Source organism: Kitasatospora cinereorecta (assembly GCF_024172095.1).
Lineage (GTDB): Bacteria > Actinomycetota > Actinomycetes > Streptomycetales > Streptomycetaceae > Kitasatospora > Kitasatospora cinereorecta.
The window spans coordinates 288,040-345,710 of record NZ_JAMZDX010000008.1; the positions used below are offsets into that span (position 1 = coordinate 288,040).

The window sequence follows — 57,671 nt, forward strand, 5'->3', positions numbered from 1 at the left end:
GACCTGCCGGGCTTCCGGGCCGGTCATGCGGTCGACGCGTATGAGGCGGGCGTCGGTGTCGTCCAGGGTGCTGGGGCGGCGGGTGGTGACCAGCCGCACGCAGTTCGGCGCGCCGTGCAGGAAGGGCCGCAGCTGCTCGCTCTCCCACACGTCGTCGATCATCAGCAGCACCTGCGGGAGCTGCTCCAGAATGCGGCCGAGGTGGGTGCCCGCTGCCTCCGGGGTGTGGAAGGAGAGCCCCCGCTCGCCGAGTTCCTCGATCACCTTGATCACCTTCCCGGTGATCTGCTCGGGGGTGCGGGTGTCACGGCCGACGGTGACGGTGTAGACCCGGCGGTGGAAGTGCTCGCGCACGCGCGGGTCGGCGCACACCTGGCGGGCCAGGCGCGTCTTGCCGAAGCCGCCCGCGCCGTGCAGGGACGTGGTCAGGGCGACCGCGGAACCGGCAGCGGCCAGGACCGCGGCGACGGCCTCGCCGAGCTCGGTGCGCTCCACCAGCCATGGCTCCACCACCGGTGCGGGCGGCGGCGGCACATCGCCCGGCGCGGGCACCGGCGCCCCCCGATGGACGACGGTGGTGTTGTAGTTCACTGTGTCGATCCGGAGCGCGGCAAACGCACCGGCACCGGAGGCGGTGACAGAGGCGTCCCGGCCGATCACGACACCCGGGTCGGCCGTGGGACCGGCGGGGTACGCGGTCCGCTCCGCGGGCGTGCGCTCCTCGCCGGAGCCGACCCGATGCACCGCCTGTCCCGGAACGGGTCCGGCCTTGCGCCCCGCCCATTCGCCCACGCGACCTCCTCGAAAGTACCGCACGACGCTGCCGACAGTACCGACAACCAGGCCCGCCAGCACAGTAGTTGAGGCATCGTCAAGACATCCGTCCGGCGGTCGTGCCCCATGAAGTGGTGTAGTGGTCGTGCGCCAACAGTCATGAAGTGAGCGGGAGTTCGTCGCGGCCGGGGTTGGCGGGGTAGATCTTCTCCATGCTGGCCTCGGGCAGGTAGCGGCGAGGGAACGCGATCCATTCGTCGTGCATCTCGAACAGCACGGCGGTGACCAGCCGCAGGAGCGCGTCGTCGTTCGGGAAGACCTGGACGACGTCGGTGCGACGCTTGATCTCGCGGTTGATCCGCTCCAGCGGATTGGTGGACTGGATCTTCTTCCAATGTCGCTCGGGGAAGGCCGCGAAGGCGGTCAGGTCGTCCTTGGCCTCCAGCAGCATCTGGCTGACCTTGGGGAACTGCTTGCCGAGCATCTCGGCGACGGTGTCCAGCTGGGCCCGGACCGCGGCTTCGGCGGGTTGGGCGAAGATCGTCCGGATGGTCGCGGCGACCATCTCGCCGGCCTCCTTCGGGATCACCGTGAAGACGTTCCGCAGGAAGTGGACGCGACAGCGCTGGTAGGCCGCGCCGAGCATGACCTTGCGGATCGCCTTGACCAGACCGCTGTGGTGGTCGCCGATGACCAGGCGGACCCCGGTCAGGCCACGCTCGCGCAGGGAGCGCAGGAACTCGGCCCAGAACACCTCGGTCTCGCTGTCGCCGACCATCAGCCCGAGCACCTCGCGGCCGCCGTCCTCGGTGATCCCGGTCGCGACGACCACGGCCCGGGAGACGATCTGGTGGTTCACCCGCGCCTTGCAGTAGGTCGCGTCGAGGTAGACGTAAGGGAAGCGGGTGTGGCCCAGCGGCCGGTCGCGGAAGGCGGTGAGCTGTTCGTCCAGGTCCGCGCAGATCCGGGAGACCTCACTCTTGGAGATCCCGGTGTCCGCGCCCAGGGCCTTGACAAGGTCGTCGACCGAGCGGGTCGACACGCCCAGGACGTAGGCCTCCATGATGACCGCGTAGAGGGCCTGGTCGATCCGGCGTCGGCGCTCGAGCAGACTGGGGAAGAAGCTGCCGGTGCGGACCTTGGGGATGGCCAGCTCCAGGTCGCCGGCCTGCGTGGTCAGGGTCTTGTCGCGGTGGCCGTTGCGCCACGTGGTGCGGGCCTCGGTGTGCTCGCCGGGTTCAGCGCCGATCCGGGCGGTCGCCTCGGCCTCGATCAGTTCCTGAAGCATCCGCTGGGCGACAGCCCTGATCAACTCGATTCCATCCGCCGTACGCAGTGACTCCATGAGGCGGAGTAGGTCAGACTGGGACAAGGCCATCGCGCACCTCTCACTCAACGAGCCTTCCTACTCGGAGAGTTGCGCGATGGCTCCTTCATGACCAGGGGTTACACCAAGATCCCTGCTACACCACTCGGCGGGACGCCATCCGTCCGGCTCCGGATCCTGCCGGTCGGACGTCCTGCCGTGACAGCCCCTCCACCGGCCGCTTCTCCCCCGGCCACGGGGGCCGGGCCGGTGGAGTCCCCGCACGGCGTGCACCGGCGCCGCCGAGGGGCTCGCGGACGACCGGCCCGGCTGCGATTCCGTGCACGGTCACGATGTGCTGAGCGCGGATGCGGTCGACGCGCTCCACGACAAGGCCACCCGCCGGGTGCCCGGCGCCGGGTGGAAGATCATTCACGGAATCGCGGCCAGACCCAAATTCAAAGAGCCCTATCAACATCAGGAACCCGGTTGCCCCAGCGCACTCCGCGGCCAGGATAGGTGCGCGAGGGGCCGCAGTCCCACCAGAGGCGCCACGAGTGCCGGTCCGTCAGTGGGGCGGGGCCACGGGTTGTCATACCCCACCGGACCGGGCCTCTCGGGGCGAAGGATCTCTCGGGCACAGCGCCGCAGTCCCGTCTCGCCGGATCGGCCGGCGGCGGCCATCCAGGGCAGGGCTTCCACGGCACGCCGACAGCTGCGGCAACTCGGTGCGGGCGGCTACAGGGTTGCCGCCCGCGGTCGTGCTCGCCTCCCGGACCGACAGGCTGTGGCGGCGGCGGGCCGGCCCGCCGCATGACCACTCGGTAGGCGGATTGACACGCTCCGCAACTTTCTTCTCGTCGCGGCTAAACGAAACCCGCCCCGACCCGGAAGGCTGTCACTTGAAGTCACAGCCCCCACACGGAACGACAGCGCCAAGTACGAGAGGCCCCGCAGTGAGCACCTTCATCCGCCCAGTCCGCCCAAGCCGCCAACAGCCCGCGCCGATGGCCGGCCAGGACTGGGTTCGGCCCGCCGCCGACCACCCCGGCTCTGCCGAGCGCCACCGCGCCGCATCCGACCCGGCGGCCACCGCGTGAACCACGACGGCCGCGACGGCGACCAGGAACCCGGCGACCACCAGCCGCTGGTGTCCATAGCGTTCGACGCCTTCTTCGAGCAGTACCACCAGCGCTACCTCGACTACGCCCGCGCGCAGCTCACCCTCAGCGAGCCGGAGCAGATCCAGGATCTGGTCGAGGACGTCTTCGCCGACCTCGGCGCCAAATGGGACCAGGTCCTCACCCGCTCCCACCCCGTCGGCTACGCCTGGGGACTGCTGCGCTTCATGGTGGAGACCGAGCGCCGCCAGCGCGGCGAAGTTCTCATGCTGATCGAGAAGACGCTCTTCATGAACGCCGCCAACCGCGCCACCCGCCCCGTCTTCGAAGCTCTGGAAGACGGCCTCGGGATCTACCACGCCATCAGCCGCCTGCCCGAGCGCCAGTACGACGCGCTGCTGTTCACCCGCTTCCTGGAGTACAGCACCGCCGACACCGCAGCCGTGATGGGCATCAACCCGGGCACCGTCCGCGTGCTCGTCCACCAGGCCCACAGCAAGCTCCGCAAGCTCACGCTGCTCGCCGTCTCCGAATCCGACGAGGAGTAGAACCGGTGCACACCGAACTCGACCACCTGGCCTACGCCGCCGCCCCCTACGCCCACTTCACCGGCTACGACCCGCAGGCCGGCCGCCGCCGCATCGCCGCGAAGATCGCCGCCCTCAAGCAGCAGCAGGCCGCCCCCCGACGGGACGACCCCCGCCCGGCCCGCCCCGAGTCCGACGGCCGGGCCCTCACCTTCCAGCAACACGCCGAGCGTGACCTGCGCACCCTCGCCACCTGCATCATCAACGACGACGACGCCCCCGACCACCTCCACGGACTGATCGTCACCTCCCGCGACATCGAGCCCAAGGGCGGCCTCGTCTTCGCCGCCCTCCTCTACCTCAGCGGACACCCCCGCCACGCCCAGTTCTGGTTCCAGTTCGCCGCCGGCTCCGGCGAGAGCAACGCCGCCTACGCCCTCTTCCTCCACCATGCCGCCCTCGGCGAACTGCGCGACGCGGAGCACTGGTACCACGAGACCGCCCAGCTCATGGATGAGGCGGACCCCTCCCTCCCCGCCATGCCACCCCCGCCCAGCATCCCGCGGCTCGACCTCTACCTCTTCAACATCCCCTGGCACAGCCAGCACCTGCCCGACGACACCACCGACCTCGCCCGGCCCGACCCCAAGCTGCGCAGCACGGTGGACGACCTCGACACCGTGCGCGAGGACGACCGCTTCGGCGTCTTCGTCCTGCCCACCGAGACCATCGCCGAGCAGCTGCACGACCTCGTCTGCCAGTAGCACCACGCCAACCACCAGGAGACCCGCCGTGTCGCCCGTCCTGCACAACGCCGCACTCATCACCGCCGCCAGCACCGCCTGGTACACCCTGGCAATCACCATCGCCGCCGTCACCGCGGTCGCCGCCCGCACCGCCGACCGCCGCCGGGACGCCCGAGAGGTCCTCAAGGTCCTCGTCCGACGCAACGCCCGGTAGGCTTCGGCCTCGCCGAACCGCAACAGGCCAGGACCTTGAGGGCCGCGGTCCGGGACGGCGGCGCCGCCCGGCCGCACCCTGCAACGGAGGAGGCCGACACCCCAGGGCGGGGTGCCGGCCTTCCAGTGCCTTCTCAGGGCCCGGCAGCGTACCGCCGGAAACGGCACCACTGGCGCCCAGCATCGCCGCACCAGGACCTCCAGCAAGTTGAACCGACCGTCCGGGCTTCGGCCGCGCCGGGACGGCGCGGCCGGCGAGCTGTCCCAGCGCCGCTGGACGGCGTTCAAGTTCAGGACCCGGCTGCACCGCGCCGGAGGGTGAAGCCGGCCGGGCTGCGCATGCTGAGCCGGTGGGGGACCGTTCGCGGGCTGCCGCCCGTTCCGGTAGTCCGAGATGTCCGTGGCGGCTGCGATGATGCGCGGCACGGTCCGACCGTCGGTGCCGTGCGAGGGAACGGACGGAGTTCCGGTGCAGCTGAAGAGTGGGCAGACCTATGACGGTGCACTGCGGTTCGTCGAGGAGCTGATGGCGCAGGGCCTGAACGATCTGCAGACCGCCATGCCGCACATCCCTGGAGGCGTGTCGATCCCCGGGAGCCTGAGGTCGAGTTCCCAGCGGGCAGAGCTCACCGCAGCCGTACGCCGGTACGACGACTGGACGGGGAAGGCGGGGCGCGCGATCCGGGCGGTCTTCGCGGACCCATCGATCGTGGCCAGACTCCGAGGCGAGCGGTACCAGGCCATCCTGGTCACCGGTCCTGACGAGGTACGGCTGCCGATCCTGCTCAACACGGAGCTGGCCGAACTCCGGGACTACTTCACGGAGGTCGCCAACGAGGTGCGGCTGGTGAAGGACCGTCACAAGGGGCACCAGGGACGCACACTCGTGCTGGACACCAACGACCTGCTCCACTACCAGCGCTTCGACAAGATCCCGTGGCAGCGGCAGTACGGCGCAGGCACCGCGGTCGTCATCCCCCACGTTGTCGTCGACGAGATCGACACCAAGGCCTTCACCGAGTCGGAGAAGGTCCGCCGACGCGCCCGCGGGGTGTTCAAGCTGCTGGAGGACGTGCTGACCGCTGTCGACGCCGACGGCTGGACCACCCTGCCGGACGGCACCGCACTGCGGATTCTCGCCGATGAGCCCGGGCACCGCAGGCTGCCGAACAACGACGACGAGCTGGTCTCCCGGGCCGCCGCCCTGCAGCAGGCGATCGCGCCGCATGAAGTCCTCGTCGTGACCCGGGACAACGGTGTACGGACACGGGCGCTCTCCTGGCGGCTCGCGGCCCGCAAGCTCGACGACAAGTACCTGATCCCCGCGGACCAGCTCGCCGCAGCCGACCTGGCGAGGGACCTGGAGACCATCACCGTCGAGGTCCAAGAGGACCTCGTGCCGAGCCAGGCGGACGCCCCGAACTGAGCAACGGCCCCGACGGCCCGAACCGGACGCCGGAGCCGCTGCCCTTCCCGGCGCGGGGCGCCGCCCGGCGGTGGCTGGCCCGGATCGACCCGCTGCCCGGCGAGTCGATCCGACTGTTCGCATTCCCACCGCAGTTGCTCACCGTGATCGATAGGGTGCGGAGCATGATGATCCTGACGGACGGCGGGCAGGACGCCACGACCGCGAGCCTCCGCTTCTGGCGCGACAACCGCCACCACTTCGGAACCTTCATCGAGGCACGGGCCTACCTCTCCGAGGACGACGTCATCGTGGACGGCCGCCGCTTCGCCAACACCGGCAGCGGGCCCCAGCACGCCTGGCCGCAGTCCCCGAAGCTGGTCCTGATCGACGACGCGGGCAACGAACTGTGGCTGACCGCCTGCTGCGCCGGCTACGGCGGCGGCGGCCCGGGCGGGACGGCAGAGATCCTCACCGAGGAAGGCTTCGGCACCGAGGAGAGCATCGCCCGGCTGGTCACCGACCACCTGGTCCTCGTCCTCCGCAAAGACCACGACGAGCCGGTGGAAGCCGTCCCGTCCGCCGTGCGCGGCACCGACCGCGACCGCCGCAACCTCGACCGCTGGCTGACCCGGCTGTGGCACGAACCGCGGATCCACACCGACAAGGCGCTGCGCACCGCGAGCCGCTGGCTGCGCAGGAGCGACCCGCTCGACGGCTCGCCCCGCGGCGTCCACGGCGCCGCGGACGCCGCCTGACCGGGGCCGCGCACCAGCACACATCCGTCTCCGAACACGTGGGAGTAGCTGAATGGCCGTCCGCACCACCTACCTCAGCAAGACGGAAGTCCAGGACCTGCTCGGTGTGAGCTCGTTCGGGATGTGGCGGCTGCCCCGGCAGCACGAGAACTTCCCCGCCCCCGTCGAGAACGACAACTACCGCGATCCGCTCGTCCCGGACCCCGGCCCGCGATGGGACGGCACCCGGTTGTACACCTGGGCCGCCGCCACCTCGGAATTCCAGCACCGCGGCGCCCTCCTGAACCGGCCACTGCCCGGCCAGCGCCGGCCCGGCCAGTACCTCGGCTACCGCGACACCAAATACGGACCCGCCACCGACTGGCACACCACCATCGGCACCATCCGCGTGCTCCACACCACCCGCAGCAAGGCTGCCTCAGCGATGGCCATCGACCTCGCGGCCGACCGCAACCGAGAGATCGCCACCGTCTGCGCCCTGTACGGCGATATCGGCCACACCGGGCCCGCCCTGGTCGCCGCCGACACCGCCCATCCGCGCATCGAGTACGAGGCTCAGTGGGGCCGCGTCGCAGACCTTGCCGGACAGTCCCTGCCCTGGTGGCCCCGCCTGCTGTGCCGCCCCGACGTCATCCGCCAGTGGGCGCCCGGTTCCCCCGCCGTGGTTGCGGCCGTACCGGTCGATGACCGGGAGCAGACCCTGCGCCGCGCAGCCGAGAACCCGGTCTTCGCTCGGGCGGCCCGCAGCGCGCTGACCGCGATGGCCGATGCGATCCGCAACCAGCGCATCGACGGCATCAGGTCGGAAATCCGGATCTACACCAGCCACAGCGATCGCCTGCAGACCAACCTGGTCGTCGCGGCACGGCCCGACGACACGGCCCACCCCATCGCTGTCGAAGAGGACGAGGAAGTCCTCCGGCGGGGCTGGCGGCAGATCGTGACCAGCACCCAGCCGGACGCGGTCGCGGCCGCCGACATCGCCCTGGGCTACCAGCCGGAACTGCTCCCGTACGGACACTTCACCGAGGTCCCGGCGAAGCCCGGCACCGTCGCCGACCGGTGGGCCCGCAGGCTCACCATCTGCGACCCGACCGCCGGCCACGCAACCCTCGCCGAAGGCAAGGAGGTGGACGACTTCTTCATCGACCCCCTCACCGACATGCCCGTCGTCCGCACCAAGCCCGACGACGGCAAGAGCGCCACCTGGCTCTTCTACGCCCCGCTCTCCCTGCCCGCAGGCCGAGGCGAACTGGCCTCCGTCACCCTGCACGACACCCTCTGGATCACCACCACGGACGGACAGACCCACCCAGCCCCGTGCACCACCAGCGATCACCTCTGGTGGGGCGACGGCTGGGGAGACCGCCCCACCGAAGCCGCACACGTCATCAACCAACTCCTCGACAACCCCACCACCCCCATCAGCCTCGACGACCACGGGAGCAAAGCCCCCGCAGGCCTCACCGCCCTGCTCAACGAAGACCACAAACAGGGCACCGAACTCAACCGCGCCAAGCTGCTCCACGCGCGGATGACCCCGCCCAAGTCGGCGAACTGACACCACCGACGCTGCGGGCCGGGGACCCCGACTGCAGTCCCGGGCCCGCAGCCGTCAGGCACAGCACGTGCCGGGCGTGCAGCCGGCGGTGCCCGAACGCGCGGCACCGGGACGGTGCGATCCGCTTCAGAAGCCGGGGTACTGGGGACCGCCGGGGGCGATGAACCGGGCGCCGAGGTTGTCGTTCGGGTTGAGGTAGACCAGCGCGGTGAACCACGGCGCGGCCGCCTTCGGGTCGCGGCGGCGCAGCAGGTCGGCGTAGCAGTAGAGGATGCGGTGGGCGGGGCGGTTGTCGAGCTCGCCGTAGAGCAGGACGTCGCGGAACGGCCAGGGCAGGGACTGCTGGAGGACGCACACTCCGGCGCGGGCCCACTCCGGCGCGGGCCCACTCCAGCGCGAGGTCCAGGTCGCCGGGCAGGTCGCCCTGGTCGTCGTCCTCGTCGTCGAGGCCGTCCTCGTCGCCCTGGTGGAGGCCGGCGACCTCGTAGGCGATGGTGGTGTAGGCGTCCAGGTCTCTCGGGTGCAGCCGGCGGTCGCCGATCGTCACCGCGGTCTTCTCGTACGCCGTGTCGTACGCGGCGCTGCTCTCCTCGTCCGGTGTCCAGACCCGTTCCATCCACCAGGACTGGCGCACCGGCAGCTTGGCGATCCGCTTCTCCAGCTTCGACAGCTTGTCGCCGGCCTCGCGGTGCTCGGCGTAGAAGTCGGCCGAGTCGAACTCGTTGTACTCCGGGTCCTGGATCCAGGCCAGCAGCGGCCGGTCAAGCGCCGTCAGTGCCTCGGTGGCCAGGCCGGCCGGGACCAGCCACGGCAGCGTGCCCTCGAGGGCGTCGTTCACGGTCTTGTCGTCCAGGCCCACGGTCTCGTCCATGCCGCGAGTCTTCAGCACGGTGCCGCACCGTGTGCTTGAAGCCGCGGAATCCACCCTGGCGAGACACACGGCGCGGTAGACAGCCGGAAGGCCGCCACCCGCAGGTGACGGCCTCCCAGTGCTTTCTCAGAGCCCCGGCAGCCTACCGCCGGCCCGAGCTATCAGCCGGCCGAGATGGCCTGCTCTACGCCCACTCCACACAGACCTTGCTCGTCCGCCGGGGCCGGCGACGCTGCCCGCCCCGTCCAGTGTTGGGTTCGGGTCGTTGTAGCGGCTGCCCGCGAAGCGGGCGAGCCCGTCTCGCAGGTCGCAGGCATGGACCGCGGCGGGGTCCTTCATGGAGGGGCCGTAGATCCGCCACCAGCCGTCCCCGGCTTCCGTAGCGCGATGCTTCTTGAGCCACTGCCGCGAGGGCTCATGGCCGTCCAGGAACCGCACGCGCAACTCGGTCTCCGGCTCGACCTCCTTCAGGCGGCCGCGCTCATCACGGACCAGTGCACCCTTCTTCGTTCGCTCGGCGCCGCCCACGACCTCGATCATGGAGATGGATGCCCAGCGAATCGTGTAGGAAGTCGGTCTCCGCAGCTTCCATCGCTGTCGTTGAACCGTGAGTCCGTCCGCATCGACGGTGACCACGTCAGGCCCGGGAGGGCGGAGCGAGAACGAATAGATGCCCATGCCCACGCTGATGGCGCCAAAGAAGAGGAGCATCGCCACCCCTCCGGGGCTTACGGAGGCGGGGTCCTTGAACGCGAAAATCACCCCCGCCACAGGAATCACGGCAGCCAGGGCAGCCTGCACAGCGGCCCCCGGCCATGACCCATCCCGCTCCATCTCCATCTCACCCCGGCTTTTGGACAGGACGAACTCGGCGCCGGGACGGGCAGGACCGAGGCCTGCCGCGGCTGACGCTGCCCCCGAGGGGCTCGCGACGGCACCGTGTTCGGCATCAGCCGGCGGTGCGGGATGCTGCGCCGCGGGGCGGTTCTCGCCACCGGCGTCGATCACGGTGCGGGGGTGCACTTCCGCAGACCCGTTCCCGGTGGTCTTCGCTTCGCCGACAACAAGGGTGCGCAGGGCATTGGTGCGTTGCCGGATCGCTTCTCTGGCACCGGTGACGCCCATCCAGGCGCCCGGGCCGAGTGCGTCGCCGAGCTCGGCCTCGCACAGGGCTCGCACCTGATCGGGTGTCGGACGCTGCTGCGGGTCCTTGGCGAGGCAGCCGGCGATCAGGCGGTGCAGCGGCGGTGCGAGGTGGGTGAGGTCGGGGCGGTCGGCGACGATGCGGTGGGCGACGGCCCACTCGTTGTCGGCGGCGAACGCCTCGCGGCCGGTGGCCAGGAAGTGGAGGGTCGAGCCCAGGGCGAACATGTCGGACGGCGGCCCGACCGGGCGGCCCAGGGCCTGTTCGGGCGACATGTACAGCGGGGTGCCGATCCGGGTGGAGCTGCTGCGGTAGGTGACGGACTGGGTGAGGGATTTGACGATGCCGAAGTCGATGACCTTCGGTCCGCTCTCGTCCAGCATGATGTTGCCGGGCTTGAGGTCCCGGTGCACCACGTCCGCCGCGTGGATGTCGGCCAGGGCCTGGGCGATACCCCAGGCCAGCAGCATCACCTCACCGGCCGGCAGCGGCCCACCCGCGGTGACGAGGTCCCGCAAGGAGGGGCCGGCAACGTAGCTGGCGGCCAGCCACGGCCGCTCGCCCTGCGGGTCGGCGTCCAGCAGCGGCGCCAAGTGCGCGCCCCGCACCTTCTGCGCCGCTGCCACTTCCCGGGCGAACCGGCGGCCGAACTCCGCGTCGCCGGCGAACTCTCCGCGGATCACCTTCACCGCCGCCAGCTGCCCGCCCGGGGAGAACGCGAGGAACACCTGCCCCATCCCGCCCTCACCCAGCCGCGCCACCAACCGGAAGTCCCCAAGACTCCCCGGATCTCCCTCCCGCAGCACCGGAAACCCGAACACAACACTCGACATGCGCCCCTCCTTCCCCCCAACTGCCCGACCGCGCAGACCGCAGACGACCCCTCCGCCACCTCCGCGCGACCACCCACCACCGACGCCGAAGCCACCGCCACGGCCCCAAACCGGCCCGTGCGGCTCCATCTGTGGACGATCGGTCGTCATGCCGATGCCCAGAGGGCTCCGATGCTCGCATGCGCCCTCCCCGGCAACAAGGTCAGGATGCCGGTCATGCATGACCGGTCACCGAGTCCGGGGCGACGGCCTTCCACGCTCTCCACGCAACGTATCGCCGGGCATGGACACCAACCAGCGACGGATCCGTGGCCACGCCCACTTCACGCCGTGCTCGGCGAGCTGCGCGAGCTGACCTGGTGGAGCTTCGCCCGCCTCGCCTTGGCGTCATGAAGGCGCCGAGGGGCACCTGGTGTACGACGACCTGGTCCTCGCCGCCGGGACCCGCCTCCACGGTCTCCGACGGCTCACGGTGCGGCCGGGGCACCCGGACGTTTCCCTCCCGCTCCCCGAACCGGGCGAGCGCGGCCAGGCCCCGGGCGGACCGGTCGGTGCGGGCGGCTTCGCCTCGGTTCGAACAGAGCAAGCGTCGCGGCCGTGGCCGCCGGTGGAGCGGCCGGTCGCTCATTCCATCGGGCTGTCGGTCGCCGGGGTGTCGCTTCTGGTCCGGGTTGTGCGCTGGGGTGCCCCGGGTTTCTGAATCAGTCCGCCGCCAGCGTGACTTGCGTCACGCTAGTGACGTTCAGTGCTCGATCGGATCGCCTGAGTCATGATCCTGGAGTGCCTGATGAGCTGCCGGAATCCTCTCCGCGCCATCCGGGGCCGGTTGCGGTGAGTGACGGGCGGGCACCAGTTGGTGAGAATTGGTCGAGCTGGCGTGCGTGAACGGAGGGCGTCGGTTGGTTAGCTGATCCCAGGTCAGAGACGACTGCGGCCAAGGGAAACCTCACCGCAGGTGAAGAAGAGAGGTCATCGGGATGCACATCCCCGCCATCCGTACGGTCATGCGCCGCAGAACGCGACAGGCTGCCGCCGGCGGCGCGCGCACCGTTCCCCGGTGCCGCCCTGGCCTCCCGCCCCAGGAGGCGTGACGTGAACGACGACCACTCGACGTTCGCCGCCGGGCCGGACCCGGCCCCGGACCCGGAGACCGGAGGGTCCGGCGCCGCCGTGGAACTCCCCGTGGATCTCCCCCTCGACTACGAGGCCTACGCCCTCGGCCACCGCAAGGCGTTCCTGGTCTTCGCCGAGGAGATGCTCGGCGACAAGACCGCCGCCGAGCGCATCGTGCACGAGGTGATGGTCCGCATAGCCATCGACTGTGGCGCATCCTGCGCCAGGCGAACGTCGAGGACAGCACCTGGAACATGCTCTCCACCGCGGTCGTCAGCGAGGCCAACCGCAGCCGGCGCGACGCCCAGCTCGCCGCCCGGCTCGACCGCGCCAAGACCCTGCTCGCCGACCTGCGCGAGAGCCTGAACGCCCCCGACGCCGACGACACCGAATACGGCCTCTACCAGGCCCTGCGCCAGCTCTCCGACCGGCAGTTCGACGTCGTCATCCTCAAGTCCCAGGGCCGATCGACCCTCTTCACCGCGTGGGTGCTCAGCACCCACCCCAGCACCGTCGACCGCAACTACAACCGAGCCCTGGCCCGCCTGGAGGAGATCCTGCGCCCTCGGCGCGTCCTTCACACCGCCCCGACCCGCCGCAGAGGAGGCCGCTGGTGACCTACGACCACGCCCACGACCCACGGGCCGTCGACGCCCGCCCCGATCTCGTCCACCGCACCCGCGCCGTCGAATCGCTCCTCGGACGCCCGCCCGGCACCCGGCCCCGCACCCGCCAGGACCTCGCCCACGCCGTGGACGCCTTCCTCGCCGAGGCCGAGCGGACCGAACACACCCCGGACGGCCAGAGCCCCGGCGGCGACGACTTCCCGGACGCGCTGCGCCGGATCGCCGCGGACGTTGCCCGTCACCGCGCCAGTACCTACACCCCGCCGCCCTGGTGGAGCTCCTACCGGCGCGCCAGCGTGGCCCTGGACCGCCTCGCCCGCACTGCGCTCGGACACCGCAAGGCGTTCGAGCTCCTCAGCCGCTTCGGTGAACTGCGGGGCCCGGGCGAAGGGCATCTCGAGGTGTGGGAGATCGACGAGGAGATCGAAGGCGCCCGCGTCTTCGGATGCCTTCTGTATGTGGCAGGCCACCCGGCCAGTGCCGCGTTCTGGTGGAGGATCGCGGCCATGGCCGGCGACCCGATCTCCGCCCGCGCCCTCTACCTGCAGCACCTCCAGCGCGGCGAGATGCGCGAGGCCAAGTGGTGGTTCCACGAGGCCTACGGCACCAGCACAGGCGACCCGGCCGCGGTGCCGCCGAGCCTCCCCGAGATGCCCGACTACTTCAAGGCCCTGCCCACGGTCGCCGAACAGCCCACCCCGGCCCAGCCCGACCCCCAGCCGGCCGACGGCCTCGGCGCCGAGCTCGACCGCCTGGTCGTCCACACCGACCCCGGCGACGCCGGATTCATCGACGGCATCGCCACCCGCCCCGACCCCCAGACGGCCAACCGCCTCGAAGAACTGGTCGGCCACCGCTGAGCACCCCTACGCCCGGCCGGCCCAGGTCGGCCGGGCCCCGCCCCGCCCCCCATCCGAAGGAGACCGCGGTGCAACTCCCGCATGCCCTCGCCCATGGCGCTCTCGCCCTCGGGACCCTCGGCGCCGGCTACACCCTCACCATCGCCGCCGTTGCCCTCACCGCCATCGCCGCCCGCACCCCCGAACGCCGCCGCGATGCCCGTCACGTCCGGGCCGTCCTCCTGCCCCGGCGCCGCCGCTGACCTGCCGCCGCACAACGCCCGACAGCCTGATGATCGACTGGGCGCTGGGCACCCATGGCCTGCAGATGCAGCTGGAGGTCGGCGTTCCGCCATCGTGGCACTGTTGGCCACCCCTGAGGCCGTCCGGCCGACTATCCCCCGGTTCCGCGGGTCATTGGGCCTTGCCTGCCGGTCATGTGCGACCGGTTGTCCTGGATTCACGCCGTCAGTGGGGCCGCCGGACGCCGTTGCAGACAGCCGCTCATAGATGACCGGTGCGCTGACCTGTTCGGTCGGGCTCCGGCAACGCCACGATCAGTGCCGTCAAGCCGGCGACTGCAGCGCAGGCGATGACCTGTCCTCAGGAAGCACATGCGCCACCACAGGAAGTGATCATGAATAGGACCTTGAAGGCCGCGAAACTCCTCGCCGCGCCGACTGTTGCCCTGGCCTTCTTAGCGTCGGTCCTCGGCGCCACTCCGGCCAGCGCCGCGACGGCCGACGCCTATACCTTCACCAGCCCGTACGGCACCCTCAACGCGACGGGCGACTGGGACGGAAACCAGATCTCCGTCACCCCCGACGGCACCAACTACCAGAACTTCCGCCTCATCAGGCTGGGAGCCCCCGGCACGTTCAACATCGCCAGCACCTCCTCCGGGAAGTGCATCTACGCCTCACAGCCCGCGATACAGCAGTCCTGCGGCAAGAGCGGCGAGGAGTGGCACTTCCGCCCCGTTGACGGCAAGCCCAATACCTTCGGGATCGTCCGCCGCGACGACAGCAGCGGCACCGAGTACTGCATGGACAACCGGGGCGGCCTCCACCTGTGGGGCATCCTCGCCCAGCCCAACACCTGCAACGGCAGCACGAGCCAGATGTGGACGGTCCCCGCGTCGAAGGCGGCCGAGGCCAAGAGCCTCGCGCTGGACTACTACACCGACCTCTGCTCCAAGAAGACCTCCACCTGCTCGTGGACTGAGAAGTCCGAGGGGCAGCCCGAGGCTCTGCCCCGCCAGCCCGCATCGTCGGTCTGGTACAACGACACCGCCGACAAGGTGACGCAGGTCTTCACCACCATCTACCACTCCGGCTGGTCCCAGTCGTTCAGTGCGGGCCTGTCGACCTCGGTCGGCGTGTCCGCCCCGATCCAGGCCATGGTCTCCACCCAGCTCCAGGCGACCACCACCTACGAGTCCGACCAGTCGACCATCAACGGCATCGCCGTGACCGTCCCCGCCAAGAACTACGGATGGGTCGACTTCGCGGCCGTCGGCAAGAAGGTCACCGGCACGTGGACCTTCGACACCGACAACCAGCCGTGGACGACCGACGCGACTGTGACCGTCCCCGTCATCAATTCTTCGGCCGGCTCCACGATGTACATCGCCCACACCAGCCCGAACCAGCCCGGCGTGACTCCCCCGGCGGACACCGGCAGCACCGGGGGCACGAGCGGCAGCGCCCCCACCGCCCTTGCCACCACCGTCACCAAGACCCTCGATCTGCCGGCCGGAATCCATCTCGCGGCGTACGGGTCCGGGGTGAAGTTCACCGACGACCAGGGACACGCCCTGGCCACCGTGATGGCGGGCGAGGTGAAGGACAAGGACGGCAGGTCCCACGACGTCCGTGTATCGGTCAGCGGCAACACGGTGACGCAGACGATTGCGGACGCTCCGGGAGCGACGATCGAGGGCACGATGACACCACCGGTCAGCTCTCTTGCCGACGAGGCGACCTCCCCCGCCCCGGCCTCGACGATGGCGCTGTTCAAGGCCAACGACGACAAGCTGAACGACTGGACCCGCTGCATGCGGAAGAACATGATCACAGGAATGCTCGGCGGTCTCATCGGCGGACCCGAGGGCGCGATGCCGGGCATGCTCGTCGGCACGGTCGGCGGTTTCATGGACTGCGGTATGAAGCCGAAGTCCTGAGTCCTGTCCCGCAGCTGACCCCGGTATCGGGCCATGACCAGGTCAGCCGGCTTTCACCCGTCTGGTCACGCGTTCTGGAGGAGGCCGTGGCCGAGGTCGAGGTCCCGAAGGTGGGCTGGCAGCAGCAGTGGCTGCGCAGGGAAGAGGGGCGGCCGGCCGTACACACTGGCCGCCCCCGACCTGCGGCCCCGCACATGCCGAAGGCCGTCACCCCCGCGCGCCGGGGTTGGCGGCCTTCGTGCTGCTCAGAAGCCGGGGTGCTGGGGGCCGTCGGGGGCGATGAACCGGGCGCCCAGGTTGTCGTTCGGGTTGAGGTAGACCAGCGCGGTGAACCAGGCCGCGGCCGCCTTCGGGTCGCGGCGGCGCAGCAGGTCGGCGTAGCAGTAGAGGATGCGGTGGGCGGGCCGGTTGTCCAACTCGCCGTAGAGCAGGACGTCGCGGAACGGCCAGGGCAGGGACTGCTGGAGCACGCACACCCCGGCGCGGGCCCACTCCAGCCGAGGTCCAGGTCGCCGGGCACCTCGTTGTCCTGGCCCTCGTCGTCGAGGCCGTCCTCGTTGTCCTCCTGGTGGAGGCCGGCGACCTCGTAGGCGATGGTGGTGTAGGCGTCCAGATCCCTGGGGTGCAGCCGGCGGCCGTCGATCGTCACCGCGGCCTTCTCGTACGCCGCGTCGTACGCCTCGCTGCTCTCCTCGTCCGGTGTCCAGACCCGTTCCATCCGCCAGGACTGGCGCACCGGCAGCTTGGCGATCCGCTTCTCCAGCTTCGACAGCTTGTCGCCGGCCTCGCGGTGCTCGGCGTAGAAGTCGGCCGAGTCGAACTCGTTGTACTCCGGGTCCTGGATCCAGGCCAGCAGCGGCCGGTCAAGCGCCGCCAGCGCCTCGGCGCCCAGGCCGGCCGGGACCAGCCACGGCAGCGTGCCCTCGAGGGCGTCCTTCACGGCCTTGTCGTCCAGGCCCACGGTCTCGTCCATACCGCGAGTCCCCACGCCAACGCCCCACGGCGTCCCCGAAGCCGCAGAATCCACCCCACCGAGGCAGACAGCGCGGTAGACAGCCGGAAGGCCGCCACCCGCAGGTGACGGCCTTCCAGTGCTTTCTCAGGGCCCCGGCAGCCTACCGCCGGGCCCGAGCTATCAGCCGGCGGAGATGGCCTGCTCTACGCCCACTCCACACAGGCCTGGCTCCTTCGCCGGGGCTGGCGAGACAACCGTCAACGGCCGCCCGTCAGCGAACGCTCCACGGCTCTGGGACCCCCACCCGCACATCCAGGTCCCACAGGACACACTCCTCGCCGGGCCGGGCCACGTAGGACCATGCCACCCTGGTCCGCCGCAGTTGCTCGCCCATCGTGCCAGCACGCGCGGCGGCGCCCGGGAGCGCGGCGCCCTCCGGATGGTGGTGCAGGAAACGGCCGTAGCCCGCCTGGCAGAAGGCCGCGTAGCGCGCCGTGCAGAGGATCAGCCCGTGCCACGCCTCGTCAACGGCGAACGACGGCATGCCGATGATCTGGTCGTCGAGCAGCGCCGCCCCGCAGCAGCGCAGCCATTGACGCAGACCGGTCTCGACCAGTTCCCGTGGCTCGAAGGGACAGGTCCTATAGACGGCGCGCGGCAGTTCGAGCGCTTCGACGGCCGACTGCACCCGCGCGATCCGTCGGGCGAAACGTCGGGCGTTCACGCTACTCCTCCCTCGTCTCCGGTTCCGGTGCAACCGGCTGGCCGCACCTCTGCGGGACCGTCAGCCGCCGCCCCCGCAGCCACCGCCGCAACCGCCACCGCCGCCACCGCCGCCACTGCAGCCCCCACCACCCCCATCGTCTCCGCCCCCGCCGCCTCGGTAATTCGACTTGCGGCTCGCGTCATCGTCGCCGAACCAGCCGACGATCTTCACGATCACCCAGATGATCCCGCCCCAGACGACGAGGTCCATGAAACCCATCAGACGACCCCCTTCGGATATCAACTGCGGAACCACTCCGTGGCGCCCACGGACGGCTCCGGGCGGAGGTGTTCCAAACGCGCCAGCATCGATTCACCGGCTCGGCATACCCGCCCCAAACCGGCTCGTACGGCTCCATCTGTGGACGACCGGCCGTCATGCCGATGCCCAGACGGCTCCGATGCTCGCATCCGCCCTCCCCGGCAACAAGGTCAGGATGCCGGTCATACATGACCGGTCACCCAGTTCGGGGCGACGGCCTTCCGTGCTCTTCAGGCAACGCATCGCTGAGCACGGACACCAACCAGCGACGGGACAGCCGCTACGCCCACTCCACGCCTTGCTCGGCGAGCTGCGCGAGCTGGCCCGGGGTGAGCTTCGCCCGCCTCGCCTTGGCGTTGTTCATGAAGGCGCCGAGCGCCACCTGGTGCACGACGACCTGGTCCTCGCCGCCGGGGCCGGCCTCCACGGTCGCCAACGGCTCACGGTGCGGCCGGGGCACCCGGACGTGCCCCTCCCGCTCGGCGAACTGGGCGAGGGCGGCCAGGCCCGGGGCGAACCGGTCGGTGCGGGAGACCTTCGGCTTCGCCTCGGCCGCGGCCTTGGCGGCCACCAGCTCCGGGTCCTCGTCGATGCCGATCGCGGTCAGCAGGTCCCGCTGGTCCTCCTCCAGGCCCGGCCGGCCGGCCCGCTGGGCCTGGACCCACCGGCCGAGCTGCTCGCCCTCGTAGACGGTGTCGAGCGGCAGCGCGGTCCAGTCGACCATGCCGTCGGACTCGAGCCACCACAGCCGGGTGGCCGCGTAGGCGCGTTGCCAGGTGATCGGCCAGGTGGGGCACTACCAGGGGTCGATATCCGCCGACCGCCGCTTCCTACCCCTCCAGCGACCCGGCAGTGATCGGGAGAGTGGACGAGCACCCCCAGTGCGGTGAGGGACTCGGTGTTGCCGAGGAGGTTCGTGACGTGGTCCAGGCTGGGCGCCCGATCCTCCACGCCCAGAGTCCTGGCCATCGGAGAGGCATACGCCCGGCCCGCCCACCGTAGGAAGGGCGCCAAACCGCGACGAACTGCTACAAGCAGTTGAGCGACAAGCTCAAGGAGCCCGTAGCATCGACATCAGGGTGGCGGCCCGTCCCGCGCCGGGATCGCCGGCCGGCCGGACCGGCTCGGCACCGCTTTGCAGGAGGCTGACTCCCGTGACGAACGTCCCCGCGCACGGCCTCGCCGGATGGGACCGGGATTTCCCGTTCGTGGGCCGGCAGCGTGAGTTCGACCTGCTGCTGGCCGCGGTCCGGCATCCTCCGGCGGTCGTGCTGGTCGAGGGCGAGGCCGGGATCGGCAAGTCGCGGCTGGTGCACGAGGCGACGCTGGTGCTGGCGGAGCAGGGCGGTCGGGTCGTCACGGGCTCGTGCCAGCCGCTGCGCGAGCCCTTCCCGTACGGCCCGGTCGTGGACGCGCTGCGCAAGGCGGGCGACTGGCTGCCCGCAGTCGGCCTCCCGCCGACGGCCGGCGCGCTCGCCCCGCTCCTGCCCGACCTGGCCGACCGCCTGCCCCCGGCCCCCGCCCGCGTGGAGGACCCGCACGCCGGGCGCCACCGGCTGGTGCAGGCCGTCCGGTCGTTCCTCGCCGCGCTCGGTCCGGCCGTCCTGGTCGTGGAGGACCTGCACTGGGTCGACGAGGCCACCCGCGACCTGCTGCTCCTGCTGGCCCGCGACCTGCCCGAGCGGCTCTCCCTCGTCCTCACCTACCGGGCCGAGGACCTGCCGTCCGGGACCCCGGTGCTGGGCGCCACCTACCGCCACCCGCCGGGGGTCAACGGGACCACCATCCGCCTCGGTGCCCTCAACGTGGAAGACATCCACGAACTGGCCACCGCCACTCTCGGCCACCACGCCACCCGGGAGCTTGGCCAGGTTCTCCACCAGCGCAGCGAGGGGCTTCCGCTGGTGGTGGAGGAGGACCTGCTCACCCTGCGGGAGCAGGTCCGGCAGTGGGACTACGACGAGGCCGTGCAGCGGCTGCACCGCTCGGGCGCACCGCAGGGCCTGCGCGAGGCCGTCACCGAGCGGCTGGCCGGGCTGTCGCCGGCCGCGGCGGCGGTCGTGGACGCGGCCGCAGTGCTCGCCGTCCCGGCCGACGAGCCGCTGCTCGCACAGGTCACCGGGCTCGAGCCGGACCAGGCCGCCGACGGGATCACCGAGGCGGTGGCGGCCTCGATCCTGCGCGAGACGGACGCCGGCCAGTACGCCTTTCGGCACGTGCTGGCCCAGCAGGCCGCCTACCAGCACGTCCCCGGGCCGCGACGCCAGCGGCTCCACCAGCGCGCGATCGAGGAGCTCGAGGCCCGGCAGCCCGTGCCGCTGGTCCAGGTCGCCCACCACACGCTCGCCCTCGGCGACCGGCAGGCCTGGGTGCGCGCCGCCGAGGCGGCCGCCGACCAGGCCGTCACCGTCGGCGACACCGGCACCGCGGCCACCCTGCTGCGCCAGATCCTCGAAGAACCGCAGATCGACGACGGCCTCCGCTCGAGCACCGCACTCGCGCTCGCCCGGATCGCCACCTTCGGCGCCGACCACACCGCCAACGCGACCATGCTGCGCCGCATCCTGTCCGCCCCTCACCTGGCCGAGGCCACCCGCGGCGAGGTCCGGCTCGGCCTCGGCCTGCTCATGGTCACCCAGGCGGGCGACCGCGCCGGCTTCCGCCAGCTCGAGCGGGCGGCGACCGAACTGGCGAGCCGTCCGGAGCGGGCGGCCCGGGCGATGGTGGCGCTCGCCATGAACGAGTTCGACGGCGGGGCGGAACGCTCCGGGGAGTGGATCGACCGGGCCGAGGCCGCGGTCGCCGACAGCCCGGACGAGGGCATGCGGGCGGCCGTCCGCGCGTCCCGGATCAGCATCATGGCGAGAGACGGCGACCCCGAGCTCTGGCAGCTGCTGGAGCAGCTGCCCAAGGAGTCGGACGACCAGGAGATCGATCGGCAGACCGCCCGTGCCATCCACAACGCCGCAGCCTTCGCCGCCGAACTCGGCCACGACGCCCATGCCCGGCAGCTCCTGACCGGGAACCAGGAACGCGCCGACCGGTCGGGCATTCCGTATCTAGGAGTGTACGCACGGGCCACCCTGCTGACCCTGGACTACCTCGGCGGCCACTGGCACGGCTTGGAGGAGCGCCTGGCCGCAATCACCGACCAGTACCCCGACCTCATCCTGATCAGCGTCGAACGCGCCCTCCTCCTCGGCGGACTGGCCGCGACCAGAGGCCAGAGCGGCCAAGCCCTGGAACACTTCGGCGCCGCGGCGACGTTCGGCGAAACACAGGCCGAGGTGATCATCGCACTCCGGGCGGCCACTGGGCTGGTCAACCTCTGGTTGGCCCAGGGCAACCCCGAGGACGCCGCCGCCACGGCCGGGCCCGCAGTCGCCCTGCTGCGCGAGACCCGGACCTGGCCGAGGAACGTCGGGCTGCTGCCGGCCGCGGTCGAGGCCGCCCTGGCCGTCGGCGACCGCGGCGAGGCGGAGCGGCTCGCGGGCGACGCCGAGCGCGCGCTGGCCGGACGGCAGACGCCCGCCGCGGACGCCGGACTCCACCTCGCCCGCGGCCTGCTGCTGAGCGACGCCGCACCCACCGAGGCGGCCGAACGGTTCGCCCGGGCGCACCGGACGTGGCTGGAGATCGGCCGCCCCTACGACGCGGCCCGGGCGGCCGAGCGCCTGGGACGCATCGAGACGGTCACCCGGCCCGGCACCGAGCCACAACACCTCACCGAGGCACTGGAGACCTACGCCCGGCTCGGCGCGCTGGCCGACGCCGCGCGCTGCCAACACCTGCTGCGCGGGCTCGGGCTCGACCGGACGGCGTCCCGCGGCCGCCGCGGCTACGGCGACCGGCTCTCCCCGCGCGAACAGCAGGTCGCCGAGCTGCTGGCACGCGGTGAGACCAACCAGTCCATCGCCACCACGCTGTTCCTGTCGCCCCGGACCGTGGAGCAGCACGTCGCCCGCGTCCTGCACAAGCTCGGCACCACGCGCAAAGCGGTGGGCGAGGCGCTCCGCGACCTGGAGGACCGCCCCTGACCCCGGGCCGAGCGCCGTACCCGGGGCCCTCGCGCGTCCGCCCCGAGCCCGCGCACGGGCCGGAACGCCCCTGCCCGTCCGCCGGAACACCCCCGCTGGCCGTGGTGGCCGCACGCGCCCGCGCCGGACGGCTTGCGCCTCGGGCCGCGGACTTCCGCCGTACCCCCGACGACGTTGCCGAGGCTGTGAAGGCGCGACTGGTCCGCTCCCGGGTCGTGCGCACCTCGGCTGATCCCATCCGAGCGGCACGTGGGGTGGTGTGGTCCCACCGCGGAGGGCCCGGCCCCGCATAGCGGGACCGGGTCCTCCGTCCCCTGCGATCCCCGATCGATGGTCGCTCGTCCAGTCGTGTTGGGCCTTGCCGCTTCGGAGCCGCGCCCAGCCGTCGGCCCGCGAGCCGGTGATGGCGGACGGCACTTCAGAGACTTCGGATGCGGTAGGCGGCGGATCTTTCACGCAAGTCATCCGATGACTTGCGTGATGGAGGTCGTTGCCGATCTGGGGCCGCCGGGCCGGAGCCCTTGCCGGAGGTTTCCGACTTGCGGACCATGGCTCCAGTTCCGCCTGGTGAAGGCGGCTTGAGTCAGCCGGTTTCGGCATTTGTGAAATCTCGACGAGGAGTGGAACGGGCGGTCGGATGCCCGGTTGCGATGCCAGATCATCGGATGTATGGTCTGCCGAAAACATCATTCATCCGATGTTTGGCCATGTGGGGGCGCAACCCCAGAGCGATGACGGGAGAGCGGAACGATGAAGCTCATGCGGGTCGGGGCGCCGGGCGCGGAAGCGCCGGTGCTCCTCGACAAGGACGGCGCCACGTACGCGCTGGCCGGTCTGGCCGCCGACATCGACGGGGAGTTCCTGGCGGGTGGCGGGATCGAGCGGGTCCGGCAGGCGCTCGCCGCCGGCGAACTGCCGCTGGTCGACATAGCCGCCCTGCGGGTCGGGGCACCGGTCGCGCGCCCGGGCAAGGTGGTGTGCGTCGGCCTCAACTACCGCGACCACGCCGAGGAGACGGGTGCCGCGATCCCGCCGCGTCCGGTGGTCTTCATGAAGGACGCCTCCACCGTGGTCGGCCCCTACGACCGGGTGCCGATTCCCCGCGGGTCCACCAAGACCGACTGGGAGGTCGAGCTCGCGGTGGTGATCGGCAGCGAGGCCCGCTACCTGGGCGATCCGTCCGAGGCGGCCGCCTGCATCGCCGGCTACGCGATCAGCAACGACGTCTCCGAGCGGGAGTTCCAGCTCGAGTACTCCGCCCAGTGGGACCTCGGGAAGTCCTGCGAGGGCTTCAATCCGCTGGGGCCCTGGCTGGTCACCCCCGACGAGGTCGGCGACCCGCAGTCGCTGGGCCTGCGTCTGGCGGTCAACGGCGAGCCGCGCCAGAACGGCGACACCAAGAACATGATCTTCGACGTGGCGTACCTGGTCTGGTACCTGAGCCAGTACATGGTGCTGCGCCCCGGCGACGTCATCAACACCGGCACCCCCGCCGGCGTCGCACTGGGCCTGCCCGGCACCCCCTACCTGCGCGAAGGGGATGTGGTCGAGCTGTCCATCGACGGCCTCGGCACCCAGCGCCAGACTTTCGTGAACGCGTGAAAGGCACCGCCATGACCGCCACAACAGCGCGGATCACCGCCGTCGACACCTATGACGTCCGCTTCCCGACCTCGCGGGAGCTGGACGGGTCCGACGCGATGAACCCCGACCCCGACTACTCCGCCGCCTACCTGATCCTGCGCACCTCCGCAGGCGGCCACGAGGGCCACGGCTTCACCTTCACCATCGGCCGCGGCAACGACGTCCAGGTCGCCGCCATCGACGCACTGCGCGACCACGTCGTCGGACGGCCGGTCGCGGAGCTGTGCGCCGACCCCGGCTCGCTCTACCGCGACCTGATCGGCGACAGCCAGCTGCGCTGGCTCGGACCCGAGAAGGGCGTGATGCACATGGCCATCGGCGCCGTCGTCAACGCCGTCTGGGACCTCGCGGCCAAGCGCGAGGGCAAGCCGCTGTGGCAGCTCCTCGCCGACGCCGACCCCGAATGGCTGGTCTCCCAGGTCGACTTCCGCTACCTCGCCGACGCGCTCACCCCCGACGACGCCCTGGAGCTGCTGCGCCGCGGCCGCCCGGGCGCCGCCGAGCGCCGTGCCGAGCTGCTGCGCCGCGGGTACCCCGCCTACACCACCTCGCCCGGCTGGCTCGGCTACTCCGACGAGAAGCTGACCCGCCTCGCCAAGCAGGCGGTCGCCGACGGGTTCACCCAGATCAAGCTGAAGGTCGGTGCCGACCTGGCCGACGACATCCGCCGCTGCCGCACCGCCCGCGAAGCCGTCGGCCCGGACCTCCGCATCGCGATCGACGCCAACCAGCGCTGGGACGTCGCCGAGGCGATCGAGTGGACCAACGCGCTGGCGGAGTTCGACCCGTACTGGATCGAGGAGCCCACCAGCCCCGACGACATCCTCGGCCACGCCGCCGTCCGCCGCGGAGTCGCGCCGATCAAGGTCGCCACCGGCGAGCACGTCCAGAACCGCATCATCTTCAAGCAGCTGCTCCAGGCCGGCGCGATCGACGTCCTGCAGCTGGACTCCGCCAGGGTCGCCGGGGTCAACGAGAACCTCGCGATCCTGCTGCTGGCCGCGAAGTTCGGGGTGCCGGTCTGCCCGCACGCGGGCGGTGTGGGCCTGTGCGAGCTGGTCCAGCACCTGTCGATGTTCGACTACGTCGCCCTGTCCGGCACCACCGAGGACCGCGTGATCGAGTACGTCGACCACCTCCACCAGCACTTCCTCGACCCGGTGGTGATCGACAACGGCCACTACCGGGCACCCACCGCCCCCGGCTTCTCCGCCGCCATGCACCAGTCGACCATCGACACCTTCACCTTCCCCGGCGGCGCGTTCTGGACCGCCGACCGGGCCGAATCGAACCGGGAGGGACAGGCATGACCATTGACCTCGACGGGCTCACCGCCCTGGTCACCGGCGGCGCCTCCGGCATCGGCCTGGCCACCGCCCGACTGCTCGCCGGACGGGGCGCACAGGTCGCCGTCATCGACCTCGACCCGTCCGGCGCCCCCGCTCCGCTGCGCGGGTTCACCGCCGACGTGGCCGACGACGCGTCTGTCCGGGCGGCCGTCGAGGCCGCGGCCAAGGCGCTCGGCGGCATCGACATCCTGGTCAACAACGCCGGCATCGGCGCCGCCGGGACGGTCGAGGACAACCCGGACGAGCAGTGGCACCGCGTGCTCGACGTCAACGTCCTCGGCATCGTCCGCACCACCCGCGCCGCCCTGCCGCACCTGCGCCGCTCGGCCTGCGCCTCCGTGGTCAACACCTGCTCCATCGCCGCCACCGCCGGCCTGCCGCAGCGCGCGCTGTACTCGGCCAGCAAGGGCGCGGTCCTGTCGCTGACCCTGGCGATGGCCGCCGACCACGTCCGCGAAGGAATCCGGGTCAACTGCGTCAACCCCGGCACGGTGGACACCCCGTGGGTCGGTCGGCTGCTGGACGCCGCCCCGGATCCGGCCGCCGAGCGCGCCGCCCTGAACGCCCGCCAGCCGCACGGCCGCCTGGTCAACGCGCAGGAAGTGGCCACGGCGATCGCATATCTGGCCTCGCCGGCGGCCGGCAGCACCACCGGGACAGCCCTGGCGGTCGACGGCGGCATGGCCGGGCTTCGTCTGCGACCGGAGTCGAAGCAGTGAGCCTGCGACACAACACCCTCGGCCGCAGCCCTGTACGGGTGAGCGAGCTGGCCTTCGGGGCGGCCGGGATCGGCAACCTGTTCACCGCGATGAGCGACGCCCAGGCGGAGCAGGCGGTGGCCGCTGCCTGGGACGTGGGCGTGCGCTACTTCGACACCGCCCCGCACTACGGCCTGGGCCTGTCGGAACGGCGGCTGGGTGACGCCCTCCGGGCAAGGCCCCGGGACGAGTACGTGCTCTCCACCAAGGTCGGCCGCGTGCTGGACCCCGTTCCGGCCGCTCGAGGCGATGACCTCGCCAACGGTTTCGCCGTCCCGGCCGACCACCGTCGCCGCTGGGACTTCACCGCTCAGGGCGTGCGCCAGTCGATCGAGGAGAGCCTGAACCGGCTCGGCCTCGACCGGATCGACATCGTCTACCTCCACGACCCCGACGAGCACGCCGACCAGGCCCTCGCCGAGGCCTACCCGGAGCTGGAACGTCTGCGCGCCGAAGGCGTGCTCGGCGCGATCGGTGTCGGCATGAACCAGGCCGGGCTGCTCGCCCGCTTCGTCCGGGAGACCGACATCGACGCGGTCCTGCTGGCCGGCCGCTACAGCCTGCTCGACCAGCGCGGCCTCGCCGAACTGTTCCCACTCGCCGAACAGCGCGGCGTCGGTGTGGTGGTCGGCGGGGTCTTCAACTCCGGCCTGCTCGCCGACCCGAAGCCCGGTGCCACCTTCGACTACACCACCGCCCCCGACGACCTGGTGTCGCGAGCCCTGGACCTCAAGAGCGTCTGCGAGCGGTACGGCGTTCCGCTGCGGGCAGCCGCGCTGCGGTTCCCGTTCGGGCACCCAGCGGTTGCGTCCGTCCTGGTCGGTACCCGCAGCGCCGCCGAGGTGCGGGACGCCGCCGCGATGCTCGACCACCGCATCCCGGACGAGCTGTGGGCCGAACTGAAGGACCGCGGGCTGCTCCCCGCGGACGTGCCGACACCCCGGGAGGCAGGCTGATGCGGATCGCCCTGTTCATCACCTGCTTCAACGACACCATGTTCCCCGGCACCGGCCGGGCCGTGGTGAGCGTCCTGGAGCGCCTGGGCCACACGGTGGAGTTCCCGCAGGAGCAGACCTGCTGCGGGCAGATGCACTTCAACACCGGCTACCGCCCGGACGCCGTCCCGCTGGTGGCCCGCTTCGCCCGCACCTTCGCCGGCTACGACGCCGTGGTCACACCGTCCGCGTCCTGCGCCGGGATGGCCCGCGAGAACCACCCGCTGCTCGCGGCCGACTACGGCCACGCCCAGCTCCAGCAGCAGGTCGCCGACGTGGTGCCCCGGGTTCACGAGTTCACCGAGTTCCTGACCGACGTCCTCGGCGTCACCGACGTGGGAGCGAGCTTCCCGCACCGGGTCAGCTACCACCCCACCTGCCACTCCCTGCGCGGACTGCGACTCGGCGACCGGCCGCTGGAGCTGCTCCGGGCGGTCAAGGGCATCGACCTGGTCGACCTACCGGACGCCGACTCCTGCTGCGGGTTCGGCGGCACCTTCGCCGTCAAGAACGCCGACACCTCCGCCGCCATGCTCGCCGACAAGGCGGACGGAGTGCTCTCCACCCGCGCCGAGGTGCTGTGCGCAGCCGACAACTCCTGCCTGATGCACATCGGCGGCGGCCTCTCCCGGCGGGGCAGCAGCGTCCGCGCCATGCACCTCGCCGAGATCCTCGCCGCCACCGAAGGAGGAACGCCATGAACGCGCCCAGCAGCCGCGGCGTGGTCTGGCTCGGCTCCCCGGCCTTCCCCGACGCCGCCCGCGAGGCGCTCAAGGACACCCGGCTGCGCGCCAACCTCAAGCGGGCCACCTCCACCATCCGCGACAAGCGCCTCGCCGTCGCCTCGGAACTGGACGACTGGGAGGCACTGCGCGACGCCGCGGCCGCGATCAAGAAGTGCACCGCACGGCACCTGGACCACTACCTGGTCGAGCTGGAGGCCTCGGTCACCGCGGCGGGCGGCACCGTCCACTGGGCCTGCGACGCGGCCGAGGCCAACCGGATCGTCACCGAGCTCGTCCGGGCGACCGGCGAGAGCGAGGTCGTGAAGATCAAGTCCATGGCCACCCAGGAGATCGGCCTCAACGAGCACCTCGCCGAGGCCGGGATCACCGCCTACGAGACCGACCTCGCCGAGCTGATCGTCCAGCTCGGCGACGACCGGCCCTCGCACATCCTGGTCCCGGCGATCCACAGGAACCGCACCGAGGTCCGCGACCTGTTCGCCGCCGAGATGGGCCACTGGGGGCAGCCGGCCCCCGAGGGCCTCACCGACGAGCCCGCCGACCTCGCCGAGGCCGCGCGCCGGCACCTGCGGGAGAAGTTCCTCACCGCCAAGGTGGCCGTCTCCGGCGCCAACTTCGCGGTCGCCGACACCGGCACCGTCGTGGTGGTGGAGTCCGAGGGCAACGGCCGGATGTGCCTGACCCTGCCCGACACCCTGATCACCGTCATGGGCATCGAGAAGGTGGTACCGACCTGGTCGGACCTGGAGGTGTTCCTGCAACTGCTGCCGCGCTCCTCCACCGGCGAGCGGATGAACCCCTACACCTCCACCTGGACCGGCACCACCGAAGGCGACGGACCGTCCGCGTTCCACCTGGTACTGCTCGACAACGGCCGTACCGACACCCTTGCCGACACCGTCGGCCGGCAGGTGCTCGGCTGCATCCGCTGCTCGGCCTGTCTCAACGTCTGCCCGGTCTTCGAACGCACCGGCGGCCACGCCTACGGCTCGGTCTACCCCGGCCCGATCGGCGCCGTCCTCACCCCGCAGCTGATCGGCGTCGAGAACGCCGCCACCCTGCCGTTCGCCTCCACCCTGTGCGGGGCCTGCTACGACGCCTGCCCCGTGAAGATCAACATCCCGGAGGTGCTGGCCCACCTGCGGGCCGAGGCCGTCGAGGCCAAGAACGGTCACACGGCGGAGGCGCTGGCCATGCGCGCGGCCGGGAAGGTCCTCGACTCCCCGCGCCTGCTCGCCGCCGCGCAGAAGGCCGCCTCGCTCGGCGGCCGCGCCCTCGCCCGGCGCGGAACCATCGGCCGCCTGCCCGGCCCGATGCACGGCTGGTCCGACACCCGCGACACCCCAGCGCCGCCCGCCGAGTCCTTCCGCACCTGGTGGCGCAAGAACCGCGAGAACAAGGAAGGGGAGCAGAGTTGAGCAGCCGCGACGCCGTCCTCGGCCGCATCCGCACCGCCCTCGCCGACGTCCCGAGCGGTGAGGCTCCCGAGGACGTGCCGGTGCCCCGGGCGTACCTCCGGTCGCACCTGGAACCCGGACAGGACCCGGTGGCGCTCTTCGCCGAACGGGTCGCCGACTACCGCGCCACCGTCACCCGCACCGACCGCGCCCGCCTGGCCGCCGCCGTCGCCGCCGCCCTCACCCGGCGCGGTGCCCGCCGCCTCGCCCTGCCCGCCGGTTTCCCGAGCGAGCTGTTGCCGAGCGGCAGCTGGGAGTGGCACCCGGAGCCCCTGAACGTCCCCGCCCTGAATGCCCTCGACGGTACGGTCACGCTCGCCGCGGCAGGCATCGCCGTCACCGGCACCATCGTCCTCGACGCCGGCCCGGGCCAGGGGCGGCGCGCCCTCAGCCTCGTCCCGGACTACCACCTGTGCATCGTCCGCGCCGAGCAGATCGCCCCCGACGTCCCGGACGCCCTCGCCCGCCTCGACCCGACCCGGCCGCTCACCTTCATCTCCGGCCCGTCCGCCACCAGCGACATCGAACTCGACCGGGTCGAGGGCGTCCACGGCCCCCGCACCCTGGACGTGATCATCGTCGGCCCCACCCGCCTGGAGCACCCGTGAAGATCGCCCTGCACACCCGTGTCCGCGCCGACCGGATCGAGGAGTACGAAGCCGCGCACCGAGCGGTGCCCGCCGAGCTCGCCGCTGCCATCCGGGCGGCCGGGGTGACCTCATGGACGATCTGGCGCAGCGGCTGCGAGCTGTTCCACCTGCTGGAGTGCGAGGACTGCGCCCGCCTGCTCGCCGAGCTCGAAGACTTGCCGGTCAACGTCGCCTGGCAGACCCGGATGGCCGACCTCCTCGACATCGTCCACGACTACTCCTCGGACGGAACCCGGGCAGGTCTGGCGGAGGTGTGGCAGCTGTGACGGACCGGCAGATCATCGACGCGCACCACCACGTCTGGGACCTGGCCGTGCGTCCGCAGCCCTGGATCACGGGGGAGGCGCTCGCCCCGCTCGCCCGGTCTTTCTCCGCCGAGGACCTGGAGGCCGAGGCACGGGCGGCAGGCGTGATCGGCACCGTCGTCGTGCAGACCGTCTGCGTCCCCGAGGAGACCCCCGAACTCCTGGCCCTTGCCGCCGGCAGCGACTTGGTCGCCGGAGTCGTCGGCTGGACCGACCTCACCGCCCCGGACGTCGCCGACGCCATCGCCGCACTGCGCGAACTGCCCGGCGGCGACCGGCTGGTGGGCATCCGCCACCAGGTCCAGGAGGAAACCGACCCGACCTGGGTGCTGCGCCAGGACGTCCGGCGCGGCCTGCTCGCCGTCGGCCGGGCCGGCCTCGCCTTCGACCTGCTGGTCACGCCACAGCAACTGCCCGCGGCGTTCACCGTGGCAGCCGGGATGACCGGAGTGGGCTTCGTCCTCGACCACCTCGGCAAGCCGCCGATCGCCACCGGCCCGCTCACCCCGTGGGCCGCCGACGTGCGTCGCCTGGCCGCCCTGCCCAACACCGTGTGCAAGCTCTCCGGCCTGGTGACCGAGGCGGCCCCCGGCACCGTGCGGATCGAGGACCTGGCCCCGTACGCCGACACCGCGCTGGACGCCTTCGGCCCGCAGCGGCTGCTCTTCGGCTCGGACTGGCCGGTCTGCACGCTCCGGGCCGGTTACGCCGAAACCGTGCGGATCGCCGATCGCCTCACCGACCGGCTCAGCCCGGCGGAGAAGGACGCGGTCTTCCGCGACAACGCGGTTCGCGCCTACGGCCTCCGCCCACCGGCGCGGCCGTGACCTATCCTGCACGGACCGGAAACCGAGAGAGACGAGCGCGCGTGCCAGTCACCGACGAGGCGATCGAGAAGATCAAGGCCATGATCGTCAGCGGTGAGCTCCGCCCGGGCTCCCGGCTCCCGCGCGAGGCCGACCTGGCCGAGCGCCTCGGGCTGTCCCGCAACTCCCTGCGAGAGGCGGTCAAGGCGCTCTCGCTCGTCCGGGTGCTCGACGTGAGGCAGGGCGACGGCACGTACGTGACCAGCCTGGAGCCCGGACTGCTGGTGGACGCGCTCTCGTTCGCGGTCGACCTCCAGCAGGACGACACGGTGCTGCAGTTCCTGGAGGTCCGCCGGATCCTGGAGCCGGCCGCCGCGGCCATGGCCGCCCGGGTGATGCCGGACGAGGACATCGAGGCCCTTGGTCAGCTGCTGGACCGGCTCGAGGACGACGCCTCACTGGAGACACTGATCGACAACGACCTGGAGTTCCACCGCCGGCTGGCGGCGGGTTCAGGTAACGCGGTGCTCAGCTCGCTGATCGACGGCCTGTCCGGCCCGACCGCGCGAGCCCGACTGTGGCGCGGACGGACGGAGGAGGGCGCCGTGGAGCGGACCAGGCAGCAGCACCGGGCGATCTGCGAGGCCGTCGCCACCCGCCGTCCGGAACTCGCCCAGGCGTGGGCGACGGTGCACGTCGCGGAGGTCGAGCAGTGGCTGCGCGGGGCTCTCGGCGCAGCGGCATCCGAAACGGGCTGAGCCAGATCTCCGTCGTGCAGCGCAAGGTCGTCTCGCCCAACGACCGCCGCGGAATCGGTACGGTGCCGGATCGACTGGAAGTACGCACTCGGCATGGAGCTGGAGGACCCCGGGTTCCACCACAGCATGCTGGCGGACTTCCGTCAGCGCCTGGCCGAGGAGGGCCGCGCCGACAAGCTGTTCGGCCTCGCGCTGGAGAAGATCAAGGCCGTCGGGCTGGTCCGCGAGCGTGGCCGTCAGCGCACCGACTCCACCCACGTCCTGGCCGCCGTCCGCGACCTGACCCGCCTGGAGCTGGTCACCGAAGCGATGCGCGCCGCCCTGGAGGAGCTCGCTCGCCGGGCCCCGCACGAGCTGGCCGGCCTGGTCACCGAAGACTGGGGCCGGCGCTACGGCCGCGCCGCCCGCCTCGGCAAGAACCCCTCCCGGCCCAAGGGCCGGACCAAGGAGACCGGCGACGACGCCCACCTGCTGCTGCGCTACGTGAACCACTACCTTCCCGCGCTCCGCGACGGTGAACAGGTCCAGGCCCTGCGGCAGATCTTCCTTCTACTGGCTCGACGAGCAGGAGCGACTGTGCTGGCGCGAGGCCGACTCCGCCGGCCTGCCGCCCTCCGGTTTCGCGATCGTCTCGCCCTACGACGTGACGGCCCGGTTCGCGCGCCGCGGCGACACCCGTTGGAAGGGCTTCCTCGCGCACGTCACCGAGACCTGCGACGACGGCGACGTGAACGTGATCACCGACGTGACCACCACGAACGCCGTGATCCACGACAGCAAGACCCTGCCGGTGATCCTCGACCGGCTCGACCAGCGAGAACTGCTGCCGTTGGAGCACTACGTGGACGGCGGCTGCCTCTCCGTCGCCTTCGAGCACCGCGCCGCCCGCGAACACGGCGTCGGCCTGGTCGGGGCGGTCAGGGCCAAGAGGACCCGGCAGCCCCGCCAGGGCGGCATCTTCCACCGCGACGCCTTCGTCATCGACTGGGACGCCAAGCAGGTCACCTGTCCCTCGGGCAAGACCAGCAACCGGTGGGCCACACCCCCGTCCCTCGCGCCCTACATCACCGCCAGCTTCTTGGTCGCCGACTGCCGCTCCTGTCCGTTGAAGGTGTCCTGCACCCGCACCGACGCTCGCACGGTGTCCTTCCTGCCGCGCGAGCTCTACGACATCCAGTCGGAGTCCAGGACCGAGCAGCAGACCCAGGAGTGGCTCTCGCGCTACTCGCTGCGGGCGGGCATCGAGAGCACCATCAGCGAGTTCGTCAACGGCCACGGCATGCGCCAGTGCCGCTACCGCAGCGAGGACGAGGCCCACGTCCAGCACGTGCTGACCGCCATCGCCGTCAACCTCGAACGCATCGGCGTCCACCTGCCGGCCGCGCCAGAGCGCCGGCCGCGGACACCGACCGCGTTGCAGGACTACCTCGACCGGCACGGCATCTCCCGGCCGCGCTCCTGGCGTGTCGCAACCCACCTCGCAGGCTGACTGATCAATCTCACGACCAGCCAGCCGACCTTGGCCATGACCTCTATCGGGAATCCGCCGACAAACCATCCCTCCCACGGCGCCCGGCCGAACTTCCGCGAATCAGCGCGATGATATTCTCGGCAGCCGCTCTTCCAAGATCCCCGACAGCGTCAGGCACTTCACGCGGCACGAACCGGAACCACACCTTGATCCGATTGCTCTCAGCAACGACGGGCTCGGATGGAGTCATAGAGGTCACGGTCCAGATGATCGCGGACTCACCTTCATGCATCGAACGCAGGTCCGTCCGACCTCAGTCCGGAAAATACCCGATGGGCCGCCCTCACTTCCGTTCTATGTGGTCACAGCACTAGACGAGTAGTTCCGAAGTCGGCTGGGTTCGCCGGTTCTGCCTCGGATGTGCAGGGACGGCGTCCAACATCGGGTTGGTGACGACCACAGAACTGGACACTCTCCTGACCCGGCCGTGGCGCTGGTCGCCGGCGAGGTCTTCTCCGGCGTCGGCGAGACCCGGAGCGGCAAGCCCGGCATTGATCTTCGCCGGTCTGTGGTGGTGCTTAGTGCCTGCTTGTCTGTGTGCGGCGGCCCGCAGCCATCCCAGAGCTGGCGGCCTCCATGCGATCGGAAGCCCAACACGACGGAAACGCAATCCCGCCACCGTCCGACCAGACACCGCAAAACCCAGACAGCACGTCGGTTCCGGTCGCCGGTGATGGCCCGGTTTCCGGGCCATTGCTGCGGCGGGCGGGACGCGGTGACCGAGACATCCACGGGTCGGGTCAGTGCGGCAGTTGGCTGTCCATGCTGCCCCACAGTTCGGCGATTCGGCCCTCGGTGACCCTAAAGATCTCCAGCAGGGTGCCGCCAGCCGCGTCCGGGTCGGCGGAGACGCCGTAGACGGTCGAGCGCAACGCCACCCGGTCGCCGTCGACCAGTATGTCCTCGACGACGCTCCGCGCGGATGGGTATGCCGTGACCATTGCCGCCCAGGCGGCCTTCAGAGCTTCGAGGCCTCCCCGCAGCGGGTGACTGTAGAAGTCGGGCGCGAAGATCTCGTCCGCGGCGGCGATGTCCCGTGCGTTGAAAGCCTCGTGCATGCGGTGTGCGAGCTGATGGGAGTCGGGGCTGGTCATGAACGCTTCCCTCCTTGCAGGCAGGTGCGAATTATGTCACTGCTCGTAGCCACCGTGTCGTGGAAATCCTTCGAGCGCACGGATGTTGATGGCTAGTCAGGAAGACCCCGTGCTGGGCGTGGTCGCTGTAGGCAAGTAGTCCGAAGTCGGCTGGTTTCGCCGGTTCTGCCTCAGACGTGCAGGAGGGTGTCCAGCATCGGGGTTGTGGTCCGAAGTTCTGCCCCGCCAAAGGGACGAGGGTGTCCAAGATCAGTTTGTGACGACCGATCTGGACACCCTCTTGACCGCACTGTACGTGAAGATCGACGACGAGATTGGAGGAACGCGATGGCTGGGCCGCCCGCCTCTGCTCAGCGACTCCGAACTCGTCTGCCTCGCGGTGGCCCAGGCCCTGCTCGGCTACCACTCCGAGGCCCGCTGGCTGCGCTACGCGCGCAAGCACCTGTCCGGCATGTTCCCGTACCTGCCTCAACGCGCCGGCTACAACAAGCGCCTGCGGGCCGCACTTCCGCTGGTCAAACGCACGATCCGGGATCTGGCCCGGGACAGCGATTTCTGGACCGATACCGTCTGGATCACCGACTCCACCCCGGTGCCGTGCGGCATGTCGCGCCCCACCGTCCAACGGTCCGACCTGGCGGGCTGGGCCGGCTACGGCTACTGCGCCTCCCACTCCCGGTTCTTCTGGGGCCTACGTCTGTACCTGGTGTGCACGCCGACCGGTTTGCCGATCCTGTGGGCGCTGGCCAACCCGAAGATCGACGAGCGCGAGGTCCTGGCCGCGATGCTCGAAGTCGACGCCGAGCTGGTCGCCCGGCGCGATGGGATCCTGCTCATCTCCGACAAGGGCTTCGCCTCGACGGTGTTCGAGCGAGAACTCGCTGAGCTGGGCATCGAGTTGCTGAGGCCGTCGTTCAAGCGCGAGAAGCGGCGGTTCGGCGAACCGATGCTCAAGAAGGTCCGCCAACTCATCGAGTCGGTGAACGACACCCTCAAAGGCCAGCTCGACCTGGAACAACACGGCGGGCGGACCTTCGAGGGCGTCGCGATCCGGGTGGCCCAGCGACTCCTGGCGATGGCTGCCGGGATCTGGCACAACAACCAGACCGGCGCCCCCATCACCCGCTCCCTCATCGCGTTCGACCACTGAGCACTTCGGATCTACTCGTCTAGCTAGCCGAGCATGCGCTCGATCATGGCTTGGCTGGAGCCGACGGCGTGGTGGTGGAAGGCGTCTCCGGCCCGCACTGGGTCTCCGATGACCAGCAGCTCCAGCAGTCGGCGGTGCGCGTTGGGGATGTCGGCGACCACGTCAGACTCTGCGCTCACCCCGTAGCGCATGTACCGGGACAACTTGCTGTGCAGGTTGTGGGTCAACAGGGTCAGTGCGGGGCTGCGTGCCGCCAGCCAGACGCCCTCGTGGAAGGCGCCGTCCAACTCGAACAGGCGCTTGAGATCACCGGCAGCCACCGCCTCGTCCATCCAGTCGCAGATCTCGGCGAGTGCCGCATGGGACTCCGGCGTCCACCTGGAGATCGCCAGTTCTGCGGCGTAGCGTTCGAGCACGCCGCGGATCCCGCCCAGATCCCGCACCTCGTCCGGAGTCAACGAGGACACGAAGGTGCCGCGTCTGGGAAGCCTGACCACGAAACCCTCATCGGCCAGCCGCGTGAAGGCATCACGGACCACGACGTTGCTGACCTCGAGCCGGGCTGCCAGCTGTCGCTCGACCAGGTGGTCGCCCGGCTTCATCTGGCCGTTCAGGATCGCGTCCCTGATCCGTGCGGTCACGTTGTCCACGAGGCTGCTCGGCGAAGCCGGTGAAAGTGTGTACTCAAGCATGTGCCAACTCTAAGGCCTCGCGGGCGCTTCAAGCAGGGATGTCGCATGGATGCGATATGCTTAAGCGCATGAGAATCGCCACTCCCGAGGGTCGCCCCGGACAGGGCTCGAAGCCACGCGACTCCGAAGAACCGCCACGCCCGGTCCGGGTGGCGTAGTGATCGAGATCTCCCGTCACGGCTTCGGCGCCGCCACGCTCGGCAATCTCTACACGGAAGTCGCCGACGACCAGGCGGAGCAAGCGGTCCAGGCGGCCTGGCACGCTGGTGTCCGGCTCTTCGACACCGCTCCGCACTACGGTCTCGGCCTGTCGGAGCGCCGGCTCGGCCGCGCTCTCTCCGCTTACCCGCGGGACAGCTACGTGCTGTCGACCAAGGTCGGTCGCCTCCTCCTCCCGGCCGACAGCGAAGGGCTTGATCCGGACGGCTTCCTCGTGCCGGCCACGCATCGAAGGGTCTGGGACTTCTCCGCCGACGGTGTGCGGCGCTCGATCGAGGACAGCCTCGATCGGATGGGGCTGGACCGTATCGACATCGTTCTCTTGCATGATGCCGAGTCGCACCTCCCCCAGGCGGTGCGAGAGGCGTACCCGGCCCTGGCGGATCTGCGAGCCCAGGGCGTCATCAGGGCGATCGGTGCGGGGATGAACCATTGCCGGCCGCTGGAAACCTTGGTGCGCGAGACCGATATCGACACGGTCATGATCGCCGGCCGCTACACCCTGCTGGACCAGAGCGCGGGTGCCTCCCTCCTGCCCACTTGCCTGGAGCGTGGTGTGGCGGTTCTGGCTGCGGGCGTCTTCAACAGCGGGCTGCTGGCCACGGACGGGACCGGCGGCACCTATGACTATCACCCTGCACCCGCGCACCTGATCGACCGCGCCCGCCGGATCGCCCAGGTGTGCGAGCAGTACGAGGTGACACTGCCCCAAGCCGCTCTCGCTTTCCCGCTTCGGCACCCAGCCGTGTCCAGCGTCGTCGTGGGCGCCCGGAGCGCCTCGGAGGTGCGCCGCAACGCCGAGCTACTGGCTCGTGAGATTCCCGAGGCCCTCTGGGCCGACCTTGTGGCACTGTCTCTCGAAGATCCGCAGTCCTTCCGAAGGTGACCGGCGGGCGCCCGCCAGGCGGCGGGACGTGCCAGGTCTAGGCGGCCGAGTTCCCCTTCTTCACCGAGAACGCGCCCACCAGGGCAGGGCCTGCGACACAACCACAGTGACCAGGGCGGGCGATCCGCGGACCAGCCCGGACAGCGGCACGCAGGTCGGAGGCCTTCAGTAGCGGCAGCAGCTCGAAACCGTCGGTGCCGAGCGCCTCGGTGCGGCCCTGTTCGTCGCCGGTCACGCACAGGGCCTCGCGGACGCGAGTTCCCGAGGCACGCAGATCGCTGGTGGACAGCACGGTCCGGCCGCCACTCGTGACGTTCTCGCATCGGTACCCGCCGGTCGACGATGCGCGCGCCCTCAGGCAGGCGACAGGCTCCAGTGCTGTGGCCTGCTTGCGGACAAAGGCACAGGCAGGCCCGCGTGCCGACCGGGCGCGTGAGCGCCGGGATTCCGCCCAGCTCCGGACCGGCCGACTGTTCCGCGTCGGCCGCCCCTGCCGCTGTCCGGTACGCCTGCGCGTACACCTCGTCTACCCGGGATGACGGGACGCCGCCTCCCCGATGGACGGCAAGGAAATTCTCCTCCGTCCGAACTCTTGACGGGCACCCATCTCGGCCTACAAGGTGTGGGTGTTGCTTAAGCATTAAGTATCGAGCTCAGGGGCGTTAAATGATCGATCGGCTGCTCTTCGGCGGGGACTACAACCCCGAGCAGTGGCCCGACTCCGTCGTGGAGGAGGACCTCTGCCTGATGGCTCAGGCAGGCGTCACCCTGCTGACCGTGGGCGTCTTCTCCTGGGCGCTGCTGGAGCCGAAGGAGGAGTGCTACCGGTTCGATTGGCTCGACCAGCTGCTCGACCGGCTGCACGGGGCGGGCATATGCGTCGATCTGGCAACGCCGACGGCGGCGCCGCCACAGTGGTTCTCGCGGGCGTATCCGGCAAGCCTGCCGGTTGACGTGCACGGCCACCGCCTGGCCGCCGGCTCACGGCTGACCTGGTGCCCGAGTTCGCCGGACTACCGCCGTGCCGCCGTGCGGATCGCGGGAGAGCTGGCCGAGCGTTACAGCCGCCATCCGGCGGTTCGGATGTGGCACGTCGGCAACGAGCTCGGCTGCAAGAACATGCTCTGCTACTGCGAAACGTCCGCGGCAGCCTTCCGCGCTTGGCTGCAGGAGCGGTACAGCACCCTTGAGGCGCTCAACGAGGCCTGGGGCACGGTGGTCTGGTCGCAGACCTACGGAAGCTGGGAGGAGGTACAGCCTCCGCTGGCCACTGCTTCGTGGTCCATGCCGGCGCAGGAGCTGGACTTCCGGCGGTTCAGCTCCGACGCCGTGCTCGAGGGCTTCAAAGCGGAGCGCGACGCGATCCGGCAGCACAGCGATCTGCCCGTCACCACCAACTTCATGGCCGCGTCCTTCAAGGACGCCGACTACTTCCGCTGGGCCCGCGAGTTGGATGTGGTCAGCAACGACCACTACCTGAGGGCCGAGGATCCGGACAATCACGTGGATCTTGCGCTCGCGGCGGACCTGTCCAGAGGCCTGGGCGGGGGGGCTCCGTGGATCCTCATGGAGCACTCCACGAGCGCGGTGAGCTGGCAGCCTCGGAATCTGGCCAAGGGCCCGGGTGAGCTGCGGCGGAACAGTCTCGCGCACGTCGCCCGGGGCGCCGACGCGGTCTGCTTCTTCCAATGGCGGGCGTCGGTGGTCGGCCCGGAGAAGTTCCATTCCGCGATGCTCCAGCACGCCGGCACCGACACCCGCGTCTGGCGGGAGGTGTGCGAGCTGGGCCGGGACATCGGTCGGCTGGCCCCGGTCGCGGGCACGCGGGTCGAGGCGGAGGTGGCGATGCTCTGGGACTACGAGGCCTGGTGGGCGCTGGAACTGGACGGCCGACCCAGCCGCGACATCGCGTTCCTCAGCCTGGTCAGGGAGTGGTATGCCGCCCTGTGGCGTCTTGGGATCACCGTCGACCTCGTGCACCCGTCCGCTGACCTGTCTGGTTACCGGATGGTAGTCGCTCCGTCCCTCTATCTGACGGCTGACGACCTGACGGACCGGCTCAGCGACTTCGTCGCAGGAGGCGGCACCGCGGTGGTGGGCTTCTTCTCCGGAATATCGGACGAGAACGACCGGGTCAGGACGGGCGGCTATCCAGGCGCCTTCCGTGACCTGCTCGGGGTGCGAGTCGAGGAGTTCCACCCGCACGCCGAGGGCGCGAAAGTCGTCCTGGACGACGGAGCGGAGGGCCGCATATGGTCTGAGCACCTTCATCTGGCCGGTGCTTCGACCGTGACCGCCTACGCCGAGGGGTTCCTCGCCGGGCAGCCGGCCATCACCAGACATGCCCACGGCGAGGGCTGCGCCTGGTACCTGTCGACCCTCCCCACTCCGGCCCGACTGGCCGCGACCCTGGCCGAGGCCGCGCGAGAAGCCGGCGTGCGCCCACCGGTCGTCCGCTCGTCCGAGCAACTGGAGATCGTCCGCCGTACCGGCGCAGGCGGGTCGTACCTGTTCCTCATCAACCACGGAAACCGAGAGGAATCCGTCCAGGTTGCCGGCACGGACCTGCTGACCGGAGTCCGGCACAACGGTGAACTCATTCTGCCCGCAGGCGCTGTGAGCGTCGTCCGCGTGCAGCAGAACTGAAAGAAGAGAGAAACGAAATGCGCAGATCACTTGTATTGGCGGCGGGCGTCAGTGCGCTGATGCTGGTTGTCGCGGCCTGCTCCTCCTCGACTGGTGGAGCGACGCAGAGTGACCCGGCGGGCAAGGTCGAGCTGACCTACTGGTCCTGGGTGCCCAACATGGACAAGACCGTCGCGAAGTGGAACGCGACCCACCCCGACATTCAAGTAAAGGTCAACGCGGTGCCCGGCGGCAAGGGCGGCACCTACGCCAAGCTGTTCGCGGCGCTCAAGGCAGGCAACGCACCCGACCTGGCGCAGGTGGAGTTCGACTACTTGCCCAACTTCATCCAGCAGGGTGGGGCGGAGGACATCACCGCCTACGTCGGCTCGGCCAAGTCGAAGTTCGTCGGCTGGACCTGGCCGCAGGTCGCCCCGGACGGCAAGCACGTCTACGCGGTCCCGCAGGACACCGGGCCGATGGCGCTGCTCTACCGGAAGGACCTGTTCGACAAGGCCGGCATAGCCCGGCCTCCTGCCACCTGGCAGGAGTTCTCCCAGGACGCGGCCGTGCTCGCGGCCGACCACGTCGCCATCACCACGTTCCCGACCAACCAGAGTGACTGGTTCGCCGGACTGGCGTGGCAGAAGGGTGCCCGGTGGTTCGACATCAAGGGCGACAAGTGGCAGGTGTCGCTGACCGACCCGGCCTCCGAGCAGGTGGCCGAGTACTGGCAGAAGCTGATCGACGCCAAGCAGGCCAAGGCCGATCAGTTCTTCGGCGACCAGTGGACCAACGACCTTACAACGGGGAAGGTCGCTTCCTGGATCACCGGGGCATGGGGGCCGGCCACGCTCTCGAAGCTCACGCCCCAGCAGGCCGGCATGTGGGCCGTCGCGCCCCTGCCGCAGTGGACGGCCAATGACCACCTCACCGGGAACTGGGGCGGTTCGACGGTCGCCGTCATGAAGGGGGCCAAGAATCCCAAGGCCGCGGCCGAATTCGCGCTCTGGCTCAACTCCGCTCCGGAGGCCGTCGAGTCGCTGGTGGCCGACGGCGGCCTCTACCCGGCGGTGGCCGACCCGGGGTCGATCAAGGCGCTGTCCGCGCCTCAGCAGTTCTGGGGGCAGCAGTCCCCCATGACGCCCTTCGGCGCACAGACGCTCAACACCGACTGGCGGTGGGGGCCGACCATGAGTGAGACCTTCACTGCGCTCAATGACGCGACGGGCACGGTCGGTGTCAGCGGCACCGTCGTGAACGCGTTGGCCGCCGCACAGGCCAAAACCGTCGACGCCATGAAGAAGCAGGGCTTCCCGGTCGCCCAGTAAGGATCCACCCATGAGAATACGAGCACCCCACCTGTTCGTGCTCCCCTTCGCCCTGCTGTTCGCCCTGGTCTACGTGGCGCCGGTCGGGTACGCCATCCACCAGAGCCTGTTCGTCTCCGAGGTGTCCGGCCTCGGCCTCGGACCCGGGGATCGAACCACCAAGTTCGTGGGCCTGTCCAACTACTGGCAGGCTCTCACCGACCCTGCTCTGCTGCGCGGTGTCGGCCGGACGCTGCTGTTCGGCGTGGTCCAGGTGCCGGTGATGCTGGGGCTGGCGCTCGTGCTCGCGCTGTTGCTCGACTCCGGCGTCGCGTGGCTCGGCGGGTTCTTCCGGTTGGCGTTCTTCCTGCCGTACGGCATCCCGGGCGTGATTGCGGCGATCCTGTGGGGTTTCCTGTACCTGCCCGAGCTGAGCCCCTTCGGGCATCACGATTTTCTGAGCAGCAGCACCGTGCTGTGGTCGATGGCCAATGTCACCACATGGCAGTGGACCGGCTACAACATGCTCATTCTGTTCGCCGCGCTGCAGGCGGTGCCGCGGGAGCTGTACGAGGCGGCCCGCATGGACGGTGCAGGTGAGCTGCGCACGGTGGTGAGCGTCAAACTTCCCATGATCATGCCGGCGCTCGTCATGACCGGGATCTTCTCGATCATCGGGACCTTGCAGTTGTTCAGTGAGCCGAAGGTGTTCCGAAACCTCACCGGCGCCGTGAGCAGCGACTACACCCCCAACCTCATAACCTTCACCGAAGCGTTCGACAACAACAACCCGCATATGGCCTCCGCCATCGCCGTGCTGCTGGCACTCGTGACCTGCGTGCTGTCGTTCGGCCTGCTCAAGCTGAGCTGGCGCGGAGCCGCGGAGGAGCAGCGATGAGACACGGACCGGCCGCGCGCATTCTGGTCACGGCAGCACTGGCCGTCGCCGCGATCTACTTCCTGGTCCCCGCCTACTGGCTGCTGGTCGCCGCCACCAAGGGACCGGGTGAGCTGGCCTCCACCCCGCCGCTCGGCCTCGGGAAGAGCTTCGATCTCGTCGGCAACATCCGCAAGCTCTTCAGCTACCACGACGGGCTGTTCCTCCGGTGGATCGCGAACACCATGCTGTATGCGGGCGTCGGCGCCCTGATCGCCACCCTGCTCGCGACTGCGACGGGCTACGCGCTGGCGAAGTTCCGGTTCAGAGGGCGGGAAGCACTGTTCACCGTAGTCCTGGCCGGGGTGCTGGTTCCGACCACGGCCCTGGCACTGCCCAGTTACCTGCTGCTGAGCAAGGTCGGCCTGACCAACACCTATCCCGGGGTGCTGCTCCTGAGCGTGGTCAGCCCCTTCGGGGTCTTCCTGTCGCGCATCTATGCCGCGGCATCGGTCCCCGACGAGATTCTCGAAGCCGCCAGGATCGACGGCGCCGGCGAATTCCGCACCTTCTTCCGCATCTCCTTGCCGTTGCTGGCACCCGCGATGGTCACGGTATTCCTGTTCCAGCTCGTGGCCATCTGGAACAACTTCCTGCTGCCCTTGGTGGTGCTGTCGGACCAACGGCTCTATCCGGTGACACTCGGCCTCTACACCCTGTCCACGAACGCCCGCTATCCCGACCTCCAGTCGCTGACGATCGTCGGCTCGCTCGTGGCAACCCTGCCCCTGGTGGTCGCCTTCCTGTCCCTCCAGCGATTCTGGCGCTCCGGCCTTGCCGCGGGCTCCGTCAAGTAGGCACTCACTCACAGATCCGGGAGAAAGCCATGATTGACCCTGCAAGAGACTTCACGCGCAGACGAGTCCTCTCCGTCCTTGCGGGCGGGATCGCGGCGGGCGTTGCCTGGCCGACAGCTGTTGCGGCGGCGAGGTGCGCGCAGGAGGCAACTGCCCCTGCGAAGTCCACCACCGATGCGTCCGAGTGGGCGGCGCTGTCCGCCGTGCTGGACAGCCACCAGGTCGCCTATGACGCTCCGTCAACGATCAGCAACACCACAAGCTTTTCGCCGGACGGCCCGCTCATGGGGAACGGCACTGTGCTGGCCTTCATGGGCGGCGACCGCCGGACGCAGCGGATCCACATCTCCCGCACGGACATGTGGGAGGACATGAGCGCTTCCAACCGCGACGTCCACTTCACCGGCTTCGGTGGCTTCTCGATCAGCAGCGCGACCACGACGGACGGTGTCTTCGGCTACCGTCAGGATCTGCCGACGGCGCAGCTGACAGCCGTGTCGGAGGCCGGTTTCAGGACCAGGACCTGGCTGTCGGCCGTGGAGAACCTCATCGTGTCGGAGATCTCCAACAGCACGGCGAGGGAGCTGGGCGTCGATGTCCTGATCTGGACCATGCCGCCGTCGAGCAGCGTCAACACGATCACGACGACGTCCACCGGACACGACGCGGCGCACGGCATCGCGTATGCGACGAAGGAAGCCCGGTCGGACAAGTACGACTGGTCCGTCAACGCCGCGGTCGCGGTGCGCGTCCTGAAGAAGACCACCACGTACACGACCGTCGACGCCAGCACGTCGAAGCTGAGCTTCAAGCTGGCGGCCGGCGAGACCGTCACGCTGGTGGCCGCGGTCGAGGGCGGCAAGGACTCGCCGACGTACGTGCAGGATGCCACGGCCACGGTGCTCGCCAGAAGCAATGCCTCAGTGCTGGCATCGGCCGAAGGTACTCACCGTGCCTGGTGGCAGAGGTACTGGATGAAGTCGCACATCCAGCTGGCCGGCCAGTCCCGGACGTTGGAGCGACTGTACTACGGGCAGCTGTACCAACTCGGTTGCGCGCTCGCCGCGCAGAGCGAGCACAACGCCGGCCTGGCCACTGCGCTCTTCCCCTGGACCGCGCACGCGAACCCGGCGTGGCAGGGCGACTACACCATGAACACCGATGTGCAGCGGCCCATGCACGTGTCGGTCGGGGCCAACCGGACCGACCACATCGCGAACTACAGCCGTGTGATGGAGGACTTCTGGGAGGTGGGGCGGAGCCTGGCGTCCGATCCGGCAGTGCTCAACGACCTCGTCCGCGGTACCGGGCACCCGACCTTCACGACAGGCATTCGCGGGGTGCTGTTCCCGACCCACATCGGCCCGTGGGGCTCGCGGACCGAGTACTTCCGGGGGCCGAACGACTTCTGGCACTCGCCCTCGAACGGGGCTTCCGCCGTCGTGCCGCTCGTCAAGTACTGGCGGTACACCCGGGACGCGACGTATCTGTCGGCAACGCTCTACCCGATGCTCAAGGATCTCGCACAGTTCTGGGAGGACTTCCTCGTCTGGGACGCGGGTCGGAGCAGGTACGTGGTCTACGGGGCCACCTTCGAGACCGCGAGCCAGCACCACAACCCCATCCTCGACCTGATGGCCTGCCACTTCGTGCTCACCAGCGCCATCGAGGCGGGCGCGGCCCTGCGTGTCGACGCACCCGACCGCGCCCGGTGGCAGCAGATCCTGAAGCAGCTCAGCCCGTATCCGACCGGCAAGATCGGCTCCGGTCCGGGCACCGGTGTGACGACGTTCGTCGAGGCCGACGGCGTGGCTCCCAAGTCGTACAACAATCCAGAGGTCATCCACGGCACGTACTTCTTCAACGCGATCGGCATGTCCGACCTGTCCGACGCGGAACGCGTGCGCTCGTTCATCACGTACCTGCAGACCTGGAACAGCGACAAGGCGATGCGGGCCGCTGTCGCCGCCACGACGGTCGGGGCGGACATCACGAAGTTGGTCGACAGCATCTCCGCCAACATCATCAATCCGGCCCCGGGCGACTGGGTGGGGATGCGTAACAACCACACGTACGGAGACATCGGGGCCAGCATCTACCTGGGCTTCGTGCACAACTCCCTGCTGCAGAGCGACGAGGGCTTCGTGCATGTCTTCCCGAACTGGTACAAGGACCAGCAGGCGTCCTTCACCCGGTTGCGCGCGAACGGTGCGTTCCTGGTCGACGCGGCCCAGGACCAGTCCGGCACGGTGACCTCGCTCAGCATCCTCAGCGAGCAGGGACTGCGGCTGGCGGTGTTCAACCCGTGGCAGGGAGTCGTACCGCGGGTCTACGAGAACGGCGTTCAGATCTCTGCGACGAAGTCGACCAACTCGCTCGGCGAGGTCTACACGTTCCCGACCCGTGCCGGGGCGACCTACGCCCTGAAGCGGTAGACCAGCACACGTCACTGAGATCGTCCGGGACGCGGCCCGACCGCGTCCCGGACCAGGCGTCCCGGTGTCGCCTCCCCTACATATTGGAGCAGTAAAGATGAGCATCACCACGGCAGGGCTGGCACCCGCCGCATTCGAACCTCTGGTGGACGACGTGCGGCTGGCTGTGGTCGCCGCGCCGGGCGCCAGTGCCCGCTGGACCTTCGACGACGGTGTGCTGGAGGTTCGATCCGCCGCTGATCTGGAGATCCGGCTCGCGGTGCCCATCGGTGACGCCGTGGGCTTCTGGCACCCGGTCTGCGGCTGGCGTCGCACTCTGGTCGCCGACTGGGACGGCTTCGCACACCCCTCGCTCGTGCGTGGTGCGGCGGCAGGCTGCCTGTACGACAGCAGCGGCGCGTCCATGCTGGCGTTCCTCGCGGAGGACTCCGTTCCCGAGGTCCGCATGCGCTATGGGGTCTCGGAGGAGACCAACACCTTCATCGTGCACATCGGGGTCCCGGCGGGAGCCGTCCCCTATCGACTGCTCCTCGCCGAGCGGGGCGGGTCGGTGGCGTCGTCGATGCGGGCGCTCCGCGAGCGGCTGACCTCGCGCACGGGTGCCCTGTCACCGGTGCCCGAGGGGGCCCGCGTCCCGGTCTACAACACGTGGTACGCCTTCAGTCAGGACGTCACCGCCCAGGAGGTGGAGGCGGAGGCCGAACTGGCGGCCGAGCTCGGTTTCGGCACGATCATCGTGGACGACGGATGGCAGCGGCTGGCCACCGGCCGCGGCTACGCCGGCGTGGGCGACTGGGTGCCCGATGCCGTGAAGTTCCCCGACCTGCGGGCTCACGTTGCCAAGGTCCGGGCGCTCGGGCTGAAGTACCTGCTGTGGGTGGCTCCGATGCTGATCGGTACGGAGTCCGAGTGCTTCGCGGAGCTGGAGCAGTACGCCCCGGCGGAGCAGGGGCCGCCCGGCTCGCGGGTGCTGGACCCGCGCCGGCCCGAGGTCAGGGCACACGTTGTCCAGCTGTGCAAGCGGTTGGTCACGGACTACCACCTGGACGGCCTGAAGATCGACTTCGTTGACGAGGTGATGTTCTACTCCGGTCGTGATGATGCCGGCATCGACGTGACGGACGTGGGCGCGGCGATGCAGGTCCTGCTCACCGAACTGTGGGCCGCCCTGGGGCCGGAGGCGCTGATCGAGCTGCGCCAGCCCTACATCGGCCCCGGGGTGGCGGAGTTCGGCAACATGCTGCGGGCCTACGACTGCGCGGGCGACGCCGTCGCGAACCGGATCCGCACCATCGACGTCGGCATGCTGGCCGTCCGCGGCGCTGTCCACTCCGACATGGCGATGTGGGACGAAGCCGGCGACGTTCGCAGCGCTGTGCGTCAGCTCGTCGGCGGGTTCCACAGCGTGCCGCAGGTGTCCGTCAAGCTGAGCTCGCTGAGCCCGGTGCAATCGCAGGCGGTCCGTTTCTGGCTCGGGCAGTGGCGGCGGCTCCGCCCGCTGCTGCTCGACGGGGACGTCGAGCCGAGTCGGCCGGACGAGCTCTACCCCGTCGTCGTCGCGTCGAGCGGCGAGGAGTGTGCCATCACGGTCACCGCCGACCGGGTCGTACCGCTGGACACCGATCGCCACCGGCACATCACGGTGATCAACAGCACCGCTTGCGGCCGGGTGGTGCTGGAGGTGTCCGGGCCCGGAGGTGTCTTCGAGACGGTGGTCCACGACGCGGCCGGATCCGTTATCGACCGCTCGCAGTCCCGCCTGGAGCCGGGACTGCTCGCGCTAGAGCTGCCGGCCTCCGGGCTGGTAGTTCTTGAACGGGTTGCCTGACGGCTGAAGCCCAGTACGCAGCGGCGCGGCGGGCCTCGGCCAGCGTACGTCTCCTCGGTGTCCCGGTGTGGAACGACTTCTCAACCTGCTCATCATCCTCGGTAGGGCCGGACTCCCGTACCACCAGGAGCCCGGCCCCGCCGCATGTCCTCAGCCGCCCACGCTCTCCAGGACCGGCTCGGCGCCCGGCAGCGGCGTGCGGGTCCTCGCCCACCACACCACCATCACGCATCCGGCGATGCCCACCGCGGCGGTGGCGAGGCCGCCGGCGGTGAACCCGGCCCTCGGGTGGGCCGCGGCCAGGGCCGGGAGTCCCACCATGGCCAGGGTGCCCATGGTTCGGATGACCGTCTGGTCGAGTGTCAGCAGCCGGCGCCGGGCGGCCGGAGGGAACTGCGCGAGGTGCGTGGACAGCGCCACCGCCAGGAACGGCGACACCGCCCCGTACGCGGCCGACACCGCCACCAGCTCGGCGACCGTGCTGACGGATCCGGTCACCGCCATCAGCACCCCGGAGACGGCCCACGCGACGCAGTAGAACGCCGGCAGGGACCGCGGCAGCCGGACATTCCCGGCCACCGCGTTCCCGACGATCGACCCGGCCCCGGTGGCGGCCAGCATCACGCCGTACATGCCGACCCCGCCGCCGAGCCGCACCGCCACCAGCGCCGGCATCACGATCGACACCGCCCCCGCGAAGATCGCGATCCCGTGGACAGCCAGCACCACCCCGGTCTCCGGGTGCGTGCGCACCAGGGCCCGGGCCCGCGGCACCCGGCCCGGGGCGGCCGGGGCACTGGCCGGAGCGGCCTCCGGGCGGCGCGCAGTCCCGGCCCCCAGCGCGGCCAGTGCGGCGGCGGACAGTGCGAACGTGCCCGCGTCCAACCAGAACAGCCCGTCCACCGGCAGCACGGCGAGCAGCCCACCGGCCGAGGCGGGACCGGCGACCCGCGCGATCCGAGCGGTCAGGTCCATCAGCCCGTTCACGGCCTGCACCTCATCCGGCCGCACCAGGTCCGGCACCAGGGCGCCGAGGTTCGGATCGAACAGCGCCCCGCCGACCCCCAGCAGGCCGGCCGACACCAGCAGCCCCGGCGTCCCGAACGCCTCCCACGTCCACGGCAGCCCGGCGACCAGCACCATCCGGACCACGTCCACCCCGGCGAGCGCGCGCAGCGTCGTGAACCGCTCCGTCACCCGCCCGCCGACCGTCCCGAGCACGATGTACGGCACCGACTCCGCGACGGCCACCAGGCCCATCGCCGCGCCCCCGGATCTCTGCCAGGCGAGCCACATCACCGCCAGCGCGTACAGCCGGTCACCGAACACCGACGCCGTCTGCGCGCCCCACAGGAGAACAACCGGGCCCCGCCGCAGCAACCGCACGTATCGCAAGATCTTTCGCCCTCCGGAAAGCACGAAGTCCCGGCAGCAGGCTCACCACCGGGAACTCCCTTAACCCTAGGGCAAGTTGAAGATCACCTGTCGCAGACTCCCCGATCGCCACAGGCATCCGGCCCGGCCCGGTCTGGACCGTCGCCGAACATTGCCCGTCCCCGTGTTTGACCTCCCGTTGCCCAATCGACCGGCCGCTCGTTGGACCCGCTGAGCGCCCCGACCAGGGCGTGCGGCTGCGCCTGTTCCACACCGCCCGGCACGAACAACCCCCACGGGCCGGGCGTCGCACGGTGAAGCCCGCGGGCGGCCGGGCCCGTACACAGCCCGGCCGCCCCGCATCACGAGCGATTCGAGGACGACCATGGCAGGGTCAAAGCCCCGCAAGAACAGCAAGGCCGACAAGGCGAGGGCCAGCAGAGAGAGCCGGCGGCGTGCCGCGGGGCAGCGGCCGACCGAATGGTTCGGCAGCGCCGTGCACGCTGTGGCGGGGCTGATGCACCTCGACGTCCGCGCCGCCGGGAACGGGCTGCTGCTCACCGCGTCCCCAGCCGATGTAGGCGATCACGCACAGGCGTGGCAGCTGCGCTTGCGCAACAACGACGGAGGCCGGAGTCTGCGGGAGCTGGCCGCAGCCTTCCGCGACGGCAGCGAGTACCAGTGGGGAATCGGCGACCAGTGGTTCGCGTTCTTCCCCGCCCCCCAGCAGCCCGGCATCGGTTCGCTCGTCAACGCCCGGCCCGGCCCGGAGCCCGAGGGCCCCGCCGAGATCCTGTGCCGCTCCGACCGGCCGCTGGAGCTGTGGGCCGAGGCGGGCACCGCGATGGACGACATCATCGCGGGCCTGGACACCGCGCTGCCGCCCGAGCAGTGGGTCTTCGAGGATGCCTCGGCCTGCCCGGGTTGCCAGCGGCCCGTGTACGACAGCACCGAGTCCACCGGCATGTTCATCGGCGCCGGGATGCCGATCGGCGGACTGTGCCGGTTCTGCTTGAGCGGGGAGACGCTGCACACCGTCCGGGAGGCGGGCCTGGTACTCCCCGGGCAGCAGCGCGCCGTGCTGGAGGCGATGGCGGGCTCATAGTGGGACGTGATGGGCCCGCTCCGGCCCCGGCGCCGCTAGGTGGTGCCGGGGCCGTGGTGTGTCCGCAGGCAATAGCAGTCCCCGGAAATGCTCCCGCACCGTAGTGCTACGCCCCAGGTCATACACGTTCCTGCGTGCGGCTGCCCAGTGGACTCTTCGCGCCTTCGAAGGGGTGATCCATCAGCCCCGCCGAGGGAGCGCGTCATGACGTTCGTTCAGTCCATTCTGCAGTTCATCGTCGAGGCCGTCGTCGATCCGTCCGGAACGCAGGCCGACCACCTCGCCCACGCGGTCTACAACATCGGCCACCTCGTCTCGGGCACCGCGAACGCGGTCGGTGCCGTCCGCAAGCTGCGCGCCCACTCGGCGGTGGAGCAGCCGGCGACCCGGTGCTGCTGCGGGCCGTGCCCGCTCCACCCGGAGGCCGGCGCCGAGTAGGCCGGGGAGCGGTCCGGCCCGGCCACCGTGGTGGTGACCGGGCCGGACCGTGCGGGCCGTGCTCAGGCGTGGCGCAGGGCGAACGCGACGCCCGCGCTCAGCGAGGCGAGCTGCGCCGGGTTGAGGCCGAGCACGCGCGCCTGGCTCTTGGCGACGTTGCCGAGCAGGTAGGTCCCGACCAGGGCCGCGCCGAGGACGACGGCCGCGTTCTGCTGTCGGGGACTCACCTTCTTCACCTCGCTCCGGTGTTGGTAACCGGCCACGGTCTCACCCGGCGCTGACAAGCCAGGACGGAACCGCCCTCCGCACATGCTTGTACGACTTACTAAAAAGGCGTAGACGGTGTCGGTGGGGAGGCGTAGGGTTTTCCTAGCGTTTCAAGTTAGATGAATGGGCGTGGAGGTTGTGGGTGTGTTCGTGACGACCGGTCAGGCCGGGACGGCCCTGGGGTGCTCGATCCCGACGGTGAAGAAGCTGATGGCCACCGGCGTGGTCCCCAGCGTGCGCGAGCAGGGCCGTCAGGTGTTCCCGCTGGCCGCGCTCCAGCAGCTGCAGGCCCGCCCGGCTGCCGACCTGACCGTGCTCGGCACGGCCGAGGTCGCGGTGCTGCGCTCGGACGCCCCCGCGAAGGTGGACGAGCCGGACCGCGACTGGATCGGCTTCGGCACCGCACTGGACCAGGCGCAACTGCTGGCCGCGCTGTCCGGCTGGTGGCGCTGCGACCCGGCCCGCGTCGCGGCCGGCGGGGTGCTGCCGGTGACGGTGGCCGGGTTCGTCGTCGCGGTGCTGACCGGCCTCACCGGGTGGGAGTCCGACGGCACCGCTGGCACCACGGGCCGGTACCGCTTCCCGAAGGCGCGGCTGGCCGGCTACCTGACCGACCTCACCGCCCCCGCGAACGCCGCCGAGCCGGCCGACCCCGAGGACGCGCGCCTGGCGGGCCTGCTGCTCGGCACCCGCCTGCCGTCGGTCTCCGGCGGCCCAATCGCCTACGTCACCGCCAACCCGACCACCGACACCGCCGACGAGGGGGAGCAAGCCTGATGGACCGGAAGTCGTACACCGCCGAGCTCGCCGGTCTGCGCGAGCTGCGCACCGAGATCACGGCCGCCGAGAAGACCGTCGCCACCGCGCAGAAGGAGCTGGACAAGCTCACCGCCCAGCGTGCGCGCCGCGTGGCCGGCCTCGCGGGGTACGAGGGCGCCCAGGCCGCAGCGGTCGCGAAGGCCTCGGGCTTGTCGGTCGGCGACGTCGTGCGGATCGCACCGCTGCTGGACCCGACCCCGGCCGCCGTCCGCGCCGCCAAGACCGACGACCAGACCGCCGCCGCTGCGCCCGCCCCGGCGCCCGTGGCCGAGCCGGTCGCCGAGCCCGCCGTCGCGGTCGCCCCTGTGTTGACCCGCCCGGCCCCGGTCGTCGAGCAGTCGGCCCCGGCCGCCCCGGAGACCGAAGCCCCGACCGAGGTCGAGGACCAGGCCGTCGCCGAGCAGCCCGCCCCCGCCGCTGCGCAGGTTGTCCCGGCCGCCTCGGTCGCTCCGGTCGCTGCCACGCCGCGCCCGGTGGTCGAGGCCGGTCCGCGTGAGCTGCCCACCCTTCCGGAGGGCCCGGCCGGTGCGCGGTTCGAGGCGGTGACGACCGGGCTGGTGTCCAAGCGCCCGAACTTCGTCCAGCAGGCCCGCGCCACGGTGTTCCTGGACGTGGCGGCCGGGACGCTCGCGGTCCGCGACCAGACGGTGCGGCTCGAGCTGGGCGCCCGCACGCCGGGCGAGATCCTGGACGCCGTCCTGGCGACCGCGCCGGGCACCGAGCGGATCTACATCACTGCCGGTGCCCCGTGGCACGACGGCGCCGAGCGCTACAGCACGCTCAAGGACGCGGTCGCCGCCTGGCTCAACACCCCGTCCGAGCGGTGGACCACCGCCGTCGGCTCCGGCCGGGACAAGCTCGCCGGGCACTTCGTCCACCAGCGCCAGCCCGTCGGCCGCTACGCCCCCGCAGCCGCACCCGACAGTGGCAGCACCGAGATCCGCTCCATGGGGGAGTGGTTCGACCCGGACGGCGCGGACGTGGTCACCTGCCGTCAGGCGTTCACGCTGCTGTGGCAGGCGCTGCGCCGTCACTGGGACGATGCGGTGCTGATGGGTTCGCCGTCGCAGACGGGCCGGGACCTGTGGTCGCGCACCGTCCCGACCAGCGGCAAGTGGGCCGGGGGCTTCCCAGTCCTCAGCGAGGAGCTGCGCGGTCTGCTGCATGCGACGGGCGGTCAGGGCCGGACCGAGCTGATCCTGCCGCCGCGGGTGCCGGAGCAGCTTCCGGCGCTGGTGGAGTACGACCGGACGTTCGCCTATGCGAAGCACCTGTGGAAGTCGCCGGTCGGCACGCCGCGCCGGATCACCGCGGCCGCGTTCGCTGCGATGACCGAGGCGGAGCAGGTGAAGGCGCTGATGTCCTGCTCGCACTGGAACGTGCGGGTGACCGTCCCGCAGGGCTGGAACCACGTCGGGCTGCTCCCGGCCCCGGTGACCGGGGATCGTGCCTGGGTCTACCCGTCTGAGCCGGGCGCCACGTTCACCACGTGGGCGGGCGGCGCGGAGGTGCACCTCGCCCTGTCGAACCACTTGATGCCGTGGAAGGTCGAGATCCTCGGCGGCCTGCTGTTCGAGGACGGCAAGCCCCTGGACGAGTGGGGCAAGCGCCTCAAGGCCGCGTGGGCGGACCTGACCAACCTCTCCCGCATCCACGCCGACGAGCGGCAGCGGCAGGCGGCCTACCTCGCCTCCCGCGCGGTCCGGTCGGTGCTGCTGTTCGGCCTGGGCGGTTTCGCGCAGCGCCCGCGCCTGGTGTCCGGCACGACGCCGGTGGGTGAGGCGCTCCCGGCCGGGGTAGAGATCCTCGGCCAGGACGGCGAGGTGGTGACGTGGCAGCGGCAGGCCGGGTTCTCCCGCGACCCGTACGCGCACCCGGAGTGGGCGGCGTACGTGTGGTCGGGGGCGCGGGCGGCGCTGCTGGACATGAAGTACCGGCAGGGCAAGGAGGTCATCGGCTACGCCGGTGCCCTCCACGCGCGGCCCGGGACGGTCGTGTACTTCGGCACGGACGGCATCGCGCTGACCGAGCGCCAGCCATGGCCCTACCGGGGCGAGCCGGGCGACTACCTGCTCAAGGGCCACCTGACCGGCCCCGTCGAGCACCCGAGGAGCCAGGAGGAGTACCTGAAGCTGCGCGGCCTGGGCCGCGCCGAACTCGCCGAGAAGGGGACTGACCAGTGAGCCCGGCCGACCCGCAGAACCCGAACGAGGCCGCCCGCCTGACCCAGGAGCTCATCGACCAGGGCTACACCAAGCGCCAGGTCGCCAAGATGCTGAACCGGGACGCCTCCCTGGTGTCCCAGTTCTTCACCAAGGGCAAGGGCGCAAGCATGGTCAACGCGCTGCGCCAGCTGGTCCGCGCGGTCCGGGGCGGCGAACGCGACGAGGAGGCCCTGGCCGGGATCGCCGAGGCGAACACCACCCGCCGCCGGACCAAGACCGGGCAGAAGGCCCGGGTCCGGGGCAAGGACACCGTCGGTGAGGCCGGCGGGTCGATGGCCGGCCGCGCCGGGAAGCAGGCCATCCGCTCCGGCGCCTCCCACCTCGCCCCGGTCGTGCACGAGACCGGCCAGGCCGGCGGCCGCCTCGCCTTCACCGTCCGGATGAAGGCCGACCAGTACGTCTACTCGGCCGGGTCGGAGAAGGACTCCGGCGGCATCCGCCGCGGCTTCATCCCCCGCGCGGACGGCACCGAGGAGCGCACCTACGGCTCCGCCAGCACCGGCGGGTTCGACGCCGCCGAATGGAGCGATCGGGTCGCCGACCACCACGGCGACGTGACCGAGGCCATGAAGGAGTGGCTGGTGGAGACCGGCCGCGCGGTCGAGGACGCCGACATCGCCTACCTCGAAGTCCGCGGCTGGATCCCCGAGGAGCAGTAGACCCCGGGCGGCCTCTCCCCATCCATGACCTGGCCCCGGGGAGAGGCCGCCCGCCCCGACCCTCCCACAGCCCCGCCCGCCCCGCCGAGCCGTCCCAGCATCCGAAGGAGAAGCACCGCCGTGGAGACCACCACCGCCACCGCCGCGCAGGACGTGCCGGCCGGGCTGCGCGGCCATGCCGTACCGCCGCTCCCGGCGCAGCCGTCCGGCACCACCGTGGCGAACCCGATGCCGCTGCACTGGTTCCAGAAGGACGCCGTGGCGGCCGCGGTGCGCGAGGTGAAGGACGGCGGCCGCGCGACGGTCGTCGCGGCCACCGGCTCCGGCAAGACCCTGATCGCCGCCGGGTGCGCCCGCCGCCTTGCGGCGCGGGGGCGGGTGCTGGTGCTGGTGCCGACGATCGAGCTGCTGGAGCAGACCGCCGAAGCCTGGTCCCTGAAGGGCGGGCGCCGCGGGTTGGCGGTTGCGGCGTGTTCGCGGGAGGAGGCGTTGGAGAGCGCGGAGGCCGGCGGCCGGATCGACGCCGCCGTGACCACGCAGGCCCCGCGGATCGCTGACCTGGTCGCCGAGGAGAAGGCGGGCGAGCCGGTCACCGTGTACGCCACCTACGCCTCCCTGGAGCGCATCGTGGCCGCCCACCGCGACTTCGGCCTGCCCGCCTGGGACCTCGTGATCATCGACGAGGCCCACCGCACCGCCGGCGCCCAAGGGAAGGCGTGGGCCGCCGTCCACGACGACACCAAGGTCCCCGCCGTGCGCCGGCTGTACTTCACCGCCACCCCGCGGATCGCCGACGACCGGCGCGCGAGGGACGGCTTGGCCGACCTCGCCGACGCCGACAGCGAGGCCGCGGAGAGGCTGCCCGCGCTCTGTTCCATGACGGACACCCGGATCTACGGCAAAACGGTGTTCACCTGGACCCTCGGACAGGGCATCGAGCACGGCTACCTCGCCGACTACCGCGTCCTGGTCCCCGTCGTCACCGACGAGGACCTGCGCGACCTCCTCAACCTGCCCGCCGTCGCCGACCTGCGCTCCCAGCGCTCGAACGAGGACCTGCTGCGTCTGGCCCTGCAGATCGCGGTGCTCCGCGCGGTCGCCGACCTGGAACTGCGCCGGGTCATCACCTTCCACTCCCGGGTCACCGCCGCGCGGGAGTTCGCCGCGACCATGAACGCCACCGCCGAGCTGCTCCCGGACTCCGACCGGCCCGAGCGCCTGACCGCGCTCGCGGTCGCCGGCAGCGACAGACTCAAGGACCGCCGCGCGGCGTTCGCCACCTTCAAGGCCTCCACCGGCGAGGACGGCGAGCAGTGCTGCATCATCTGCAACTCGCGCCTGCTGAACGAAGGCATCGACGTGGCCGCCGTGGACGCCATCTGCTTCGCCGACCCCAAATCTTCGGTCATCGACATCGTCCAGGCCGTCGGCCGCGCGCTGCGCCAGTCCTACCGCCAGGGCAAGGTCTCCTGGGTCATCATCCCCGTCTACCTCCCCACCCCCGAGGTCGGCGACGACACCCGCACCGCCGACCCCGCCGAGATCCACGACGCCGGCGAGGCCGTGAAGGCCGAAGCCGACGCCGAGATCGAGGCCTCCAGCTTCCGCACGATCTGGCGGGTCCTGCGCGCCCTCGCCGCCCACGACGCCCGCGTCGTCGGCCGGATCACCGAGCTGCGTACCGGCCGCTCCCAGGCCACCCAGCACACCACCACGACCGAGGCTTCCGAGGAGGGCGCCGAGCCGACCGGCGTGGGCGAGCAGGCGCCTGCCGTCGTGGAGTCGCCGATCGAGTGGCTGCGGATCAACGCCCGCGCCCACGCGGCGCAGATTCTGCAGACGGTGAAGCTGCGGGCGTTCAACCCGCGGGCCACCGAGTGGCAGCGGATGCACGCCGTCGCCGCCAGGTTCCACATCGAGCACGGCCACCTCGACCCCACCGACAAGGCGAACCACGCCGAGCTGATCTCCTGGCTCGCCCGCCAGCGCCACCTGAACGGCCAGGACCTCCTCGACCCGGCCCGCGTCTCCGAGCTGAACACGCTCGGCATGATCTGGTCCAAGAATGCCAACGCGTGGGAGCGCGGGGCCGCCTACGCCGCCGCGTTCCACCGCCAGCACGGCCACCTGGCGGTCCCGGCGACCGTGAAGCAGGACAACTACGCGGTGGGGGCGTGGATGCGCCGCCAGCGCAAGGCCGAGAACCTCACCACCGACCAGGTGGCCAAGCTCGACGGCCTGGACGAGCTGTGGCGTCTGGAGCCGGACTGGAACCGCTCCTACCGCCGCCTGCTCGCCTACCTCGCCGCCGGCGGAACCCTGGACGGCCCCGCCAACCGCGTCGGCCTCGGCGACGACCCGACCTTCCGGCCCGGCACCTGGCTGCGCAAGCAGGACAAGGCCCGCACCGACGGGAAGCTGACCGACCACCAGACCGCGCTCCTGGACGCCCTCCACCGGCACGCCGAGACCGTCGCCGGCTGACCCTGTCTCGCGCCGTGTCCCGGCGGTGGGTCTGGCCAATCAGAGCTCGGTGGGAGGGCCGCCGTCACCCCTTCCACCAGCGAGGCGGGGCAGCGGCGGCCGGCGGGTGCGGCCTACTCGTGGAACTCGAAGCGCCAGGCCTGGCCGTGGTTCTCCGGCTCCAGTGGACGCAGCGCCGTCATCGGGGGGAAGATCCGGAGCAGGCTGAGGTCCACCGTCAGTTCGACGCCGTCGACCGGGCCGCCGGGGACGACCACATGGAACGTGGACGGCTCGGCGGACTGCCGGAGCTGCCACTCGGTGGCCTGTGAGGAGCCGCGGAGCATCTTGTTGATCTCGGGAACGCCGTCGTAGCTGAGGTACGTTCCGTGCCGCAGGTTCTTGATGGTGACGTTGCCGTTGGAGAGGCCCTCGACGTGCCACTCCTGCTCACCGGGCTGACCGGTCGGCGGCAGGACGACCGCAGGGGCCTTCTCGTCCTGGAGCGTCAGGGACTGCTCGCCGCGCTTGGCGATTGCGTAGGGGCCGTTGGGGATCGGTGCCATGGCAGGTGTCTCCTCGGGAGGGGAAGTCATCGGTGCGGTGCTCCAATCGGAGCGGACACACACGATCCTTGCTGTGAGAGCGCGCTACGCCCGATGGACTCGCCCGGCGGTCGCTCGATCAGGTGACATGGATCTGGGATGGGCGGGAGACATTCGGCCAAGACATCGCCGCCCGTGCCGTGCCGACGAGGGTGGAGCGGGTGGATGCGCTGCCTGGATCGCGCAGGTCACCGCCCGCCGCTACGCGAAGCCGCCCGAGCCTCGCCGACGGCTGCAAGCCCTGCTCTCACGCTGTTACAGCGGCGCCGAGCGGTGCCGACGCCCGCGTCGTCCCGGCCGGCCACGGTGCGCACCGTGGCCGGTGTCCGTTCCTGGAGACCGCCCGGGCCACCGGACCTGTCTCCCTGTCACCGGCCCGGGGACAGCCCCGCACCCGGGGGCCGTCAGGCCTCCCGCCCCCCGCCCCGCCCGGCGCTGCGCCGTATCCCCGCTCCGCACCACCCCCGGGGGCGGTGACAGTTCTTGCACCTCCGCCCACCCCGCACAGCCCGGCCCCGCGCTCTCTGGAATCCGACCGGCCCGGGGCGCCGACGGCGCACCGCCCCCGCTACCGGGCCGCCAGGCCCCGCCCCCACCGCGGCCGCCAGGCCGCCCTCCTTACGCCGAGCCCCGCACCGACCCGCCCGGTGGCGCCGCAGGTCGACGCTGTCGAACCGGCTGAGCCGTCCCGGCTGGGGGCGGATCG

General features: G+C 70.9%; 51 protein-coding genes and 1 pseudogene (2 of these 52 only partly in view). 38 read left to right on the forward strand and 14 right to left on the reverse strand.

The features are described from left to right. Together FHR36_RS36580 and FHR36_RS36585 are read right to left on the reverse strand one after the other, a co-directional pair. On the reverse strand, positions 1 to 792 hold the 5' end (the start) of the coding sequence (locus FHR36_RS36580; protein ID WP_253804491.1) for an NB-ARC domain-containing protein. 3,129 nt of this gene lie to the left of the window's left edge; only the first 792 of its 3,921 coding nucleotides appear in the window; the start codon lies at positions 790 to 792; the stop codon falls past the left edge of the window. Positions 793 to 931: 139 nt separating this feature from the next. Then, on the reverse strand, positions 932 to 2,152 hold the full coding sequence (locus FHR36_RS36585) for an IS256 family transposase (protein WP_253804288.1): 1,221 nt from the start codon (positions 2,150 to 2,152) through the stop codon (positions 932 to 934). 1,024 nt (positions 2,153 to 3,176) lie between these two features. Here FHR36_RS36585 and FHR36_RS36590 point away from each other — a divergent pair. From FHR36_RS36590 to FHR36_RS36615, 6 genes are all read left to right on the forward strand, one after another. Further along, complete coding sequence (locus tag FHR36_RS36590; protein WP_253804492.1) at positions 3,177 to 3,749, forward strand: RNA polymerase sigma factor; 573 nt, start codon at positions 3,177 to 3,179, stop codon at positions 3,747 to 3,749. A 5-nt stretch (positions 3,750 to 3,754) separates the two neighbouring features. After that, a complete protein-coding gene (locus FHR36_RS36595; protein WP_253804493.1) occupies positions 3,755 to 4,492 on the forward strand; it encodes a hypothetical protein in 738 nt (245 codons plus the stop codon). Between the two features lie 28 nt (positions 4,493 to 4,520). After that, positions 4,521 to 4,688 carry a hypothetical protein gene (locus FHR36_RS36600; protein WP_253804618.1) on the forward strand — a complete coding sequence of 56 codons (168 nt, stop codon included), beginning with the start codon at positions 4,521 to 4,523 and terminating at the stop codon, positions 4,686 to 4,688. A 468-nt stretch (positions 4,689 to 5,156) separates the two neighbouring features. Next, positions 5,157 to 6,113, forward strand: coding sequence for a PIN domain-containing protein (locus FHR36_RS36605; RefSeq protein ID WP_253804494.1), 957 nt, complete (start codon positions 5,157 to 5,159; stop codon positions 6,111 to 6,113). 164 nt (positions 6,114 to 6,277) lie between these two features. After that, positions 6,278 to 6,850 (forward strand): hypothetical protein, encoded by a 573-nt coding sequence (locus FHR36_RS36610; protein ID WP_253804495.1) that lies wholly within the window; start codon positions 6,278 to 6,280, stop codon positions 6,848 to 6,850. 52 nt (positions 6,851 to 6,902) lie between these two features. Beyond that, complete coding sequence (locus FHR36_RS36615) at positions 6,903 to 8,411, forward strand: hypothetical protein (protein ID WP_253804496.1); 1,509 nt, start codon at positions 6,903 to 6,905, stop codon at positions 8,409 to 8,411. A 126-nt stretch (positions 8,412 to 8,537) separates the two neighbouring features. Here FHR36_RS36615 and FHR36_RS36620 read toward each other — a convergent pair whose 3' ends face one another. After that, on the reverse strand, positions 8,538 to 8,768 hold the full coding sequence (locus FHR36_RS36620; protein ID WP_253804497.1) for a hypothetical protein: 231 nt from the start codon (positions 8,766 to 8,768) through the stop codon (positions 8,538 to 8,540). 640 nt (positions 8,769 to 9,408) lie between these two features. Continuing rightward, complete coding sequence (locus tag FHR36_RS36625) at positions 9,409 to 11,259, reverse strand: serine/threonine-protein kinase (protein WP_253804498.1); 1,851 nt, start codon at positions 11,257 to 11,259, stop codon at positions 9,409 to 9,411. Positions 11,260 to 12,626: 1,367 nt separating this feature from the next. Here FHR36_RS36625 and FHR36_RS36630 point away from each other — a divergent pair. From FHR36_RS36630 to FHR36_RS36645, 4 genes are all read left to right on the forward strand, one after another. Beyond that, complete coding sequence (locus FHR36_RS36630) at positions 12,627 to 12,989, forward strand: sigma-70 RNA polymerase sigma factor region 4 domain-containing protein (protein WP_253804499.1); 363 nt, start codon at positions 12,627 to 12,629, stop codon at positions 12,987 to 12,989. Beyond that, positions 12,986 to 13,858 (forward strand): hypothetical protein, encoded by an 873-nt coding sequence (locus tag FHR36_RS36635; RefSeq protein ID WP_253804500.1) that lies wholly within the window; start codon positions 12,986 to 12,988, stop codon positions 13,856 to 13,858. Before FHR36_RS36630 ends, FHR36_RS36635 begins: the two co-directional genes overlap by 4 nt. Before the next feature lie 68 nt (positions 13,859 to 13,926). Then, on the forward strand, positions 13,927 to 14,100 hold the full coding sequence (locus FHR36_RS36640; protein ID WP_253804501.1) for a hypothetical protein: 174 nt from the start codon (positions 13,927 to 13,929) through the stop codon (positions 14,098 to 14,100). A 374-nt stretch (positions 14,101 to 14,474) separates the two neighbouring features. Next, on the forward strand, positions 14,475 to 16,019 hold the full coding sequence (locus FHR36_RS36645) for an RICIN domain-containing protein (RefSeq protein WP_253804502.1): 1,545 nt from the start codon (positions 14,475 to 14,477) through the stop codon (positions 16,017 to 16,019). A 245-nt stretch (positions 16,020 to 16,264) separates the two neighbouring features. Here FHR36_RS36645 and FHR36_RS36650 read toward each other — a convergent pair whose 3' ends face one another. The 4 genes from FHR36_RS36650 to FHR36_RS36665 form a co-directional block, all read right to left on the reverse strand. Then, the gene (locus FHR36_RS36650; protein WP_253804503.1) at positions 16,265 to 16,489 is read right to left on the reverse strand and encodes a hypothetical protein; all 225 of its coding nucleotides are present in this window, start codon (positions 16,487 to 16,489) and stop codon (positions 16,265 to 16,267) included. A 756-nt stretch (positions 16,490 to 17,245) separates the two neighbouring features. Then, positions 17,246 to 17,698, reverse strand: a complete 453-nt coding sequence (locus tag FHR36_RS36655; RefSeq protein ID WP_253804504.1) for a UCP032817 domain-containing protein — start codon at positions 17,696 to 17,698, stop codon at positions 17,246 to 17,248. Positions 17,699 to 17,758: 60 nt separating this feature from the next. Then, a complete protein-coding gene (locus FHR36_RS36660; RefSeq protein WP_253804505.1) occupies positions 17,759 to 17,950 on the reverse strand; it encodes a hypothetical protein in 192 nt (63 codons plus the stop codon). 331 nt (positions 17,951 to 18,281) lie between these two features. After that, positions 18,282 to 18,725, reverse strand: coding sequence for a helicase associated domain-containing protein (locus tag FHR36_RS36665; RefSeq protein ID WP_253804506.1), 444 nt, complete (start codon positions 18,723 to 18,725; stop codon positions 18,282 to 18,284). Positions 18,726 to 19,155: 430 nt separating this feature from the next. Here FHR36_RS36665 and FHR36_RS36670 point away from each other — a divergent pair, with 430 nt between their 5' ends. The 13 genes and pseudogenes from FHR36_RS36670 to FHR36_RS36725 all read left to right on the forward strand — a co-directional run bounded on the left by FHR36_RS36670 (position 19,156) and on the right by FHR36_RS36725 (position 32,995). After that, positions 19,156 to 22,038, forward strand: coding sequence for an ATP-binding protein (locus tag FHR36_RS36670; RefSeq protein WP_253804507.1), 2,883 nt, complete (start codon positions 19,156 to 19,158; stop codon positions 22,036 to 22,038). Between the two features lie 750 nt (positions 22,039 to 22,788). After that, positions 22,789 to 23,640 (forward strand): fumarylacetoacetate hydrolase family protein, encoded by an 852-nt coding sequence (locus tag FHR36_RS36675; RefSeq protein ID WP_253804508.1) that lies wholly within the window; start codon positions 22,789 to 22,791, stop codon positions 23,638 to 23,640. A gap of 11 nt (positions 23,641 to 23,651) precedes the next feature. Further along, positions 23,652 to 24,992, forward strand: a complete 1,341-nt coding sequence (locus FHR36_RS36680) for an L-fuconate dehydratase (protein WP_253804509.1) — start codon at positions 23,652 to 23,654, stop codon at positions 24,990 to 24,992. Beyond that, positions 24,989 to 25,750 carry an SDR family NAD(P)-dependent oxidoreductase gene (locus FHR36_RS36685; RefSeq protein WP_253804510.1) on the forward strand — a complete coding sequence of 254 codons (762 nt, stop codon included), beginning with the start codon at positions 24,989 to 24,991 and terminating at the stop codon, positions 25,748 to 25,750. The genes FHR36_RS36680 and FHR36_RS36685 overlap by 4 nt, the downstream gene beginning before the upstream one ends. A gap of 2 nt (positions 25,751 to 25,752) precedes the next feature. Further along, positions 25,753 to 26,745 (forward strand): aldo/keto reductase, encoded by a 993-nt coding sequence (locus FHR36_RS36690; RefSeq protein WP_253804614.1) that lies wholly within the window; start codon positions 25,753 to 25,755, stop codon positions 26,743 to 26,745. Then, positions 26,745 to 27,485: a (Fe-S)-binding protein gene (locus FHR36_RS36695; protein ID WP_253804511.1), complete on the forward strand. Its 741-nt coding sequence runs from the start codon at positions 26,745 to 26,747 to the stop codon at positions 27,483 to 27,485. The genes FHR36_RS36690 and FHR36_RS36695 overlap by 1 nt, the downstream gene beginning before the upstream one ends. Further along, positions 27,482 to 28,948: a LutB/LldF family L-lactate oxidation iron-sulfur protein gene (locus FHR36_RS36700; protein WP_253804512.1), complete on the forward strand. Its 1,467-nt coding sequence runs from the start codon at positions 27,482 to 27,484 to the stop codon at positions 28,946 to 28,948. The genes FHR36_RS36695 and FHR36_RS36700 overlap by 4 nt, the downstream gene beginning before the upstream one ends. Then, positions 28,945 to 29,595: a LutC/YkgG family protein gene (locus tag FHR36_RS36705; protein WP_253804513.1), complete on the forward strand. Its 651-nt coding sequence runs from the start codon at positions 28,945 to 28,947 to the stop codon at positions 29,593 to 29,595. The genes FHR36_RS36700 and FHR36_RS36705 overlap by 4 nt, the downstream gene beginning before the upstream one ends. Next, positions 29,592 to 29,903, forward strand: a complete 312-nt coding sequence (locus FHR36_RS36710) for an L-rhamnose mutarotase (protein ID WP_253804514.1) — start codon at positions 29,592 to 29,594, stop codon at positions 29,901 to 29,903. The genes FHR36_RS36705 and FHR36_RS36710 overlap by 4 nt, the downstream gene beginning before the upstream one ends. Next, the gene (locus tag FHR36_RS36715; protein WP_253804615.1) at positions 29,900 to 30,769 is read left to right on the forward strand and encodes an amidohydrolase family protein; all 870 of its coding nucleotides are present in this window, start codon (positions 29,900 to 29,902) and stop codon (positions 30,767 to 30,769) included. Before FHR36_RS36710 ends, FHR36_RS36715 begins: the two co-directional genes overlap by 4 nt. A 41-nt stretch (positions 30,770 to 30,810) precedes the next feature. Beyond that, positions 30,811 to 31,506, forward strand: coding sequence for a FadR/GntR family transcriptional regulator (locus FHR36_RS36720; RefSeq protein ID WP_253804515.1), 696 nt, complete (start codon positions 30,811 to 30,813; stop codon positions 31,504 to 31,506). A gap of 57 nt (positions 31,507 to 31,563) precedes the next feature. Continuing rightward, a pseudogene (locus tag FHR36_RS40535) lies at positions 31,564 to 31,677 on the forward strand (transposase); the annotation flags it as partial. Between the two features lie 343 nt (positions 31,678 to 32,020). After that, complete coding sequence (locus FHR36_RS36725; RefSeq protein WP_253804516.1) at positions 32,021 to 32,995, forward strand: transposase; 975 nt, start codon at positions 32,021 to 32,023, stop codon at positions 32,993 to 32,995. A 782-nt stretch (positions 32,996 to 33,777) separates the two neighbouring features. Here the strand turns inward: FHR36_RS36725 and FHR36_RS36730 are convergent. Further along, complete coding sequence (locus tag FHR36_RS36730; RefSeq protein WP_253804517.1) at positions 33,778 to 34,131, reverse strand: ester cyclase; 354 nt, start codon at positions 34,129 to 34,131, stop codon at positions 33,778 to 33,780. A gap of 256 nt (positions 34,132 to 34,387) precedes the next feature. Here FHR36_RS36730 and FHR36_RS36735 point away from each other — a divergent pair, with 256 nt between their 5' ends. Next, positions 34,388 to 35,281: an IS982 family transposase gene (locus FHR36_RS36735; protein WP_253804518.1), complete on the forward strand. Its 894-nt coding sequence runs from the start codon at positions 34,388 to 34,390 to the stop codon at positions 35,279 to 35,281. A gap of 23 nt (positions 35,282 to 35,304) precedes the next feature. Here FHR36_RS36735 and FHR36_RS36740 read toward each other — a convergent pair whose 3' ends face one another. Beyond that, positions 35,305 to 35,973 (reverse strand): GntR family transcriptional regulator, encoded by a 669-nt coding sequence (locus tag FHR36_RS36740; RefSeq protein ID WP_253804519.1) that lies wholly within the window; start codon positions 35,971 to 35,973, stop codon positions 35,305 to 35,307. Positions 35,974 to 36,130: 157 nt separating this feature from the next. Here FHR36_RS36740 and FHR36_RS36745 point away from each other — a divergent pair, with 157 nt between their 5' ends. Then, the gene (locus tag FHR36_RS36745; protein ID WP_253804520.1) at positions 36,131 to 37,078 is read left to right on the forward strand and encodes an aldo/keto reductase; all 948 of its coding nucleotides are present in this window, start codon (positions 36,131 to 36,133) and stop codon (positions 37,076 to 37,078) included. 37 nt (positions 37,079 to 37,115) lie between these two features. On the opposite strand, the gene FHR36_RS36750 is transcribed toward FHR36_RS36745, so the two are convergent. Then, entirely contained in the window at positions 37,116 to 37,370 is a 255-nt protein-coding gene (locus tag FHR36_RS36750) for a hypothetical protein (protein ID WP_253804521.1), read from the reverse strand. A 374-nt stretch (positions 37,371 to 37,744) separates the two neighbouring features. On the opposite strand from FHR36_RS36750, the gene FHR36_RS36755 reads away from it, so the two are divergent. The 6 genes from FHR36_RS36755 to FHR36_RS36780 all read left to right on the forward strand — a co-directional run bounded on the left by FHR36_RS36755 (position 37,745) and on the right by FHR36_RS36780 (position 47,010). Further along, positions 37,745 to 39,724 carry a beta-galactosidase gene (locus FHR36_RS36755; RefSeq protein WP_253804522.1) on the forward strand — a complete coding sequence of 660 codons (1,980 nt, stop codon included), beginning with the start codon at positions 37,745 to 37,747 and terminating at the stop codon, positions 39,722 to 39,724. A gap of 17 nt (positions 39,725 to 39,741) precedes the next feature. Continuing rightward, positions 39,742 to 41,034, forward strand: a complete 1,293-nt coding sequence (locus FHR36_RS36760) for an ABC transporter substrate-binding protein (RefSeq protein WP_253804523.1) — start codon at positions 39,742 to 39,744, stop codon at positions 41,032 to 41,034. A 10-nt stretch (positions 41,035 to 41,044) separates the two neighbouring features. Then, positions 41,045 to 41,911 carry a carbohydrate ABC transporter permease gene (locus FHR36_RS36765; RefSeq protein ID WP_253804524.1) on the forward strand — a complete coding sequence of 289 codons (867 nt, stop codon included), beginning with the start codon at positions 41,045 to 41,047 and terminating at the stop codon, positions 41,909 to 41,911. Beyond that, the gene (locus tag FHR36_RS36770) at positions 41,908 to 42,747 is read left to right on the forward strand and encodes a carbohydrate ABC transporter permease (RefSeq protein WP_253804525.1); all 840 of its coding nucleotides are present in this window, start codon (positions 41,908 to 41,910) and stop codon (positions 42,745 to 42,747) included. The genes FHR36_RS36765 and FHR36_RS36770 overlap by 4 nt, the downstream gene beginning before the upstream one ends. A gap of 29 nt (positions 42,748 to 42,776) precedes the next feature. Next, a complete protein-coding gene (locus FHR36_RS36775) occupies positions 42,777 to 45,182 on the forward strand; it encodes a glycosyl hydrolase family 95 catalytic domain-containing protein (protein ID WP_253804526.1) in 2,406 nt (801 codons plus the stop codon). Between the two features lie 64 nt (positions 45,183 to 45,246). Then, on the forward strand, positions 45,247 to 47,010 hold the full coding sequence (locus FHR36_RS36780) for a glycoside hydrolase family 36 protein (RefSeq protein ID WP_253804527.1): 1,764 nt from the start codon (positions 45,247 to 45,249) through the stop codon (positions 47,008 to 47,010). A gap of 150 nt (positions 47,011 to 47,160) precedes the next feature. Here FHR36_RS36780 and FHR36_RS36785 read toward each other — a convergent pair whose 3' ends face one another. Further along, positions 47,161 to 48,396 carry an MFS transporter gene (locus FHR36_RS36785; RefSeq protein WP_253804528.1) on the reverse strand — a complete coding sequence of 412 codons (1,236 nt, stop codon included), beginning with the start codon at positions 48,394 to 48,396 and terminating at the stop codon, positions 47,161 to 47,163. A 484-nt stretch (positions 48,397 to 48,880) separates the two neighbouring features. On the opposite strand from FHR36_RS36785, the gene FHR36_RS36790 reads away from it, so the two are divergent. Further along, positions 48,881 to 49,489, forward strand: a complete 609-nt coding sequence (locus tag FHR36_RS36790; protein WP_253804529.1) for a hypothetical protein — start codon at positions 48,881 to 48,883, stop codon at positions 49,487 to 49,489. Between the two features lie 204 nt (positions 49,490 to 49,693). Then, a complete protein-coding gene (locus FHR36_RS36795) occupies positions 49,694 to 49,927 on the forward strand; it encodes a hypothetical protein (protein ID WP_253804530.1) in 234 nt (77 codons plus the stop codon). Between the two features lie 62 nt (positions 49,928 to 49,989). Here the strand turns inward: FHR36_RS36795 and FHR36_RS36800 are convergent, their stop codons facing one another. After that, positions 49,990 to 50,154, reverse strand: coding sequence for a hypothetical protein (locus FHR36_RS36800; protein WP_253804531.1), 165 nt, complete (start codon positions 50,152 to 50,154; stop codon positions 49,990 to 49,992). A 190-nt stretch (positions 50,155 to 50,344) separates the two neighbouring features. On the opposite strand from FHR36_RS36800, the gene FHR36_RS36805 reads away from it, so the two are divergent. The 4 genes from FHR36_RS36805 (at position 50,345) to FHR36_RS36820 (ending at position 56,381) form a co-directional block, all read left to right on the forward strand. After that, positions 50,345 to 50,971 (forward strand): MerR family transcriptional regulator, encoded by a 627-nt coding sequence (locus FHR36_RS36805; RefSeq protein WP_253804532.1) that lies wholly within the window; start codon positions 50,345 to 50,347, stop codon positions 50,969 to 50,971. Beyond that, positions 50,971 to 53,196: a hypothetical protein gene (locus FHR36_RS36810; protein ID WP_253804533.1), complete on the forward strand. Its 2,226-nt coding sequence runs from the start codon at positions 50,971 to 50,973 to the stop codon at positions 53,194 to 53,196. The genes FHR36_RS36805 and FHR36_RS36810 overlap by 1 nt, the downstream gene beginning before the upstream one ends. Continuing rightward, positions 53,193 to 53,897 (forward strand): helix-turn-helix domain containing protein, encoded by a 705-nt coding sequence (locus FHR36_RS36815; protein WP_253804534.1) that lies wholly within the window; start codon positions 53,193 to 53,195, stop codon positions 53,895 to 53,897. The genes FHR36_RS36810 and FHR36_RS36815 overlap by 4 nt, the downstream gene beginning before the upstream one ends. A 120-nt stretch (positions 53,898 to 54,017) precedes the next feature. After that, entirely contained in the window at positions 54,018 to 56,381 is a 2,364-nt protein-coding gene (locus tag FHR36_RS36820; RefSeq protein WP_253804535.1) for a DEAD/DEAH box helicase, read from the forward strand. A gap of 113 nt (positions 56,382 to 56,494) precedes the next feature. Here FHR36_RS36820 and FHR36_RS36825 read toward each other — a convergent pair whose 3' ends face one another. Beyond that, on the reverse strand, positions 56,495 to 56,926 hold the full coding sequence (locus FHR36_RS36825) for a hypothetical protein (protein ID WP_253804536.1): 432 nt from the start codon (positions 56,924 to 56,926) through the stop codon (positions 56,495 to 56,497). 686 nt (positions 56,927 to 57,612) lie between these two features. Between FHR36_RS36825 and FHR36_RS36830 the strand changes: the two genes are divergently transcribed. Beyond that, positions 57,613 to 57,671 carry the 5' end (the start) of a replication-relaxation family protein gene (locus FHR36_RS36830; RefSeq protein ID WP_308199730.1) on the forward strand. It continues 919 nt past the right edge of the window, so only the first 59 of its 978 coding nucleotides appear in the window; the start codon lies at positions 57,613 to 57,615; its stop codon lies beyond the right edge, outside the window.

What these genes read in the sequence shown, in the direction of transcription:
- FHR36_RS36610 (WP_253804495.1), top strand. Translation starts at nt 6,278, where the DNA reads ATGATGATCCTGACGGACGGCGGGCAGGACGCCACGACCGCGAGCCTC.
- FHR36_RS36660 (WP_253804505.1), bottom strand. Translation starts at nt 17,950, where the DNA reads ATGGACCTCGTCGTCTGGGGCGGGATCATCTGGGTGATCGTGAAGATC.
- FHR36_RS36695 (WP_253804511.1), top strand. Translation starts at nt 26,745, where the DNA reads ATGCGGATCGCCCTGTTCATCACCTGCTTCAACGACACCATGTTCCCC.
- FHR36_RS36760 (WP_253804523.1), top strand. Translation starts at nt 39,742, where the DNA reads ATGCGCAGATCACTTGTATTGGCGGCGGGCGTCAGTGCGCTGATGCTG.
- FHR36_RS36740 (WP_253804519.1), bottom strand. Translation starts at nt 35,973, where the DNA reads ATGCTTGAGTACACACTTTCACCGGCTTCGCCGAGCAGCCTCGTGGAC.
- FHR36_RS36810 (WP_253804533.1), top strand. Translation starts at nt 50,971, where the DNA reads ATGGACCGGAAGTCGTACACCGCCGAGCTCGCCGGTCTGCGCGAGCTG.
- FHR36_RS36630 (WP_253804499.1), top strand. Translation starts at nt 12,627, where the DNA reads ATGCTCTCCACCGCGGTCGTCAGCGAGGCCAACCGCAGCCGGCGCGAC.
- FHR36_RS36770 (WP_253804525.1), top strand. Translation starts at nt 41,908, where the DNA reads ATGAGACACGGACCGGCCGCGCGCATTCTGGTCACGGCAGCACTGGCC.
- FHR36_RS36615 (WP_253804496.1), top strand. Translation starts at nt 6,903, where the DNA reads ATGGCCGTCCGCACCACCTACCTCAGCAAGACGGAAGTCCAGGACCTG.
- FHR36_RS36675 (WP_253804508.1), top strand. Translation starts at nt 22,789, where the DNA reads ATGAAGCTCATGCGGGTCGGGGCGCCGGGCGCGGAAGCGCCGGTGCTC.
- FHR36_RS36645 (WP_253804502.1), top strand. Translation starts at nt 14,475, where the DNA reads ATGAATAGGACCTTGAAGGCCGCGAAACTCCTCGCCGCGCCGACTGTT.
- FHR36_RS36775 (WP_253804526.1), top strand. Translation starts at nt 42,777, where the DNA reads ATGATTGACCCTGCAAGAGACTTCACGCGCAGACGAGTCCTCTCCGTC.
- FHR36_RS36625 (WP_253804498.1), bottom strand. Translation starts at nt 11,259, where the DNA reads ATGTCGAGTGTTGTGTTCGGGTTTCCGGTGCTGCGGGAGGGAGATCCG.
- FHR36_RS36825 (WP_253804536.1), bottom strand. Translation starts at nt 56,926, where the DNA reads ATGGCACCGATCCCCAACGGCCCCTACGCAATCGCCAAGCGCGGCGAG.
- FHR36_RS36795 (WP_253804530.1), top strand. Translation starts at nt 49,694, where the DNA reads ATGACGTTCGTTCAGTCCATTCTGCAGTTCATCGTCGAGGCCGTCGTC.
- FHR36_RS36730 (WP_253804517.1), bottom strand. Translation starts at nt 34,131, where the DNA reads ATGACCAGCCCCGACTCCCATCAGCTCGCACACCGCATGCACGAGGCT.
- FHR36_RS36680 (WP_253804509.1), top strand. Translation starts at nt 23,652, where the DNA reads ATGACCGCCACAACAGCGCGGATCACCGCCGTCGACACCTATGACGTC.
- FHR36_RS36585 (WP_253804288.1), bottom strand. Translation starts at nt 2,152, where the DNA reads ATGGCCTTGTCCCAGTCTGACCTACTCCGCCTCATGGAGTCACTGCGT.
- FHR36_RS36765 (WP_253804524.1), top strand. Translation starts at nt 41,045, where the DNA reads ATGAGAATACGAGCACCCCACCTGTTCGTGCTCCCCTTCGCCCTGCTG.
- FHR36_RS36700 (WP_253804512.1), top strand. Translation starts at nt 27,482, where the DNA reads ATGAACGCGCCCAGCAGCCGCGGCGTGGTCTGGCTCGGCTCCCCGGCC.
- FHR36_RS36685 (WP_253804510.1), top strand. Translation starts at nt 24,989, where the DNA reads ATGACCATTGACCTCGACGGGCTCACCGCCCTGGTCACCGGCGGCGCC.
- FHR36_RS36755 (WP_253804522.1), top strand. Translation starts at nt 37,745, where the DNA reads ATGATCGATCGGCTGCTCTTCGGCGGGGACTACAACCCCGAGCAGTGG.
- FHR36_RS36665 (WP_253804506.1), bottom strand. Translation starts at nt 18,725, where the DNA reads ATGGTCGACTGGACCGCGCTGCCGCTCGACACCGTCTACGAGGGCGAG.